This window comes from Streptomyces sp. NPDC029526, assembly GCF_040637405.1.
In the GTDB taxonomy this organism is placed as follows: domain Bacteria; phylum Actinomycetota; class Actinomycetes; order Streptomycetales; family Streptomycetaceae; genus Streptomyces.
Genome location: NZ_JBEZWE010000014.1, coordinates 1 through 57,182, shown reverse-complemented (window position 1 = coordinate 57,182; position 57,182 = coordinate 1). Strand labels below are relative to the sequence as shown.

At 72.4% G+C, this 57,182-nt stretch carries 48 protein-coding genes, 1 tRNA gene and 5 pseudogenes (1 of these 54 running past the window's edge); 20 read left to right on the top strand and 34 right to left on the bottom strand.

The window, feature by feature from the left end:
- Positions 1-2,585: the 5' portion of a D-alanyl-D-alanine carboxypeptidase gene (locus tag AB0F01_RS24460; RefSeq protein WP_362099558.1), read on the bottom strand. 337 nt of this gene lie to the left of the window's left edge; 2,585 of the gene's 2,922 nt are visible here — the first part of the coding sequence; the start codon lies at positions 2,583-2,585; the stop codon falls past the left edge of the window.
- A 237-nt stretch (positions 2,586-2,822) separates the two neighbouring features.
- Between AB0F01_RS24460 and AB0F01_RS24455 the strand changes: the two genes are divergently transcribed.
- The 3 genes from AB0F01_RS24455 to AB0F01_RS24445 all read left to right on the top strand — a co-directional run bounded on the left by AB0F01_RS24455 (position 2,823) and on the right by AB0F01_RS24445 (position 5,578).
- Positions 2,823-3,581 (top strand): GPP34 family phosphoprotein, encoded by a 759-nt coding sequence (locus AB0F01_RS24455; protein ID WP_362099555.1) that lies wholly within the window; start codon positions 2,823-2,825, stop codon positions 3,579-3,581.
- 541 nt (positions 3,582-4,122) lie between these two features.
- Positions 4,123-4,980 (top strand): helix-turn-helix transcriptional regulator, encoded by an 858-nt coding sequence (locus AB0F01_RS24450; protein ID WP_362099552.1) that lies wholly within the window; start codon positions 4,123-4,125, stop codon positions 4,978-4,980.
- Between the two features lie 406 nt (positions 4,981-5,386).
- The gene (locus AB0F01_RS24445) at positions 5,387-5,578 is read left to right on the top strand and encodes a DUF397 domain-containing protein (RefSeq protein WP_362099549.1); all 192 of its coding nucleotides are present in this window, start codon (positions 5,387-5,389) and stop codon (positions 5,576-5,578) included.
- A 326-nt stretch (positions 5,579-5,904) separates the two neighbouring features.
- Here the strand turns inward: AB0F01_RS24445 and AB0F01_RS24440 are convergent, their stop codons facing one another.
- From AB0F01_RS24440 to AB0F01_RS24395, 10 genes are all read right to left on the bottom strand, one after another.
- Positions 5,905-6,762 carry a MerR family transcriptional regulator gene (locus AB0F01_RS24440; RefSeq protein WP_362099546.1) on the bottom strand — a complete coding sequence of 286 codons (858 nt, stop codon included), beginning with the start codon at positions 6,760-6,762 and terminating at the stop codon, positions 5,905-5,907.
- Between the two features lie 585 nt (positions 6,763-7,347).
- The gene (locus AB0F01_RS24435; RefSeq protein WP_362099543.1) at positions 7,348-7,857 is read right to left on the bottom strand and encodes a glutathione peroxidase; all 510 of its coding nucleotides are present in this window, start codon (positions 7,855-7,857) and stop codon (positions 7,348-7,350) included.
- 80 nt (positions 7,858-7,937) lie between these two features.
- Positions 7,938-8,174 carry a hypothetical protein gene (locus AB0F01_RS24430; protein ID WP_362099540.1) on the bottom strand — a complete coding sequence of 79 codons (237 nt, stop codon included), beginning with the start codon at positions 8,172-8,174 and terminating at the stop codon, positions 7,938-7,940.
- Between the two features lie 400 nt (positions 8,175-8,574).
- Positions 8,575-9,276, bottom strand: a complete 702-nt coding sequence (locus AB0F01_RS24425; RefSeq protein WP_362099537.1) for a nucleotidyl transferase AbiEii/AbiGii toxin family protein — start codon at positions 9,274-9,276, stop codon at positions 8,575-8,577.
- 79 nt (positions 9,277-9,355) lie between these two features.
- A complete protein-coding gene (locus AB0F01_RS24420) occupies positions 9,356-10,180 on the bottom strand; it encodes an SAM-dependent methyltransferase (RefSeq protein WP_362099534.1) in 825 nt (274 codons plus the stop codon).
- Between the two features lie 1,192 nt (positions 10,181-11,372).
- Positions 11,373-11,594 (bottom strand): hypothetical protein, encoded by a 222-nt coding sequence (locus AB0F01_RS24415; protein ID WP_362099531.1) that lies wholly within the window; start codon positions 11,592-11,594, stop codon positions 11,373-11,375.
- Between the two features lie 165 nt (positions 11,595-11,759).
- Positions 11,760-12,932, bottom strand: coding sequence for a DUF6596 domain-containing protein (locus AB0F01_RS24410; RefSeq protein ID WP_362099528.1), 1,173 nt, complete (start codon positions 12,930-12,932; stop codon positions 11,760-11,762).
- 80 nt (positions 12,933-13,012) lie between these two features.
- Positions 13,013-13,420, bottom strand: a complete 408-nt coding sequence (locus AB0F01_RS24405; RefSeq protein WP_362099525.1) for a YciI family protein — start codon at positions 13,418-13,420, stop codon at positions 13,013-13,015.
- A 586-nt stretch (positions 13,421-14,006) separates the two neighbouring features.
- The gene (locus AB0F01_RS24400) at positions 14,007-14,471 is read right to left on the bottom strand and encodes an RNHCP domain-containing protein (protein ID WP_362099522.1); all 465 of its coding nucleotides are present in this window, start codon (positions 14,469-14,471) and stop codon (positions 14,007-14,009) included.
- Positions 14,472-14,496: 25 nt separating this feature from the next.
- Positions 14,497-14,835 (bottom strand): RNHCP domain-containing protein, encoded by a 339-nt coding sequence (locus AB0F01_RS24395; RefSeq protein ID WP_362099779.1) that lies wholly within the window; start codon positions 14,833-14,835, stop codon positions 14,497-14,499.
- Positions 14,836-15,522: 687 nt separating this feature from the next.
- On the opposite strand from AB0F01_RS24395, the gene AB0F01_RS24390 reads away from it, so the two are divergent.
- Both AB0F01_RS24390 and AB0F01_RS24385 read left to right on the top strand, forming a co-directional pair.
- Positions 15,523-15,735 (top strand): DUF4287 domain-containing protein, encoded by a 213-nt coding sequence (locus AB0F01_RS24390; protein ID WP_362099519.1) that lies wholly within the window; start codon positions 15,523-15,525, stop codon positions 15,733-15,735.
- Between the two features lie 267 nt (positions 15,736-16,002).
- Complete coding sequence (locus AB0F01_RS24385) at positions 16,003-16,869, top strand: AraC family transcriptional regulator (protein WP_362099776.1); 867 nt, start codon at positions 16,003-16,005, stop codon at positions 16,867-16,869.
- A gap of 114 nt (positions 16,870-16,983) precedes the next feature.
- Here the strand turns inward: AB0F01_RS24385 and AB0F01_RS24380 are convergent, their stop codons facing one another.
- From AB0F01_RS24380 to AB0F01_RS24370, 3 genes are all read right to left on the bottom strand, one after another.
- Positions 16,984-18,093 carry a hypothetical protein gene (locus tag AB0F01_RS24380; RefSeq protein ID WP_362099516.1) on the bottom strand — a complete coding sequence of 370 codons (1,110 nt, stop codon included), beginning with the start codon at positions 18,091-18,093 and terminating at the stop codon, positions 16,984-16,986.
- A gap of 486 nt (positions 18,094-18,579) precedes the next feature.
- Entirely contained in the window at positions 18,580-20,196 is a 1,617-nt protein-coding gene (locus AB0F01_RS24375) for a DEAD/DEAH box helicase (RefSeq protein WP_362099513.1), read from the bottom strand.
- 242 nt (positions 20,197-20,438) lie between these two features.
- A complete protein-coding gene (locus AB0F01_RS24370) occupies positions 20,439-20,642 on the bottom strand; it encodes a cold-shock protein (RefSeq protein ID WP_006143946.1) in 204 nt (67 codons plus the stop codon).
- A gap of 612 nt (positions 20,643-21,254) precedes the next feature.
- Here AB0F01_RS24370 and AB0F01_RS24365 point away from each other — a divergent pair.
- Positions 21,255-21,653 (top strand): DUF393 domain-containing protein, encoded by a 399-nt coding sequence (locus tag AB0F01_RS24365; protein ID WP_362099510.1) that lies wholly within the window; start codon positions 21,255-21,257, stop codon positions 21,651-21,653.
- A 208-nt stretch (positions 21,654-21,861) separates the two neighbouring features.
- Here the strand turns inward: AB0F01_RS24365 and AB0F01_RS24360 are convergent, their stop codons facing one another.
- The 12 genes and pseudogenes from AB0F01_RS24360 to AB0F01_RS24305 all read right to left on the bottom strand — a co-directional run.
- The gene (locus AB0F01_RS24360; RefSeq protein ID WP_362099507.1) at positions 21,862-22,863 is read right to left on the bottom strand and encodes a DUF1648 domain-containing protein; all 1,002 of its coding nucleotides are present in this window, start codon (positions 22,861-22,863) and stop codon (positions 21,862-21,864) included.
- Complete coding sequence (locus AB0F01_RS24355) at positions 22,860-23,207, bottom strand: GntR family transcriptional regulator (protein WP_362099504.1); 348 nt, start codon at positions 23,205-23,207, stop codon at positions 22,860-22,862. The genes AB0F01_RS24360 and AB0F01_RS24355 overlap by 4 nt, the downstream gene beginning before the upstream one ends.
- A 126-nt stretch (positions 23,208-23,333) precedes the next feature.
- Positions 23,334-23,489: pseudogene (locus AB0F01_RS24350) on the bottom strand (LysR family transcriptional regulator); the annotation flags it as partial.
- Positions 23,490-23,911: 422 nt separating this feature from the next.
- On the bottom strand, positions 23,912-24,358 hold the full coding sequence (locus tag AB0F01_RS24345; protein WP_362099501.1) for a hypothetical protein: 447 nt from the start codon (positions 24,356-24,358) through the stop codon (positions 23,912-23,914).
- Between the two features lie 30 nt (positions 24,359-24,388).
- Positions 24,389-24,862 carry a PLDc N-terminal domain-containing protein gene (locus AB0F01_RS24340; protein ID WP_362099498.1) on the bottom strand — a complete coding sequence of 158 codons (474 nt, stop codon included), beginning with the start codon at positions 24,860-24,862 and terminating at the stop codon, positions 24,389-24,391.
- A gap of 50 nt (positions 24,863-24,912) precedes the next feature.
- Positions 24,913-26,277, bottom strand: a complete 1,365-nt coding sequence (locus AB0F01_RS24335; RefSeq protein WP_362099495.1) for a hypothetical protein — start codon at positions 26,275-26,277, stop codon at positions 24,913-24,915.
- A 25-nt stretch (positions 26,278-26,302) separates the two neighbouring features.
- Positions 26,303-26,890, bottom strand: a complete 588-nt coding sequence (locus tag AB0F01_RS24330) for a DUF308 domain-containing protein (RefSeq protein ID WP_362099492.1) — start codon at positions 26,888-26,890, stop codon at positions 26,303-26,305.
- Positions 26,891-27,631: 741 nt separating this feature from the next.
- The gene (locus AB0F01_RS24325) at positions 27,632-27,829 is read right to left on the bottom strand and encodes a hypothetical protein (RefSeq protein WP_362099489.1); all 198 of its coding nucleotides are present in this window, start codon (positions 27,827-27,829) and stop codon (positions 27,632-27,634) included.
- A 140-nt stretch (positions 27,830-27,969) separates the two neighbouring features.
- Positions 27,970-28,397 (bottom strand): annotated as a pseudogene (locus AB0F01_RS24320) (hypothetical protein).
- A 145-nt stretch (positions 28,398-28,542) separates the two neighbouring features.
- On the bottom strand, positions 28,543-30,192 hold the full coding sequence (locus tag AB0F01_RS24315) for an MFS transporter (RefSeq protein ID WP_362099486.1): 1,650 nt from the start codon (positions 30,190-30,192) through the stop codon (positions 28,543-28,545).
- A gap of 97 nt (positions 30,193-30,289) precedes the next feature.
- Complete coding sequence (locus AB0F01_RS24310; RefSeq protein ID WP_362099483.1) at positions 30,290-32,968, bottom strand: LuxR C-terminal-related transcriptional regulator; 2,679 nt, start codon at positions 32,966-32,968, stop codon at positions 30,290-30,292.
- Positions 32,969-33,143: 175 nt separating this feature from the next.
- Positions 33,144-33,272: pseudogene (locus tag AB0F01_RS24305) on the bottom strand (class II glutamine amidotransferase); the annotation flags it as partial.
- A 754-nt stretch (positions 33,273-34,026) separates the two neighbouring features.
- Here AB0F01_RS24305 and AB0F01_RS24300 point away from each other — a divergent pair.
- From AB0F01_RS24300 to AB0F01_RS24285, 4 genes and pseudogenes are all read left to right on the top strand, one after another.
- Positions 34,027-34,296 (top strand): prevent-host-death protein, encoded by a 270-nt coding sequence (locus tag AB0F01_RS24300; protein WP_362099480.1) that lies wholly within the window; start codon positions 34,027-34,029, stop codon positions 34,294-34,296.
- A complete protein-coding gene (locus AB0F01_RS24295) occupies positions 34,286-34,753 on the top strand; it encodes a type II toxin-antitoxin system VapC family toxin (protein WP_362099477.1) in 468 nt (155 codons plus the stop codon). The genes AB0F01_RS24300 and AB0F01_RS24295 overlap by 11 nt, the downstream gene beginning before the upstream one ends.
- 114 nt (positions 34,754-34,867) lie before the next feature.
- Positions 34,868-35,572: pseudogene (locus tag AB0F01_RS24290) on the top strand (site-specific integrase); the annotation flags it as partial.
- Positions 35,573-35,667: 95 nt separating this feature from the next.
- Positions 35,668-35,862 (top strand): hypothetical protein, encoded by a 195-nt coding sequence (locus AB0F01_RS24285; protein WP_362099474.1) that lies wholly within the window; start codon positions 35,668-35,670, stop codon positions 35,860-35,862.
- A gap of 157 nt (positions 35,863-36,019) precedes the next feature.
- On the opposite strand, the gene AB0F01_RS24280 is transcribed toward AB0F01_RS24285, so the two are convergent.
- A tRNA-Arg gene (locus AB0F01_RS24280) sits at positions 36,020-36,092 on the bottom strand.
- 100 nt (positions 36,093-36,192) lie between these two features.
- A complete protein-coding gene (locus tag AB0F01_RS24275; RefSeq protein WP_362099471.1) occupies positions 36,193-37,509 on the bottom strand; it encodes a M6 family metalloprotease domain-containing protein in 1,317 nt (438 codons plus the stop codon).
- A 325-nt stretch (positions 37,510-37,834) separates the two neighbouring features.
- On the opposite strand from AB0F01_RS24275, the gene AB0F01_RS24270 reads away from it, so the two are divergent.
- On the top strand, positions 37,835-38,479 hold the full coding sequence (locus tag AB0F01_RS24270) for a TetR/AcrR family transcriptional regulator (protein ID WP_362099468.1): 645 nt from the start codon (positions 37,835-37,837) through the stop codon (positions 38,477-38,479).
- 471 nt (positions 38,480-38,950) lie between these two features.
- Complete coding sequence (locus AB0F01_RS24265) at positions 38,951-40,648, top strand: MFS transporter (RefSeq protein ID WP_362099466.1); 1,698 nt, start codon at positions 38,951-38,953, stop codon at positions 40,646-40,648.
- A 231-nt stretch (positions 40,649-40,879) separates the two neighbouring features.
- On the opposite strand, the gene AB0F01_RS24260 is transcribed toward AB0F01_RS24265, so the two are convergent.
- On the bottom strand, positions 40,880-41,395 hold the full coding sequence (locus AB0F01_RS24260; RefSeq protein ID WP_362099463.1) for a MarR family transcriptional regulator: 516 nt from the start codon (positions 41,393-41,395) through the stop codon (positions 40,880-40,882).
- A gap of 183 nt (positions 41,396-41,578) precedes the next feature.
- Here AB0F01_RS24260 and AB0F01_RS24255 point away from each other — a divergent pair, with 183 nt between their 5' ends.
- Positions 41,579-42,340, top strand: coding sequence for a class III extradiol ring-cleavage dioxygenase (locus tag AB0F01_RS24255; protein ID WP_362099773.1), 762 nt, complete (start codon positions 41,579-41,581; stop codon positions 42,338-42,340).
- Positions 42,341-42,530: 190 nt separating this feature from the next.
- Here AB0F01_RS24255 and AB0F01_RS24250 read toward each other — a convergent pair.
- Positions 42,531-42,737: pseudogene (locus tag AB0F01_RS24250) on the bottom strand (GNAT family N-acetyltransferase); the annotation flags it as partial.
- A gap of 202 nt (positions 42,738-42,939) precedes the next feature.
- Between AB0F01_RS24250 and AB0F01_RS24245 the strand changes: the two are divergent.
- Together AB0F01_RS24245 and AB0F01_RS24240 are read left to right on the top strand one after the other, a co-directional pair.
- Positions 42,940-43,938: a sigma-70 family RNA polymerase sigma factor gene (locus AB0F01_RS24245; protein ID WP_362099460.1), complete on the top strand. Its 999-nt coding sequence runs from the start codon at positions 42,940-42,942 to the stop codon at positions 43,936-43,938.
- Between the two features lie 824 nt (positions 43,939-44,762).
- Entirely contained in the window at positions 44,763-45,578 is an 816-nt protein-coding gene (locus AB0F01_RS24240; protein WP_362099457.1) for a TetR family transcriptional regulator, read from the top strand.
- A 301-nt stretch (positions 45,579-45,879) separates the two neighbouring features.
- On the opposite strand, the gene AB0F01_RS24235 is transcribed toward AB0F01_RS24240, so the two are convergent.
- Positions 45,880-46,893 (bottom strand): YafY family protein, encoded by a 1,014-nt coding sequence (locus AB0F01_RS24235; protein WP_362099454.1) that lies wholly within the window; start codon positions 46,891-46,893, stop codon positions 45,880-45,882.
- Between the two features lie 386 nt (positions 46,894-47,279).
- Between AB0F01_RS24235 and AB0F01_RS24230 the strand changes: the two genes are divergently transcribed.
- The 3 genes from AB0F01_RS24230 to pfkB all read left to right on the top strand — a co-directional run bounded on the left by AB0F01_RS24230 (position 47,280) and on the right by pfkB (position 51,472).
- Entirely contained in the window at positions 47,280-48,800 is a 1,521-nt protein-coding gene (locus AB0F01_RS24230; RefSeq protein WP_362099770.1) for an MFS transporter, read from the top strand.
- Positions 48,801-49,766: 966 nt separating this feature from the next.
- Positions 49,767-50,528 (top strand): DeoR/GlpR family DNA-binding transcription regulator, encoded by a 762-nt coding sequence (locus tag AB0F01_RS24225; RefSeq protein WP_362099451.1) that lies wholly within the window; start codon positions 49,767-49,769, stop codon positions 50,526-50,528.
- A complete protein-coding gene (pfkB, locus tag AB0F01_RS24220; protein ID WP_362099448.1) occupies positions 50,525-51,472 on the top strand; it encodes a 1-phosphofructokinase in 948 nt (315 codons plus the stop codon). Before AB0F01_RS24225 ends, pfkB begins: the two co-directional genes overlap by 4 nt.
- On the opposite strand, the gene AB0F01_RS24215 is transcribed toward pfkB, so the two are convergent.
- The gene (locus AB0F01_RS24215; RefSeq protein ID WP_362099445.1) at positions 51,465-51,608 is read right to left on the bottom strand and encodes a hypothetical protein; all 144 of its coding nucleotides are present in this window, start codon (positions 51,606-51,608) and stop codon (positions 51,465-51,467) included. The two genes, pfkB and AB0F01_RS24215, sit on opposite strands and share 8 nt — an antisense overlap.
- A 102-nt stretch (positions 51,609-51,710) precedes the next feature.
- Between AB0F01_RS24215 and AB0F01_RS24210 the strand changes: the two genes are divergently transcribed.
- Entirely contained in the window at positions 51,711-53,990 is a 2,280-nt protein-coding gene (locus AB0F01_RS24210; RefSeq protein WP_362099442.1) for a fructose-specific PTS transporter subunit EIIC, read from the top strand.
- A 123-nt stretch (positions 53,991-54,113) separates the two neighbouring features.
- Positions 54,114-54,602 carry a hypothetical protein gene (locus tag AB0F01_RS24205; protein ID WP_362099439.1) on the top strand — a complete coding sequence of 163 codons (489 nt, stop codon included), beginning with the start codon at positions 54,114-54,116 and terminating at the stop codon, positions 54,600-54,602.
- A 142-nt stretch (positions 54,603-54,744) separates the two neighbouring features.
- Here the strand turns inward: AB0F01_RS24205 and AB0F01_RS24200 are convergent, their stop codons facing one another.
- Both AB0F01_RS24200 and AB0F01_RS24195 read right to left on the bottom strand, forming a co-directional pair.
- Positions 54,745-55,491: a DUF6227 family protein gene (locus AB0F01_RS24200; RefSeq protein WP_362099437.1), complete on the bottom strand. Its 747-nt coding sequence runs from the start codon at positions 55,489-55,491 to the stop codon at positions 54,745-54,747.
- A gap of 200 nt (positions 55,492-55,691) precedes the next feature.
- Complete coding sequence (locus tag AB0F01_RS24195; protein WP_362099434.1) at positions 55,692-56,924, bottom strand: Ig-like domain-containing protein; 1,233 nt, start codon at positions 56,922-56,924, stop codon at positions 55,692-55,694.
- Positions 56,925-57,182 lie beyond the last annotated feature (258 nt).

The window sequence follows — 57,182 nt, the reverse complement described above, 5'->3', positions numbered from 1 at the left end:
GCCGCGCTCAGGATGGTGTTGTCCTTCCCCCCGGCGGGCTGCCGGACCACCGCGCCCACGATGGTGCGCATCTCGCCGTCGACGTCCTTCTTCGCCGCGAACAGCAGGTTGCCGAGGGCGGAGGTGGTGGTGCCGGTCTTGATGCCGACGACGTTGTTGTGGCCCACCAGCTGGTTCCAGTTGGAGTGGTTGACCCCCTTGTAGTCGTCGTACGACATCATCGCCGCCACCTCGCGGAAGGCGGGCTGCTTCATCGCGGCCTTGCCCAGCTTCACCTGGTCCACGGCAGTGGAGACGGTCGTGTTGTTCAGGCCCGAGGGGTCGGTGTACGTCGTGTTGGTCATGCCGAGGTCCTCGGCGGCGGCGTTCATCTTGTCCACGAACGCCTTCTCCGAGCCCGCGTCCCACCGTGCGAGCAGACGCGCCACGTTGTTCGCGGACGCGATCAGGATGCTCTCCAACGCCTCCCGCTGGGAGATCTCGTCCCCGGCGGTGACGTCGACGGTGGACTCCTGTCCGGCGTCGGACTGCTTCTCCGCCGCGTCGTCGATCTTGATCATCGGGCCCTGCGCGCCGCTCTTGAGCGGGTGGTCGCGCAGGATCACGTACGCCGTCATGACCTTGGCGACACTGGCGATCGGCACCGGCTTCTGCTCACCGGAGGACCCGAACGAGCCGATGCCCTGCACGTCCAGCGCCGCCTGTCCGTCGGCCGGCCAGGGGATGTCGACCTTGCCGCCCTCGAAGGTGAAGTCGTCCTTCGCGGTCAGTGCGAGCGTCGGCTCGGGCAGCGGACGCATGTTCTGTACGACTGCGAACGCGATCACCAGCAGCAGGACCAGCGGCGTCCAGATCTTCACCCGCCGCACGGCGGTCCGCAGCGGCGTCTCCGGCGGTGGCGGGGTGTTGGTCAGCTCGGCCAGCAGGTCCAGCGGCGGCTTCGGCGGCAGCGGCTGCTGCGTGGTCCGCTCCGGGCCCACCTGCGGGAGCGTGGACGTGGGCTCGGAGGGCGCCGCGGCCGGCGTCACGGTCCGCAGGGCGGTCGTGGCGTCCGTGACGGGCGGCTTGCGGGTGCTGGGGTCGTCGAGCGGCTTGAGCGCGACGAACTTGCTGGTGCGCTCCGCCGGGGATTCGGCGGAAGGGTCGGCGGGGGACGCGTCGGACGCGTTCTCCTGGCCGGCGGCGCGGTCCCCGTCCCGGCCGCCCTTCTCGTCCTTCTCACCCTCCGGGACCTGCCCGGCTCCGGCGGTCTTACCGGCCTTGTCGGCCTTACCGGCCTCGCCGGGCTTGCCGTCTCCGTCGTCCTCGGCGGGCGCGGTGGCCGCGTCGCCCAGCTTGAGCATGGTGGTGGGCTGGTCGACGCGGGGCGTGGAGCGCCGAGGCGTACGGAACACGGCCGTGGGCTGATCGACGGGACGTGAGGTCTCACGACCGGTGTCCTCGGACGCGGTGCGCTCTTCGCCGGCGGGCACATCGTCGCCCTTGCCGCCGTCGCCCTGGGTGCCGTCGGTCTTGCCGCCGTCGCCCTTGCTGCCGTCGGCCTTGCCGCTGTCGGCAGCTCCGCCGCCGGGCATCGTCGGCGCGACATCGCTGTCACCGGTCGCCGCTTCGCGGGTGTCGGCGTCCGCCTCGGCGTCGGTCTCGGCGTCGGTCTCGCCCTCGGCCTCGGCGGTCTTCTCGGGCGTGGAGGCCGTGGAAGCGGTTGTGGCAGCCTCCGGGGCGTCCTCGGGGGACGAGACCTCGTCGGCGTGGGTCTCGTCGGCGGCAGCGCCGTCCAGGGGCTTCTGGGGCTCGGGGGACTCCGTCGCCGGGGAGCGCTCCGAGGTCGTCGAGGGCTTTTCCTGTGCCGAGGCGCCGGTGCCGGTGCCCGCGGCGTGCGCGGTGTCCGCGATGGCTGCCTCACCCGTGGTGCCCGCAGTGTCCGTGTCGTCCGCTTCGGTGTCGGTGTCCGCAGGGGATGCGGCCTCGCCGTCGGCCGAGACCTCCGAAGCTCCGGCGGTTCCGGCGGTCCGGCCGTCGGCCTCGTCGTCGCCCTCGGAAGAGGCGCCGCTCCCGGAGGTCTCCTGGTCCTGGTTCTGGTCCTGGTCCGCCGTGCGCACCCACGCGGCCACGGCCTCGCGCAGCCGGTCGTCACCGGCCGCGGCGGAGTCGTCCCGTTCGTCGGCGCCGCTGTCGCTGCCGTCGCTGCCGTCGCGGTCACGCGTGTCGCCGGCGTCGTCCGCGTCCTCGGGGGAGTCCCGGTGGGCGGTGGAGTCCTCGACATCCGCCGCCGGCTCCTCGTCCTCCTCGTCCCGCGCCTCGCCCACCGACAGCACGCGGGTGGCCGTGTCGACCCCGCCCCGTGCCGACGAGCCCGACGAGCCAGACGCGTTCGACGCGTTCGACGAACCCGATGCGCCCGACCCCTCGGCGGAGGTGCCGGACGCGGACGACGAGGGCTCCCGCGTCATTGCCAGCCGGGGGTCGCGCTTCTCGGCGGAACCGTCCGCCTCACTCCTGGCCTCGGGAACCGGACCCGCGCTCCCCGGCGTCGGTTCTTCCGACGACGCACGCTGCTTCGACCTGTCGGGGGACTCGCCCGCCACCGATGCCTCCTCCATGTGCCGCACGCCGTGCGTGCGCCAACCGAACCGTGAACCGCCGCCCGCGACAGCGCTCCACCGTGCTGTCCGAACCATGTACCAGTGTCCTGTGTGCGGGCCTGCCCCACGTGGTAGACGAGGACGACATACCTACCGGTTCCCTTACGAACCGGTCACGTGCCCTCGACAGACCAATGTGAGAGGGGTCACCCTGTCAGACATCCACGCGGGGAGGCATGGATGGGCAGGAGCCGCAGAACACTTCCGGAGGAGCTTCTGTTGCTCGCACTGGACCCGACCACGGGTACCACTGCGCAGCCGCAGTCGCTCGACCTCGGTCTGGCCGGAGCACAGCTAGTGGAGCTGGCGCTGGCCGGACGGATAGCCCCAGACGGGGATCGTATCGCCGTGGTGGTACCACGGCCGACTGGAGATCCGACACTGGACAGCGCGTTGGAGTTGCTGCGCAGGCGCGGCGCTCCGGTACGGGCCGTCCACTGGATAGGCGGGCCCCGACTCGGGCTCCGCCAGACGTACCTCTCGCATCTGGAGCGGTGCGGCATGGTGCATGCCGTGGCGGGACAGATGTGCGGGGTGCTGCCGACGACTCGCTACCAGGCGACGGACACCGAGATCAGCCGGGAGATCAGGGCCCGGCTGGACTCCGCGATCCGGACCGGCGTGCCGCCGGACCCGCGGACCGCTGCACTCGCCGCACTGGCGCACGCGGTGGGCCTGGGCAAGCACCTGTACCCGGGGAACGAGGGACGGTCCTCGCGTTCCCGGTTGCGGGACCTGATCCGGCACGACCCCATGGGCGGCCTCGTGGCGCACGCCGTGATGGACGTCCAGAACGGCGTGGCCGCGCAGCCGCGCCGGAGCCCGGCATCGGCGGCCGCACGGCAGCCCGGTGCGGGCGGCAGGGGCACGGCGGAGCCCGCCCGAGGCGTGCCGACCCAACCGCGCCGCGGTTCGATGACCCGCGTGGTGGCCCACTGACGACGCGCGGTGGCCCCTGACGAACGGACGAACGGCGTCCCCGGACGCAGGGGCCACTCCGGCCACTCGGCCACGTCTCACGCGTACGTACGAGCCGTCCACGGCACCCAGGGTTCTCCGGGCACGAACGGCAGGCACAGGCACCGGGCGTCGGCTGCTCCGGGGCGCGGCCGACGGCCGCCACCGCGCCGCGCGCCGCCCGTGTGTCTGTCGGCGTCCGTCAGCGTCCGTCAGCGTCCGTCGTGTCCGTCCGCGGCCGTCGCAGACCCGGTCACGGGAGCCGCTGTCCGGGTGGGCGGAGAGGGCGAGGGCCCCTTCCGCCCGTCCGGCGTGCCGGAAACCGGCCCGCGGGCCGTGTCGAACACGCCGTCACCCGACGCCCGGTGCGGCACCCCTATGGAGGAGTGAGGGTGTGGAGCCGTCGCACATCCGCCCGTTTCCCAGCGGCGGGAAGCACCTTGGTGGCAATCTGCTGAACAGCAGATACGCATAGTGGCAAGTACGAGCAAGTACGAGGCACACAGCCGGAGGTGCACGTCCCGTGGCGTCCAATGTCAATCCCACCGTCAGGCGACGCCGGCTGGGCCAGGAGTTGCGCAGGCTCCGCGAGCTCAAGGGCATGACGGCGGAGGAGGTGGCCGAGCGGCTGCTGGTGTCGCAGTCGAAGATCAGCCGCCTGGAGAACGGCCGACGCAGCATCAGCCAGCGCGACGTCCGCGATCTGTGCGGGGTCTACGAGGTGGAGGACCAGCGCATCGTCGAGTCGCTGATGCAGATGGCCAAGGACTCCCGCCAGCAGGGCTGGTGGCACGCCTTCGGTGACATCCCGTACAGCGTCTACATCGGCCTGGAGACGGACGCCGAGTCGCTGCGCGTCTACGAACCGCAGATCATCACCGGTCTGTTGCAGACCCGCGCCTACGCGGAGGCGATCGTCCAGGGCGGTTCGCCCGAGTCCACCGAGCAGGAGAACGACAAGCGGGTGGAGGTGCGCCTGCGCCGGCAGAGCCGCATCACCGCCGACGTGGAGCCGCTGCGGCTGTGGGTGGTGCTCGACGAGGCGTCGCTGCACCGGGTCGTCGGCAGCCGCCAGATCATGCGGGAACAGCTGGAGCACGTCATGGAGTTGAGTCAGCTGCCGCACGTCACCGTGCAGGTGCTCCCCTTCGAGGTCGGCGCGCACGCGGGCATCAACGGCCAGTACTCCATCCTGGAGTTCGCCGACGCGGCCGACTCGAGCGTGGTCTACATCGAGGGCGTGACGAGCGACCTCTACCTGGAGAAGCCGCACGACGTGCAGAAGTACACCGTGATGTACGAGCACCTGCGGGCCCAGTCGCTGAACGTCGAGCAGTCCCGTCAGCTGGTGGAACGCGTCGCCAAGGAGTACGCCCGCTGAGCGCCTGGTGAGTGTCCGCCGGGCGCCCGGACGGGGGCGGAGCGGGCCACCAGGCGGGCGCGAGCCCGGTGTTGGGCAGCAGCCGAGCTGTGGTCGGGCCGGTGCCGAGCCGACGCTGAGCCGGTGTCGGGGCCGAGGCCGGGCCGGTGCCGGGCCGGTGCCGAGCAGATGGTGAGCCGGTGCCGGGAAGCGGCGGGGCGGAATCATACATGCCTGACCTCCCTGCCTGTCCTGCTCCTCCGGAATATGCCATCCGGTCGAGTGAACGGCTGCTCCGAAAGAGGATGGTGGCGAGTAGCGTCGATCACGCCAATCAGCACCACGGGTTGGCGCAATCCGTTCTGCGGGTCCATGCCGGAACGCGCAGGCCGGTGACAGCAACTCAGCAACTGGCTACGGAGCGATCATGGCTATTCGTCTGGGCGCCACGGAAGCGTGGAAGACGTCCTCCTACACCAACAACAACGGTGCCTGCGTGATGGTGCGGTCCACCACCGAGGCGGCGCTGGAACTCGGGGACACCAAGATCCCCGAGGGCCCGAAGCTGGCCTTCCCGGCGGACGCGTGGAGCGCCTTCGTCGCCTCGGTGAAGCCCTGACCGGTCACCGGAGTCACCGTCACAGGAGCCGCCGGCCTCTGCGGAGGCACCGGAAGCCCCGGTGACAGCACCGGAGTGCGGCGCCCGCGGTACCAGGCCCGCACGCACCCTCACCACGGGTACGCACCCGACCGTCGTACCCGGCGCCGGCGGTGCACCCGGCACCACCACGACCGGCACCGCCCGTCTCCACCGGTACCGATCGCGTCCGGGCGGCGTCACCGGTGCACGGAGCCCTCTCGTCGAGTCCGCCGTCCTTGCCGAGAGGGCCCGGCCCGTCACCGGACGCCGTTGGCCGACGTCCGTGACCGGGCCGGGCCCGCCGCTCAGCGGCCCGTCACCGGAAAGGCGACGTCACACACCGGATCCTGCGGACCGGCCGCGTCCCAGTCCGCGAAGTACACCTCCCTGCACGGCCCCGAGGCCGACAGCCCCTCGGCCGCCATCCACTCCTCCACCGCCTCGAACGCGGCCAGGATCTGCGGGTGCGCCACCTGCGCCTTGGTGACCCGGGTCCGGGCGAGCCGGTGGGCGGGCTCCACCCGCACCCGTGCCCCGCGGGCCGCACCGGCGCCCTGCGCCCACCGGCGGGCCGCTGCCTCGTCGGAGACCGGCACGCACGCCTCGGCGGGGCCGTCGCTCTCCGCCGACACCTCGGCGTGATACGCGACGAACGGGGCGCCGGTCACGCCCCCGCAGTCGCCGGCCGCCTCCACCAGCCGGTCCAGCGAGGCACCGATCCACGCCGGCAGCTCGTCCGCCAGCGTGTGCCGCGTCTCGGTGATCAGTACCTGCTCGGGCACGTCCACCGTGTCGACCACGAACTTCCCGTACATCTCGGAGCTCCTTCCGGACAAACGTCCACGGAGGTACTCGGCGAGAGTCCGCTGACCGGCGACCCGCGTCTCGACATCCGCCCAGTAGGCGGCGAGCCGGTCGGCCGCCCGTGCACCGTCGCCCGCGTCGACGACCTCGGCGATCCGCGCCAGCGGCATGTCGAGCTGACGCAGCAGCGCCACCAGCCGGGCCCGCTCCACCTGCCCGGCCCGGTAGTACCGGTAACCGGTCAGGTCGTCGACCCGCGCCGGGGGCAGCAGCCCCAGCCGGTCGTACAGGCGCAGCGCCTTGGCCGACAGCCGTGCCCGGGCCGCGAACGCCCCGATGCTCAGCAGGTCCTCGTCCACCGGTTCCCTCCGTCACCGGACGGTCCGTCCGCCCGGCACCACACACGCTGTGGCCTGCCCCAGGGGCAAGGTCAACGCGGCCCGGAAGGACACCCGCGGGGCGCCGGCCGCCCGCCCGGGCCCAGGGGTTACCGGTGGCCAGGCGCCCGGGTGTCACCAGCGCTTGGGCGCCTGACCACCTGGGCGCCTCTCACGTCGGCACGGACGGCCCGGTCGGGCCGCCCCTGGCTCGGGCGGCCTGGCTCGGTCGGCCTGGCTCGGTTCGGCACGCCCGGCCCGGCCGAGGCATGGACCGGCCTGGCTCGGCGTGGACCGGTCCGGCTCGGCTCGGTACGGCATGAACCGTCCCGGCTCGGCCATGCACCGGCGGTCACCTCGTCGTCGGCGAACCACTGTCGGTGAACCACCGTCGTCGGCGAACCACTGTCGGTGAACCACCGTCGTCGAGGAACAACGTCGTAGGGGGACACCACCGTCGGGCGGAGCACCTGCCGCTGTGCGGTGGCGATGGCGGTGGCGCTGGCCCGTGGGTCATCGGGCGGTTGTCGGCGGGAGCCGTTCCCGTCGTCGGTCACCTCCTCGCGGTCACGCGAGGGCGCCCTCCACCGCCGCCACGACCTCCGCCGACTCCGGCTCGGTCTGCGGCGAGAACCGGGCGACGACCTTGCCGTCCCGGCCGATCAGGAACTTCTCGAAGTTCCAGCGGATGTCGCCACTGTGGCCCTCGGCGTCGGCGAAGCCGACCAGCCGCTCGTACAGGGGGTGCCGTCCCTCCCCGTTGACCTCGACCTTCTCCGTCATCGGGAAGGTCACCCCGTAGGTGGCCGAGCAGAACTCCGCGATCTCCTCGGCAGTGCCGGGCTCCTGCCCGAGGAACTGGTTGCAGGGCACCCCGAGCACGGTGAAGCCCTGCCCGGCGAACCGCTCCTGCAGCCGCTCCAGCCCGGCGTACTGCGGGGTCAGCCCGCACTTGGAAGCCACGTTCACCACCAGCACGGCCTGCCCGCTGTACTGCGTCAGCGCGGCGGAGCCGCCGTTCAGCGCGTCGATCTCCACGTCGAGGGGGGAGCTGCCGTTCGTCGATTCAGTCGTCATGCCCGGATGCTAGCCCCGGCCGCCGACACCCGACGCCCCGGCACCGACCGCCCGGGACGCTCCCGGACGCGCCCTGTCTCTCACGGCCCCTTCACGGACCTGTCGGTCCGGGCGAGCCAGGCCCACCGGGTCAGTGCCCCGAGGATCAGTGACACGAGGACGGCGCCCCCGTCGATGACGTGCGGCAGTCCGGGGAAGAACCCGAAGAACACGAGCCCGGCCACCAGCCCGACAAGGAACGGGATGACCCCGCTCCGCCGTCGGCGCACACCTCGTGCGGACCGGGTCCCGGTCTCCCGCTCCTGCTGTTCGTTCATGCCGGCTCACTTCATGACGGGGGTGACGTGCACCGACACCTCACACCGCAATGCGTTCCACGTGCACCGCGAGACGGGCACACACAACGGCTCAACGAGCTGGCACCACCGGGGCAACGTCCGACAGGCCACCGACCGCGGCGGAACGCGGAGCGCGGGGCGGGTGGCGCACGGCGGGTGGCGCGAGGGCGAGCGGCCCCGGGCCTGGCGCCCGCCCCTACCTGTCAGAGCGGCGTCCCGGTGCACGATCGGTGGGCTCGGACCGGACGGAGTGTCCGCGGCGGAGGGAGCGTCAGTACGGAAAGATGCGGCCGTCCCCCACCGGTGTGCCCGTACCGGACAGATACGACCGTGCCCGACCGGCGGGCCCGTACCGGACCGCGGCGCTCACCTGCGGAAGTCAGTCCGTTTCCACCAGGTCCTCCGGCGGGTCCCCGCCCTCCAGCAGGCGTTCGGCGATGTCGTCGGCCCATTCCTGGGCCCAGCGCCGGATCTCGTCCGCCGTCGGCTGGTCGATGCCGTGGGCGCGGAACTCGGCGTCGTCGAGCCAGTCCGTGCCGGTGAGGCGCGACTGGAGGTCGACGAGGTCGAACGTGTCGGGGGCGTGGCGGCGCCCCAGCTCCTCCAGGTCCGGTCGGCTCCACCGCCGGGCGGCGGCGTGCACGTCGATGAGGTCGCGCGGCAGGCCCCGGCCCGCCAGCGCACGCACCGTCGTGCCGACGAGGTCCTCCAGGGACAGTGTGGGCCCCGCCGCCGTCTCCACGGGTGGCCGCCACAGCGCTTCCTTGCGGAGGTCGGCCCGGCACTCCGTGCCGGTGGCGGGGTCCCCGGCGAGCAGGCGGGCGCCGAGGGGGTCGGCCTCCACCACGGTGACCGTCCAGCCGCGCTCCTCCAGCCCGGCCCGCACCCCGGCCACGATCTCCGGCATCCCGGCCGGGTGCTCGGTCGCCACGTCGACGCCCTCGGTGAGGCGGTCCACCAGCCCGTGCGCCCGCACCGCGTCCCCGCCGGCCAGGACCAGCGCGTACGGTGCCCCGACCGCCAGGACATCGGCGCGCAGCCGCTCGTGCACGGGGTTCGTCCTGACTACCGGAGAGGCCATGGCCCGATTATCGTCCGCCCCCGCCGACCGGATCGGGCGGCGGGGGCGGACGGGTGAGCAACGGTGCGGGTGCCCCGGACTACGGCTTGCGCGCCACTCCGCAGAAGGCGTCGACGGCCTTGTTGTCCTCCTCGGCGCCGTCGGCCTCGGGCCGCCACTCCGGGACCCGCACGACGCCCGGCTCCACCAGTTCCAGCCCGTCGAACAGTCCGGTGATCTCCTCGACGCTGCGCACGTGGTACGGCACCGCACCGCTGGCGTTGTAGGCGTTGGAGGCCGCGATCATGCCCTCGCTGGTCGCGGTGCTGTCGGAGATCACCAGGTGGCTGCCCGAGGCAAGCCCTGCCACGAGGCGCTGGACGAGACCCCGTGCCTGCTCGTAGTCCGGGACGTGGCCCAGCGTGTTGAGGATCATCAGGCCGACCGGCTGGGACAGGTCCAGCGTCTCGCCGGCGGCCCGCAGCACCGACTCGGGGTCGTAGAGGTCGGCGTCCAGGTACGCGGTACGGCCCTCGGGGGTACTGGTCAGCAGGGCGTTGGCGTGGGCGAGGACGATCGGGTCGTTGTCGACGTAGACGATCCGCGCGTCGGGCGCGGCCCGCTGCGCCACCTCGTGGGTGTTGTTGGCCGTCGGCAGCCCTGTACCGATGTCCAGGAACTGCCGCACACCCTGCTCGGCGACCAGATGACGGACGGCGCGCCCGAGGAACAGCCGGCTGGAGTGCGCGACGTCGACCAGTCCCGGGAAGATCTCCTTGATCTGTTCCCCGATCTGCCGGTCGACCTTGTAGTTGTCCTTGCCGCCGACGAAGTAGTTCCAGAAGCGGGCCGAGTGCGGCCTGCTGGTATCGATCCGGGCACGCGTCCCGAAACCGTCACTGTCCTGGGCGATGTCCTTCGACACGGCTGAGCCTCCTGCACGGTGAGCTAACAGTGCGACCAACCTACGTCAAAGTGGCTGGTTCGAGGCGCAGTTGAGTGCACCCCACGGCTCCTCGCACGGAGCGGTGCGCCCGGGCGGGGCCGGCAGTGCCGCGGGACGACGCCAGCGGGACGGAGGAGGGGCCGGAGGGGCAGGAGCAGGAGGGACGCGGGGGACTGAGCGGGCGACGGGTGCGGCACAGTCGTGGTCGCTGCCCTCGAGCGCGGGGCCGCACCGGGAACCACGCACCGAGGTGCACACGCCGAGGCGCACACACTGCTGGCGCTCGCCGAGGGTCCCGCATGGGCGGGCCCGCATCGGCAGGCAGGCGTCGGCAGCCACCAGGCACGCCTCAGGAGGCGCGAGGCAGGTCCGGGCACGACACGCCTCAGGAGGCGCGAGGCAGGCGTCAGGGGACGCTTGACGAGGCTCTGCGCTGGAGCGCTTGCCGCAGGCGGGTGGCCGTCGATGGTCGTCTCGTCGTCGTCCGCCTTGGCGAGGTCCGCCTCGTCGACGTCCGTCATGTGGACGTTCGCTTCTGTCCACGTACGCCCGGCGTCGATGCCCGGGCCGGACGCGCTACGACCCGGCCGAGGCCACGGGCGGGGCGCCACGGACCTGAGGCGGGCGTGGTGCGGGGGCGTCGGGCGTTCCGGCCTGGTCGCGGTCGCGTCGCCCGGCTCGTCCGGTTGCCTCAGGAGCCGTTACGGCCCTGGCGGCCCTGCCGTCCCTGCCCGCCGTGTCGATCGCTGCGGTTGCCCCGGTTACCCCGGCTGCCCCGGCCGCTCCTGTCGCCGCGGTCGCCGCGGTCGCTCCGACCGCTTCGGCCGTCCTTGGGCCGCCCGCGGGACTGGCCGGCGGACTGCGGGCGGGTCGAGACGGGGGGCGTCACGTCCTCGTCCTCCGGGAAGTCCACCAGGTCTTCCCCTTCCGGGAAGTCCGGCAGATCCGGTGCCTGGAAGGGGTCCGTCGCCGGAGCCGGCAGGGTCGTGGCGGCGTTGCGGGGCGTCCCCTCCGGGTTGGAGAAGAGCAGGGTCGAGTCGATGAAGGGTCTCCCATTCGGTGCGGGCCCGCTACGCGGACCCGGTGTGCCGTGACCGGGCACAGCGGTGACGCCGCCCGGCGGTGTGGATCCGGACGCGGCGGGGCGGTTCGGCCGCCCTGGTCGGACGCGCTACAGCTTGGTCATCTTGTGGTACGGGCTCAGGATCCGCTCCTGTCGCGAGCCGAAATCCACGAGCGCCGCGATGCCGTCCTCGATCCCGAGGACGCGGCCGAGACCGTACATGTCGTGCGTGACCTGGTCGCCCACCGTGAACTCCTTGGGCGGCGGCGCGACCGGCGCCTTGAAGGGGCTGGTGGGCAGATATCGCTTCGATGCACCTGGCTTAGTCATTGACACCAGTATGCGCCCGGGAACGGCACCATGGTGAGGCCGTTCCGGTTGCTTGTTGGTCACATACCCCGTGACCGCAGCCCCATGCACACCGTCCGTTCTCTTCTTGCCGCCGGACGGCCACGGACGACGGGCCCCGCGCCAAGGTCCGGCCGACGGCCGTTCTCAGCGGCGCAGACGGGTGTTGAGCTGGGCGGCCCGGCGGGTCAGGTGGTCGCGTTCGGCCAGGTCGGTGGCCTTGCGGGCGGCTTCCGCGTAGAGCAGCGCGGCCCTCGGGAGGTCACCGTCCCGCTCGTGGAGGTAGGCCGCCACAGCGGTGTACCGGGGCAGCGCGGCGTCCAGTTCGGCCAGCGCCGCCAGCCCGGCGCGCGGTCCGTCGGCCTCACCGACGGCGACCACGCGATTGAGCCGGGCGACGGGGCTGCCGGTCAGCCGTACGAGTTCGTCGTACCACTCGACGATCTGCACCCAGTCGGTCTCCTCGACGCGGGGCGCGTCCGCGTGGAGCGCGGCGACGGCGGCCTGCGCCTGGTACTCGCCCAGACGGTCGCGGGCCAGGGCCGCCCGGAGGATGCCGATCCCCTCGGCGATCATGCGGGTGTCCCAGCGGCCCCGGTCCTGTTCGGCGAGGGGCACCAGGCTGCCGTCGGGCGCGGTCCGGGCGGCCCGCCGGGCCTGGTGGAGCAGCATGAGGGCGAGGAGCCCCGCCACCTCCGGGTGGTCCACCTGGGCCGCGAGCTGCCGGGTGAGGCGGATCGCCTCGGCCGCGAGGTCGACGTCACCGGAGTAGCCCTCGTTGAACACCAGGTACAGCACCCGCAGCACCGTGGCGACGTCGCCGGGCCGGTCGAACCGCACACCGGACACCGTGCGCTTGGCCCGGCTGATGCGCTGCGCCATCGTCGCCTCGGGCACCAGGTAGGCGCGGGCGATCTGGCGGGTGCTGAGCCCGCCGACGGCCCGCAGCGTGAGCGCCACCGCCGACGACGGGGTCAGTGACGGATGGGCGCACAGGAAGTACAGGTGGAGCGTGTCGTCGGTGGCGGGCACGGGGCCGGGCGCCGGTTCCTCCTCGACGCGGTCCTCGCGCCGGCGGCGGGCGGCATCCGCGCGGGTGGCGTCGAGGAACTTCCGCCAGGCCACCGTCACCAGCCAGCCCTTCGGGTCGCGCGGAGGGCCGGACGGCCACCCGCGCACCGCCTCCGCCAGAGCCTCCTGCACGGCGTCCTCGGCCGCCGCGAAGTCGGCTCCGCGGCGGACGAGGACGGTGAGCACGCCCGGCGTGAGGGTGCGCAGCAGGGCCTCGTCCCACCCGTCCCTCACGTCCCACTCGTCCATGGACGGCGTCACTCCTCGGTGTCTCACTCCGTGTCGCGTACCGCGCGCTCCGTGTCGCGTACCGTGCGCTCCTTGTCGCGTCACTCCGTGATGGTGGGCGGCGCGGTGAGGAACGGGCGCAGCTCCAGCCACTCGTGGAGGGGCTTGCCGCCCGCGCCGGGGGCCGCAGACAGTTCCCCGGCCAGTTCGACGGCGCGCTCGTAGGTGTCGACGTCGATCACCATCCAGCCGGCGATCAGGTCCTTCGTCTCGGGGAACGGTCCGTCGGTGACCGGGGGACGTCCCTCGCCGTCGTACCGGACCCAGGTGCCCTCGGGGGCCAGCGCCTGGCCGTCGACGAACTCCCCGGTCCCTTCCAGCCGGGCCGCGAAGTCGTTCATGTACTGGACGTGCGCCGAGATCTCCTCCGGCGTCCATTGCTCCATGGGCACGTCGTTGGCCGCGGCCGGGGCTCCCCGGTAGTGCTTCAGCAGCAGGTACTTGGCCATGGTCTCTCCTCGTTCCGGTGCGCCCATTGTGGGTCGCGTGGGGCGCGTTCACCCCTGGGACGGAGCGGGCCACGCGTTCTCGACATCCCCGCGGAACTTTTTCCGGTGGCTTCGTCCGGACGCCGCTGTCGGCGGTCGGTCCTCGCCGCGCGGTCGGGCCGAGCGGGGGGACACGGGCGGTCCGGACGGGCCGGGCAGCGAGCGCCGGGCCCGGTGCCAGGCGTCGAACAACCTGGGCGGCCGGTGGAGGAGCGGTACCGCGAGCGTGACGCACGGGCCGAGGAAGCCGAAGACGGCCGATGCGATCAGAGTGACGGAGCTTCCAGTCCACGAGGCGGGTGCCCCTTCCCGCGAGGTCGGACCCATCGGGGCTCCCTTGGCCCGTCCGGCGCCCGTCCGGCGCCCGTCCGGCGCCCGGACGGTGCAGGCGGTGACTCCGGGAGGCCGGGGGGCCGGGAGCGGGGGGCCGGGGCGTCCGAACCGGTCAGGGCCGTGACCGGTGAGGGCCGTGACCGGTGTGGGCGGTGACCGGTGAGGGCTCCCAGGTGCCCGGCACCTGGGAGCCCTCACCGTGTCGGGCGCTCGGTCACAGCGTGAGCAGGGCCCGGTGCGCCATCCCGGCGTCCGTCAGCGGCCGGAGGGCCAGACGGACGAGGGCCAGCGCGTTGTCGTCCCCGGCGATGCGGTTGACGCTCAGTTCGCCGCAGGACCGGCACTGATGGACGAGCATCCACTCACCGTCCGGTCGCGTCGATATGCCCAGGGCCTCCATCCGGCCGCGGCAGTCGGACGCCCGGTCGCCGGGCACCCTGCGGTCGACGTGGAGGCTGACCAGGCAGCTCGGACAGTGGTTGCGATGAGCGGTGCCCGGCGCGTCGCGGGGGACGTCCAGGCGGCAGCCCGCGCAGCGGAAGCCGTCCGATCGGCCCTTGCCCCGGCCCTCCCGCCCGTCCCGGCCGGTCGGCCCCTCCTTGAGGTGCGGGAGGCGCTTGGGCCGTTGCGGGCGGCGTCGGTCGTGTACCGGGGTGCCGGAGTTGGTGCGTCGTGGCATGGTCGTCGTCCCTCTTCCCGCGCCGTCAGAGGGTGCCGAACGCCTCGAGCGGGAACGGCGGCTGGGCGAGCGGCCGTACCGCCATCCGCATCAGGATGAGCTGGTTGTCGTCCGCGCAGACGGCGTTCGAGGTCAGCTCGTCGCAGCGCACGCACCGGTGCACCACGCGCCAGTCGCCGGTGCGCAGCACGGCGATGGCGATCGGTGACATCCGCCCGTGGCACTGGCTCGGCCCGCCCTCGACGTGATCGAGGACGTGGCGGGAGTGCAGGCACGACGGGCAGTGGTTGCGCCGCTGACCGTCGGACGCGGCGACGGACACGGTCAGACCGCACCACGCGCACGCGAAGGTGGAGAGCTTCAGCGTGTTGTGGGCGTCGCCGCGGGTGCCGGCGTCGGTGCGGCCGTCGGTGTTGCCGTAGGGGCGGTCTTCACTGTTGCTGTGAGAGGTGTGAGAGGTGTGGGACACCCGGAGTGCTCCTTGCTGGGAATGGGTCACGACAGCAAGAGCAGGCCGAGCGGCCTCGCCGAGCGGGGACCGCGCACTCAGGACGGCTCGTGGGAGCCGTGGAAACCGTGGGACGGCAGACGTGCGCGGAACCGAGTACGGAGACGCGCCACCGCACGGTCCGACCGGGACGTCGGACGACGACGTCCGGACGACGATGTCGGACGGTTATGCGGTGCGGCGAGGCGCACTCGGCACGAGCCGGGTCATAAAACACCCTTTCCGGGGTCTCCGCGGGACGCGGAACGAAGCGAAGCGAGCAGTCGCAAGCCAACCAAGCCCTCTCGGCGCACGTCAACGCATTTTCGCCCCGCCACCGAGCCACCCGCCGCATCCCGACCGTCCCACTGCCGGGGCCCGGTACCCGTGCCGACCCCCGCCCGGCCTGCTCCGCGTGTCGTGCGCGCGGGCGGCCCCCAGTCGATGTGACCGGAGTCACGTTCGGGGGTCGAGCACTTCTCCTGCCCCGGGGAGTCTTCCCCCCGAGAGCACGCCCGCCGGGCGGCCACCCCCTCTCCTCCGTCCACAGGAAACGAGGCACCCATGACCGACGCCGTGAAGGGCCCCGCCAGCTACTTCCCCGCCATCGAGAAGAAGTACGGCCGCCCTATCGCCGAGTGGAAGGACCTCATCCGTACGTCTCCGCTCACCCGTCACATGGAGCTCGTCACCTGGCTCAAGACGGAACACGGTCTCGGCCACGGCCACGCCAACGCCCTGGTCGCCCACACCCTGGCCGAGGACAGGACCGCGTAACGCCCGCGCGGCCTCCGGTCTCCTCCGGCGTCCTGCCGCCGGCGACCGCCCCTGCCGCACCCGAAGCCGAGGCAGAGCGCGGGGCACGAGGCAGAGCCCGGGGCCGAGGCAGAGCCCGGGGCCGAGGAGGAACCCGGGCGGGGGCCCGCCCGCCCCGGCCCGCCCCGCCCCGCCCCGCCCCGACCCGACCGGATCGGGCACGACATGTCGGGTCCGAGGGCGGCTCCGCTCCCTAGCGTGGTGATCGTCACGAGGAAGGACACCACCGTGCTGGACCGTCTCAACCAGACCCTGGAGCACATCGAGCACCGGCTCGACCGGCCCGTCGACGTGGCCGAACTGGCCCGGCTGGCGGCGACGTCGGAGTACCACCTGCGCCGGATGTTCTCCGCGCTGGCCGGCATGCCGCTGTCGGAGTACGTACGGCGCCGCAGGCTCACGGTCGCGGGGGCGGAGGTGCTCGCGGGCCGGGAGTCGTTGCTGGACATCGCGGTGCGCTACGGCTACGGCTCGGGCGAGGCGTTCGCCCGGGCGTTCCGGTCCATGCACGGCGTCGGCCCGGGCGAGGCCCGGCGCACCGGCGCCACGCTCGTCTCGCAGCCCCGGCTGTCCTTCCGCCTCACCGTCGAAGGGAGCAGCAGCATGCGCTACCGCGTAGTGGACCGGCCGGACTTCACCGTGGTCGGGCTCAAGGCCCGGGTACCCCTGGTGCACGAGGGAGCCAACCAGGCGATCATCGACTTCGTCCGCGGCATCGACCCGCAGGTGTCGGAGCGCCTGGAGAAACTGTCGGACCAGGAGCCGCGGGGCATCGTGGCGGTCTGCGACGACCTGGACCCGAGTCGTGCCGAGGGCACCGAACTGGACTACTACCACGGGGTGATCACGTCGGCGGACGCCCCGGAGGGCACCACCGCCCTGCCGGTCCCGGCCGGTACCTGGGCCGTCTTCACCACCTCCGGCCCGGCGCCCCGGGCGATCCAGGAGCTGTGGCGGGACGTGTACGCCCAGTGGTTCCCCTCCAACCCGTACCGGGCCCGCCCCGGCCCCGAGATCCTGCGCACCCGCCTGTCCCCGGACGGCACGGAGGCCGACGCCGAACTGTGGCTGCCGGTCGAGCGGGAGCAGAGCTGAAGGGAGGGTGAGCGCGTGACCGCCCCCGGGCGAGCCCGGGTCCGGGGACGGTCGCCGCTCAGCCCGTGCTCCCCCGCCCGAGGACCGGTCGTCCTGCGGGCAGCGCCGCCGTGCTCACGAACGCGTGGCGGTCCCGCACCCCGCGTCGCCCCCCTCCCGCATGCGCGCGTCCATCGACGTGCTCCGGTCGTACGGGTCGACCACCGCGCCGTCACCCGGCGGGGAGGCCGCGCGCTCGGCGCCGAACGGCGGGGTGAGATAACCGGTGAAGGTGTCGCACCCACCGTTGGTGCTGTCCACCTTGTACGAGACGAGGGAGAACGTGCCCGGGTCGATGAACACCTTCTCCGGGTCGTCCCAACTCATCACGACCTCGCGGCGCACGATGGTGCGCACGATCTCGTCGCCCCCGCCGGCGGCGGGCGTGACCGGGTACACGTAGGTGACGTCCGTGGTCACCTCGACCGCACCGCGCTCACCCTCGCCGAAGGTGATCCGCCCCCGTGTCTTGACCACGTCCCCGACGAGCCGGACCTTCGCCCCCTCGAACCGGCTGAACAGCAGCAGCGGATCGTTCTCCCGGCTCGGTGCGCGGAACGCGGCCGTCACGAACTCCTGCACGTCCTTCTGCTGCGGATTGAGCATCGCGATCGCCTCGCGCGGACGCTCTCCGCGCAGCACGTCAGGGTCCAGACTGGAAGCAACCAGGAAGTCCCGGGTCTTCTTCAGCGCCTTCGCGACCTCGCCCTTGCTCATCCAGCCGGTCGCGCGGGCCTCGGGGAGGGCGATCCCGGCCGCCCCGTCGGCCCACCGGGCCGCAGGCGACCCCCGGAACGGCTCGTCCAGGGTGGGGCGTCGTGATGCCGGCTCCGTCGGCGGGGGACCGTCCGGGCGCTGCGACTCGGCGGCCAACGGCGTGCGGTCCTCGCTGCCACCGCCGACCCCGAACCACTCGGACATCCGGCCCGGCGCCAGGGCCACGGCCAGCAGGGCGACCGCGAGCAACAGGCCGCCCGCGTACCAGGCCTTGTGCGTGCTCCTCCGCGGCGGGGGTGCCTGGTAACTGCGCCAGGGCGCAGGCGGGGTGGGCTGCTCCCGCAGCCGCCGCGCCACCATCCGGGCGCGCGCCGACGGCTCCTCGGGCGCACTCCCGGCCCTCGTCTCCGCCTCCCGGAGGAAGCGTTCCCACTCCTCGTCCGGTATGGACTCCCCGCCCTTGCCCACGCTGGGCCCCCGCTCTTCTTCTGTAGCCGACCCCACCCCGGCCGGTCACCCCGTGCGCGGCGCACCACCGGTCCAACCGCTACCGGTCGACCACCACGGGTCCACATCACCGGCCCACCACCGGCCCGGCCCGGCCCCGCCCCGGCCCCGTCCCGGCATCGGCCCAGGACCCGGTCCACCGGGTAGCGCCCCATGATCACCGTCGGCGGGGACGGGACTCAAGGCCCTTGTGTCATAGGTGCGTTACAGAAGTACGGGCGGCAGAGAGGTGCGGTGCGGAGTCGAGGAGAGAGGTGGGGGAGCGGCGGCGGCCGGGAGCCCGATCCGTCCGCCCTGGTCGAGCGGTCTCGTCCGTCCCGGTCGGACTGTTCCGTCCGTCCCGGTCGGACCGCCCTGCCCGTCCCGGTCGGACCGCCCTGCCCGTCCCGGTCGGACCGCCCTGCCCGTCCCGGTCGGGCTGTTCCGTCCGCCCCCGTCGTGCCGTGGCTACGCGGCCGAGCCCAGGCCGTCACGCGGCGACGATCCGCGCCGTGCGGCCTGGCCGGCGGAGCGGCCCTGACCGGCACTGCCGCGACGACCGCGACGGCGACGGGACGGCGACGCGGCGCGGGGGCGCTCCGCGGGCGGCGCGGCGATGACGACCGGTACGCCCGAAGGCTCCCGGGCGCCCGTGATACGGCTCAACTCCGCCTCTCCGGACCGCACCTGGGCGACCTGGGGGGTGATGCCGGCCGCGTTCATCAGGCGGTTCATGTCCCGGCGCTGGTCGGGGGTCACCAGGGTGACGACGCTGCCCGACTCACCGGCGCGGGCCGTGCGACCGCCGCGGTGCAGGTAGTCCTTGTGGTCGGTGGGCGGGTCCACGTTGACGACCAGGTCGAGTTGGTCGACGTGGATGCCACGGGCCGCGACGTTGGTCGCCACCAGGACGTTGACCAGTCCGGTCTTGAACTGGGTCAGCGTCCGGGTGCGTTGGGGCTGGGACTTGCCGCCGTGCAGGGCCGCGGCGCGCACACCGTTGTTCAACAGGTGTTTGGTCAGCCGGTCCACCGCGTGCTTGGTGTCCAGGAACATGATCACCCGGCCGTCCCGGGCCGCGATCTCGGTCGTCGTCCGGCGCTTGTCCTCGTCGTGCACGTGGAGCACGTGGTGCTCCATGGTGGTCACCGCGCCCGCCGACGGATCGACGGAGTGGACCACGGGGTCCGTGAGGTAGCGGCGGACCAGCAGGTCGACGTTGCGGTCCAGGGTGGCCGAGAACAGCATGCGCTGCCCGTCGGAACGCACCTGGTCGAGCAGAGCGGTGACCTGCGGCATGAAGCCCATGTCGGCCATCTGGTCGGCCTCGTCGAGGACGGTGATGGCGACCTCGTCGAGCCGGCAGTCACCCCGGTCGATGAGGTCCCGCAGCCGCCCGGGCGTGGCGACGACGACTTCGGCGCCGGCCCGCAGCGTGCCGGCCTGCCGGCCGAGGGACATCCCGCCGACGACGGTGGCCATCCGCAGGCTCACGGCACGGGCGTACGGGGTGAGCGCGTCGGTGACCTGCTGGGCGAGTTCACGAGTGGGGACGAGGACCAGGGCGAGCGGCTGCCGGGATTCGGCGCGCCGGCCCGCGGTGCGGGCGAGGAGCGCGAGGCCGAAGGCCAGGGTCTTGCCCGAACCGGTGCGCCCACGGCCGAGCACGTCCCGGCCGGCCAGGGAATTCGGCAGGGTCGCCGCCTGGATCGGGAAGGGCACGGTCACGCCCTCGCGGCCGAGCGTGGCGGCCAGCGGCGCGGGCATGTCGAGGTCGGCGAACGATGCGACGGCGGGCAGACCCGGAGTGACGGTCTTCGGCAGTGCGAACTCTCCGCCGGTGCGCCCCGCCTGCGGCCTGCCGCCGCCCTTCTGACGACGCGGGCCCCCGGAGCGGTTGGCACCCGAGCGGTTGGCCCCGGAGCCGCCGCCGGAACGGCCGGCACCGGAACGTTGGCCGCTGCCGCGCTGGGCGCCGCCCCGCTGGGAAGCGGAGCGCTCGGTGGGGGAGCCGCCGTCGGAGCGGGCGGCGCCGGAAGCCCCTCCGGAACGGGCGTTCGCGCGGGACGTACGGGTACGGTGCATGGACGTGAAACCTTCCTTGATGCGGCGCGCACCAAGGAATTCCCGCAGCAGACGAGCAGCGCAGAGAATCTCGAGACGAGCCGAATTCGATGAGGGGGGCGGACGGCCGGCCGGAAACGTGTCGACGTGTGCCGGACGGTGGTGTGACGGACTCCTGCCGTCACACGCCCCGGAAAACCAGCGAGCCGGGGCCCGCACCCGGAGGTGCGGGTCCCGGTCGCGAAAACGCGTGAGCGCGGGTGTCAGGCCGGAACGATGTTCTCGGCCGTCGGGCCCTTCTGGCCCTGGGCGATGTCGAAGGACACCTTCTGGCCCTCCAGCAGTTCGCGGAAGCCCTGGGCGGCGATGTTCGAGTAGTGGGCGAAGACGTCGGGGCCGCCGCCGTCCTGCTCGATGAAGCCGAAGCCCTTTTCCGAGTTGAACCACTTCACGGTGCCAGTAGCCATATTCTGTTTCTCCTTCGGAGACGGTGTCAGGAATTCACCGTGTGTGAATTCCTGGTCGCCGTGATGATTACCCCGTCGGAAAAACCTTCCGGCCAACCCCACCTGCAACTTCCACCGACCGTAGCACGGTGCGATCTGCCCCGGGCGGGCGTTGACCCCGTCCTGTGGACGGCCGGGAAATACCCGTCCTGGCCCGCACCCTCTTTCTGTCGCCGCCGACACAGATATCGCTCGCCGTGCGTCCGGCCGTTGCTCCGGCGCGAGCCCGCCGGCGACTCCCTGACCGGCGCGGGAGCGCCCGGAATCATGCGCGGGGCACCGCCGCCGGCCGTCCGGCCGCCGCCCGCGTGCGGTCCTCGCCCCGGGCGACGAAGGTCACACACGCGGGAAGGAGCCGTCGCACGCCCCGTTGACGGACGGCGCGTGCGCGCAGGGCTCACAGCACAGCAGGGGCGGAACACAGCGGGGCGGACCGAGGCCGGGGCGGACCCAGGCCGGGGGGCGCCGGGGCGGGGGACTTGCCCCGCCCCGGCGCGCATGGGCAGGCATGGGCTTGGCTTCGTAGGCACTCATGGGGCCCGCTCCGGTCCCGGGTGAGGCAGGCTGGGGGGCATGCCGACCCGACCCGTACTGGTCTACGACGGCGACTGCGGCTTCTGCACCTCGTCGGTCACCGTCCTCCAGCGCTTGCTGCACCCCGACTGCACGGTCACCCCGTGGCAGTTCGCCGACCTGGCCGCCCTCGGGACGAGCCGACGGCGGGCCGAGTCCGAGGTCCTGTGGATCACCCCGGCCGGGACCGTGTACGGCGGTGCCCAGGCCGTCGCCCGGCTCCTGCTGCGGGCGGGCAAGGGGTGGGCCGTGCTCGGCGCGCTGCTCACCCTCCCGCCCGTCAGCTGGGTCGCTCACGGCGTCTACCGGATCGTCGCGAACAACCGCACCCGCCTGCCGGGCGGCACCCCGGCCTGCGCCCTCCCCGCCCGCCGCGACGAGGGCCCGGCAGGCCCGTAGGGGCGCCGGCCGAGGCGCCCCTACGGGCGGCGACGGCCCTCCGAACGGGCCGCCCACGGGCCCGGGACCCCGCCGAGGCGGTACGGCCCACCGGCCGGACCAAGTAACTGGCCCCGGCCGATGCGAATCAGGGGCGGACCGGAGGCCGACCCAGGGCGGACCAGGCTGACCAGGGGCGGTCGGGACCGGGCCGTCCCGCCCACTGCCCTCACCCCGACGAGCCCTGGCGGGTCAGGGAGTCGTGGATCAGGGAGTTCAGGAGGGCGGCCCCCCGCTCGGCGTCGTCCACGCTCACGGCGAAGTCCTTGCCCTTCCGGGTGCGGATCACCAGGCACTCGCCGGCCCGCAGCATGACCGTCGTCCCCAGCCCGCTCAGCCGGTACCCCCAGCCGCCGACCTGGGCCGCCGTCCGCGTCTCGACGCGAGCGGACTCGAGGCTCTCCGCCGCCCACCGCCGGGCCGGCCAGCGCCACGGACCGAGGCCGACTTCGAGGCCCTTCTCGCTGACGCGTGCCTGGACCGAGGAGCAGCCGAGGACCAGCAGAGACGCGAGGGCGAACGGCACGGCGAGCGAAGCGCCCCCCGAGTCCACCAGACCGCCCGCCGCCGCCACCACCGCGGCCACCGCGACGACACCGGTGACGGCCGCCGTGGCCCGGAGCCACGGGTTGGAGGCGCGCGACAGCCACACGAACCGCTGCCCTGCCGGTATCTCCATCGTCGGCCCGGTCGCCGCCGGGACCACGGCGGGCGCCCGTCCGCCGACCAGGAGGGCGGCCCCGCCCACGGCCACCGCTCCCAGCAGGGTCGCGATCACCCAGCCCGTCACCGAGTCCGCCTCGCGCCAGTGGGCGTGGTCCAGGTTCGCCTGCACGATCGCCGCCTGCGTACCGAGGAGCATCACACCGCTGAACCCCAGCGTCGCACCCGCCCACCCGCTCGCCCCGCCGGCACTGCCCCGGGTCCTCCACAGGGCCAGCACGACGACGGCCGTCAACAGCGCCCAGATCAGCGCCGGGAGCAACGTCGCGGCCCACAGGGGCATGGACGAGTCCGGCTCACCGGATCCGGCGTTCCAGTGCGTCGCCAGCCGGTCCGGAAGCCGGTCGCCGGCCGCGAGCGGCAGTGCCACCAGCAGCGCCAGGACTCCCGCGATCCACCCTCCGGCAGCCCACACCGCCGCACTCCTGCGCCCCGCTGTGTCGGTCACGGAATCCCCCTGATCATCTCGATGACGTCGTTCCTGCTGTAGCCGAGGCGTGCGGCATCGGCCACCACGTCCCGGACGCGGTCGAGGAGCGCCGAGCGTGCCTCGGCACCCTGAGCCACGGTCACTCCCCGACCCCGCCGGAATTCCAGTAGTCCTTCGTCGCGCAACGCCCTGAGCCCGCGCAGCACGGTGTTCACGTTCACTCCCAGCGCCTGGGAGAGATCGCGCGCCGGGGGCAGCCGGTCGCCCGGCGCGCACTCCCCTTCGGCGATGGCGCGCCGGATCGCTCCGGCCACCTGTTCGTGCAGCGGGCGGGTGTCCGCGGTGTTCAACTTCAGCAGCATGGTGCTAATGAAGATAGCACCATGGGTCTGTCCTGGCCATGGGGCACCCAGCCGCGGTCCCCGGGCCCCCCACCCCTGTGCTGCATCGTTCCGGCGAGGACCTGCCAGTCCTTCGGCAGCCGGCGGTCAAAACCCTGCCGCTGGTGCTCCCACCCCGAGGACGCCGAGCATCGCCCGGGTCGCGGGGCTGGGATTGAAGCGGCTCCACACCAGGCACTCGATCCGACGCGGTCCGTCGACCACCGGGACCAGCGCCAGTGCGGGGTCGTCGGCAGCCCGCGGTCCCCGACTCCCGGCGACGGCCACGGTCCCCCGACGGCAGGTCAGGCAGCCGGACAGTCCGGCAAGCCGCCACCTCGCCCACCTGGGAACGGCCGGCACGTACAGGAGCCTGCTTCCCGGAGCGGATCTGCCGGCCGCCGATCCACCGTGCTGTTCCGATGACGCGGGCGACACCGGTAGGGCCAGGGCCCACCCCACGCCGAAGGCCGCGAGCGCGACCCCTGCGATGCCGGTCGAAGCCGACAGCACGCTGCGGAGCCCGGCGGCGACAAGCGGCACCAGGGCGCGGGCCGCCAGAGCCAGCAGGGCGACGCGGGCGAGAGCGGTGCCGCCCTCGCCCCCGGCGGTACGCCCCTCACGTGCTGCCTGCTCGTGCCCGCGCCTCGTGCACCCACGTGCTGTTCTTCCGCTCCGTCACACGTCTAGTGAGAGCTGCGTTCCCCGGACAGGTCGTAGAGGTTGCCGCCGGGCTTGACCACGCTGAGGGCCCAGATGATGAAGCCCGACATGGTGATCACCACGACGGACCACAGCGGGTAGTACGGCATGGAGAGGAAGTTGGCGAGGATCACGAGCGCGGCGACGGCCACGCCGGACACGCGCGCCCACGTCGCGGTCTTGAGCAGCCCGGCGCTGATGATAACGGCGAGTACGCCCAGGACGAGGTGGATCCAGCCCCAGCTGGTGAGGTCGAACCGGAAGATGTAGTCGGGTGTGGTGACGAAGACGTCGTCCTCGGCGATGGCCATGATGCCCCGGAGGATGTCGAAGAGGCCGACGAGCAGGAGCATGACGGCGGCGAAGACGGTCAGGCCGGTCGCCCACGCCTGCCTCGACGAGTGCGTCGGCCGGGTGTGTGTGGCGGTCATCGTGCGCCTCGATTTCGTGGCGTGCGGAGGTCAGTGGGCGGAAGTGCTGGTCGTGGCGGGTGCCCGGCCCGCGTGATCCGCCGGGCCGTGGCCGCTCAGGACCAGCTCCTTCGCCCTGCGGAACTCCTCGTCCGTGATGGCACCCTGCTCGCGGATCTCGGAGAGCCGGGCCAGTTCGTCGACGCTGGAGCGCTGTCCCTCGCTCGCGGTCCTCCTGATGTAGGCGTTGAACTCCTCCTGGCGGGCGAGGGCGTGTTCCGTCTCCCGGCGGCCCATGTTCTTCCCGCGTGCGACGACGTAGACGAACACGCCGAGGAAGGGCAGGAGGAGGCAGAACGCCAGCCAGCCGGTCTTGGCCCAGCCACTCAGCCCGTCGTCGCGGAAGATGTCACCGATGACCCGGAAGAGCAGGACGAACCACATGATCCACAGGAAGATCAGAAGCATCGTCCAGAACATGTTGAGCAAGGGGTAGTCGTAGGCCAGGTAGGTCTGCGCGTTCATGTCCGTCCTCCGTCCCGGGCGGGCCGTCGTTGCGTACCGACTCAGGGTGGTCATGGGGTCCGGCGCCCGGCATCACCCGGCACGGGTGAGCCGGCCGCAGGGTCCGCGGCTGCCGCCAGAACCGCCACGACGATCAGGGCGGCTGAGGTGATCCCGAGGACGAGCGCCACGGTGGTGACCGTGGGGTCGTTCCAGAACAACAACGTCACCGCTCCCGCTGCCACGACGGCGCCGGCGGCCCACGTCCGGTGCTTCGCCGTCAGACGTCCTACGGGCCCGGCGTCCACACCACTTCGGTGCAGGGCCCGGCCGGCAGCGGCCGTGGCCCGTACGGCCGTCCCTCGGACGGCACGGGCGGCGCGGCCGGGCCCGTACAGGTACGCGGCCAGCGCGGTGACCACCGCGACGACCAGCAGCGTGCGGGTGCTGTCCCGCAGGAACCGGACGAACGTGTCGTAGACGGCCGCCGCCGCGTCGGGCGGCAGCGCCGCGGGCGGTACCGAGTCCAGATAGGCCCCGCGCACCAGAGCCAAGGCCACGAGCAGCAGCGCCATCATCGCCCCGACACCGGTCGCGGTGGCCATGAGCATCACGCGGTGGGCGGGCGCGGTCCACACGGCGAGCGCGGCCAGGACGGTGGTCAGCACGGGCAGCCAGACGCCGACGACGTTCAGCAGCCGCATCAAGTCCTGCGCCCTGCCCAGCTGCTCCGACTCGAACAGCGTGACCGTCCGGTCGCTGTCCGGGATCGCGGCGGCGGCCTTGTCGAAGCCCGCGTCGGCCAGCCGCGCCCGTACCTGATCGACGACCTCCCCCACGTCCAGCAGGACGGCGCCCTCCCCGGTGCTCAGCGCACCCCGCCCTTCACCGGTGAGCATGTTCACCACCGCGGCGTGCGACCGCCGGTTGGCGCCCTCCCAGGCTCGCCGGAAGACATCGCTGGTGACCACGCCGCTGACGGTGTGCTCGACGGTGGATCGCACGGCGTCGCGCAGTGGGGCTTCCAGGGACTCGGCGCCGTCCACGACGCGAGGCGGTGCCCCGGCCTCCCGGAGCGTGGCAGCGAGCGAGTCGGACACCGCCTCCACGTCCACCTGTGCCACCACTCGGTCGGTGAGCCGGTCGGTCAGGGCGTCCTGCACGGCCGGTTCGGACGCCAGTGGCGCCACGGTCGCCACGTACCGGTCGGTGTCGGAGACGGTGTCCCGCACCCAGGCCGCGACCACGGCCGAGGGGGCGAGCAACAGGGTCAGCAGGAGGAGGACCGAGGAGCCGGCGACGCGGGCCCGCCGGTGGCGTACCGACGCCCGCCGGCGCAGAAGCTCGTACTCCGCCCGCTCACCGGCCGAGAGGGCGGGGGAGCGGTCCGCGGACCCGCCGGAGCCGGGCGATCCGGCCGGGGTGGTGGGGGCCATCGACGTTCCTTCCACCGGCCGGGGGTCAGGTCATGGCAGCGGGCGATCCCGCCTTCGGCGGGCGTGCCCCGCGCAGCGCGGACCGCCACCCCGCGGCGACCACCGCCTCGGCGAGCCCCAGCAGGACCAGCCACAGGCCGAGAAGCCGGGTCAGGGCACGGGCCGACTCCGCGGGCAGCGCGAGGACGACGATCCCGGCGACGACCGCCAGTACTGCCATCCCCATGACCAGGCCCCGGTGCGGCAGGTTCTCGGTGACCAGGGCGGCGTAGAGGGTGAGGGTGCCGGACACCAGCCAGACCAGGCCGACGATCAGTGACAGCGCGGCGATGGTCTGCAGCGGGTTGCGCAGACACAGCACCCCGGCCAGCAGGTACAGCACGGCCAGCAGGAGCCCGGGCAGCCGCTCGTGTCCCTCCCGCGCGAAGACGCCTACGAACCGGAACACGCCGGTCAGCAGCAGGTACAGGCCGACGAGGACGGCCAGGACATGCAGGGTCGCCTCCGGCCACACCAGGACCAGGACGCCGGGGACCAGCGTGGCGACGGCCGACCCCATGAGCCAGACCCAGGACCGGCCGAGCCGGGTGAGGACGTGCGCAGGGTCGTCCATGGCGCCGGGAACCGCCCCGCCGGACCCGCCTCCCCGGCCCGGGGGTCCCGCATCTCGGGGCACGGTCATCGCCTCCTCGTGGCCCGGCCGGTCGCCGCCGGGACGTCCGGTGGGGACAGCCCGTGAGCACCGAGGACCGGTAGGTGTCCGTTCCAGGGTCGGGGCCGGCACCGAGGGCCGGGATCACCCGTCAGGGGTGATCCCGGCCTGACGGCGGGGCGGTGAGGTGGGATCCGGGAGCACCTGTCCACCGGGTCCGGACGAGGTCAGGACGAGGTCCGGACGAGACGAAGAAGCGTGGGACGAGCGACATCCTCCTCGGCCGGACGCACGTCACCGGCCTCGACGGGAAGGGCCGGGACGTCGAGGGCCGGGATTTCCACGTGCGCCGGCTGTCCGGCTGTGGGACTGGAAGGGCATCGCGCGACCGGAGACCAGGGACCCGACCTGCTCTCCCGCTTCGCCCGGCTGCGTGGAGCCGGCCCGACCCGGCTCGGCCCGACCCGACCCGGCCCGAGCCCACGCCCGCCCCTGCGCCCCTCTCACGCCCGCGGCGAACCTGGGTGGCAACGGCCGCTTCGACCGCGCTCACCGATTCCGTCCGGTCCTACGCCGGCCGGAACGAACGCGACCACGAAGCCCGACGGCGGCCTGCCGCTCCGGCCGGACCACGGCCGCCCGCGTGTGAGGCCCGCCATGGAAAGACGAGCGGGCCGACGACGCACACCGTCCGCGGGCGCGTCATTCCGGGATCTGTCGCATCTCCATGACGCGCAGCCCCAGTGACTGGCAGCGGGTGAGCAGCCCGTACAGGTGGGCCTCGTCGATCACCGTGCCGAACAGGACGGTCTGGCCGGACATGACGACGTGCTCCAGCTCCGGGAACGCGTTGGCCAGCGTCTCCGACAGGTGTCCCTCGATGCGGATCTCGTAACGCACGAGCGGTCCCTCCACCGGACGGGGCTCGGGACACCGTCCGGGGCTCCGGGGCGGACGGTGTTCTGTGCGACGATCCTGCGCCTTCTCGCCCTCCGGCGCCTTCACCCGGTACAGGTGACCCCGCGCAGCGCCGGTGCCTTTCAGTGCGTCGATGCGATCTTGACGACGACGATCGCCAGACCGAGTAGTACGTCGACCGCGGCCGTGGTGGCCATCAGCCGCAAGGGGGCGCCCGCGCGGTGTCCCGCGGCGACGGACCAGCCCCCTGTCAGGCGACGGCGACGGACAGGGGCGCCACAGGGTGCCCAGGACGTCCAGCCCCAGCACGGGGCTGACGGCGATCACCGCGGCGGGAGGCACGACGGCCTTCACGACGGGCCACTCCGCGGCACACCCGCAGGATCACCCGCCGGCCCGGAGTACGCCGCGCCGGACGCGCACCGGACAGCTCGGCGTGGATGTGGGAGATCCAGACCACCAGGCTGATGAGTAACAGCAGCAGAACCAGTTCGGCGCGGGGGAACGAGCCCAGGGTGCCGGCGCCGACCACGACGGAGGCCGCGAGCAGGGTGCCGTGGACACCGCCGGTGTAGTCCGCGTGGGCCCGGTGTGCGGCCCGCCGCTCCCGCCGCTCCCGCCGCTCCGGCCGGTCCCGCCGGTCCGTGGACCGCCCTGCCCGGGGCTCACCCTCGGTACCTGTGTCCCCTACGAGCTCAGCCTGTCGGCCCGGACGGCCCGGCCGTCCGGCTCCCGGCACCGGGTTCGGATTCGGATTCAGGTTCGGGCGGGCGGCCAGCCCGGGCGGTCGGAAGACGTGCGGTGAACAGGAAGCTCGCGAGCGCGACGCCGCCCGTGGCCAGGATCGCCGCCTTCAGCCCGTCCAACTGGGCGGACGCGTAGGAGTCCGTCACGGCGTCGACCTCGGACGGCGGCAGCCCGGCCTCCTCGGCCGCGGAACGCACCTGCTCGGTCGGGACGAAGGTGATGCCGGCTTCCAGACGGACCCCGACCTCGTCCCGGACCGCCGGGGACAGCCGGGGGTCGTCCGCGACCTGGGTGGTGAAAGCGCCTGCCAGCGCGCCGACCACGATGGAGCCGATGAGCGCGGTGCCCAGCGACGAGCCCAGATTCTGGGCCGTGAACTGCAGCCCTCCGGCCTCGCTGCGCTCGTCCTCACCTACAGCGGACTGCACCACGTTGCCGAGCTGCGAGGCGAGCAGACCGACCCCCACCCCGAGCACGGCCATCGCCCCGGCGAACTGGGCGTCGTCGATGACCGGGTCGATGGTGGCGAGCAGCCACACGACGGCCGCCGCCAGAATCGCCAGGGCCAGCCGCACCACCCGGCGCGGTCCCATCCTGCGCCCCAGCGCGGACCCGCACAGGGAGGTCACCAGCATGGTGGCCGACACCGGCAGCAGGCGCAGCCCGGTCTGGAAGGCGTTGAAGCCCTGCACCACCTGGAGGTAGAGCGGGATGGCGAAGAACAGGCCGAGGAGGATGAGGTTCTGGCCGAGCAGGGTTGTCAGGCCGGCCCGCAGGACGGGCCTGCCCAGCAGGGACAGGTGTACCAGAGGGTCGGTGCCCTGGGCCTCCCGCCGCCCTTCCCAGACCCGGAACAGGGCCAGCACGGCGATTCCGGCACCGATGACGAACAGGGTGGGGGCGAAGCCCAGGACGGTGAAAGGCGGGTTGCGGGGATCGACCCAGCCCCAGGTGCTGCTCTGCAACACCCCGAGTACGCCCAGTCCCAGCCCGACGGCGGAGAGCGCCGCGCCGACCCCGTCCAGCCGGGGGCGCCTCGCGGCCGGGGTGGGCGTCGCGATCACCCGCCGGCACAGCAGCACGGCCACGACGACGAGCACCTCACCGGCGAAGACCAGCCGCCAGGTGAGGTAGGTCGTCATCCAGCCGCCCAGCAGTGGGCCGACCGCGATGCCGGCGCCGGCGAGCCCTCCGACGACCGCGTAGGCGATGGCGCGGTCCCGTCCGCGGTACGACTCCGCGACCAGGGCGGCCATGGCCGGCAGCACCATGGCCGCCCCGAGCCCCTCGGTGACGGACCAGCCCAGCGTGAGCACCCACAGGCTGGGGGCAACGGCGGTCACGGCCGACCCGACCCCGTAGACGGCCAGTCCCGTCAGGAACATGCGCCGCCGTCCCAGGATGTCCCCGAAGCGGCCGCCGATGAGCATGAAAGCAGCCATGACCAGCGCGTACAGGGTGATGACGGCCTGGATGGCGGTGACCTCCGTGTCGAAGTCCTCGACCAACTGGCTGATCGACACGTTCATCACGGACGTGTCCAGAACCATCAGGAACTGGGCCGTACCGAGGACTGCCAGGGCCCGCCAGTGCTTCACGTCGTCTCACCTCGCCGGGTCGACCGGGGCGCTGCGGCACGTTCCCCTCATCGCACCTCTGCGGAGGCGCCGCGTGCCTCACCCCTCGCGGGGGAGGTCACAGGAGGCCGAGGTCGCGCGCCCGGCGTACGGCGTCGCCGCGCCGGTTCACCGCCAGCTTCCGGTAGGCGCTCTTGAGATGGGTCTTCACCGTGTTGACCGACACGTAGAGGTCGGCGGCGATCTCCTCCGCGGACATCATCCGGGCCAGCCGTTGCAGCACGTCACGTTCGCGTCCGCTCAGCTCCACCGGCACCAGGAGCGCGGGGTCCGCCACGGGCTGCACCGGCTCGCCGTGAAGGTGTCGCCGGCCGGGCGGGAGCCAGTCCTCGGCGAGCCCGCGCAGCGGGGCCGCGGCCAACAGCGGCCCGATCCAGTCTCCTGCCTGGAGGAAAGGACGCCGCAGCCGCTCGCGCCGTGCGTCGAGAAGTGCGCGTGCGACGAGCCGGCGGGCGGTGACCGTGTCTCCCGACTCCTGCGCCACCCGGGCCCGCACCAGCGCCGCGCCCACGCTCACCGCGGGGCCGGTGCGTCCCTGGGCGCGAACGGCACCGAGCAGTTCTGCCGCGGCACGGGGACGCCCCGCGGCGACCTGGATCCCCGCCGCTTCGACGGCGCACACCGGCTGGTCGCCACCGACACCCTGGAGAAGGCGCACGGCTTCGTCCGGCCGCCCGTCGGCGAGGCAGGCGGCGGAGCGGACGACCGCTGCCCGACTCTCTGCCCAGGGGGACGCCACGGCCGTGGACACGGCCGGCTCCGCAGCCTCGGCGGCGGCGTCCGTTTCACCGTCGTCGAGCAGAAGGCGTGAGACGGCCATGGCCCGGCCCGCCGTCGGTACCGGGTCGTGCTCCCGCGCCGGAAGCCGTGCCGTCTCGTCGAGCAGGACCCGGGCCCGGCCCAGTTCCTGCCGGTCCACGGCCACCGCGGCCAGGACCAGCCGGCCCAGGCCCGCACCGGGAGGCCGGGGCAACCCCGCCCGCTCCGCCTCGGCCACCGCGGCCAGAGCCCTGTGTTCCGCCCGGCCGAGCCAGCCGTTCAGATAGTCGAGCAGCGCCAGGTGCCCCATCGACTCCACTCGGGGCAGGACGGTGGCGGACCCGCCCGGGGCACCGGCCGCACGGCGCAGCACGGCGCGAGCGTCGTCGAAGCGTCCCTCCCACAGGCGGGTCGAACCCACGTGTGTCATCAGCAGGGCGGTCAGTTCCGGATGCTCGTCCAGCAGGTGGGCAGGCAGGTCCCGGCGCAGTTCCTCGGCTCGCGCGGCGGCCTGCTCGGCCCGCGGAGGGCAGCCGGTGAGCCGGGCGGCGAGTGCCTCGAGCAGTGTGCAGCTCAGCCGGGCCGCCACCGGCCCGGGAGAGTCCTCGGTGCCGGAGAGCTGTTCCCGGGCCCGTCGCAGCCGGTCCAGCCCGTGGCCGAGGTCGCGTCGGGCCAGTGCGCCGGCCGCCCGCACGAGGTCGCTCGCCGGGCTCCTCGCTTCGGGCCCCATGCCGGCGAAGAGCTGGACCAGAGCGTCCGAGCGCAGGCCGGTGAAGAACTGCCCGATCGCGAGGTCGTCGACGAGCGCGCCGGCGGCCAGGTCGAAGTCGCCGCCCGCTGCACCGTGGGCGAGCGTCTCCGGGAGGAAGCCGGAACGGCGCAGCCATCGCGCGGCCCGCAGGTGCAGCTCCGCTTCCGCTCCGGGCATGCGTTCGCGCAGGTGAGCCCGGAGGATCTCTCGGAACAGCGGGTGCAGCCGGTACCAGGAGTGCCCCAGCCGCTCGATGAACGCGTTCTCCCGGTGCAGCCCGGCGAGGAGGCGTTCGGCGTCGGCCCGCAGCGTCAGGGCATCGGCCAGGTCCGGGCAGAACCGGTCCAGGACGCTCACCCGCAACAGCAGGTCCTGCGTCTCCTCCGTCCTGCCCTTGAGGACCTCCGCCAACAGGAAGTCCGCGACCATGCTGTGGTCCGCCTCGAACTCCTTCAGATACCGCTCGGGGTCGGCGCTCTCCCGAGCCGCGAGGGCGGACAGCCGCAGCCCGGCGGCCCAGCCCCGGGTGCGGTCGACCAGGGCGGACGCGGCGGGCTCGGGAAGGTGCAGCCCGTGCAGTCGCAGCAGCGCCCCGGCCTCCTGCGGGGTGAACGACAACTCGGCGCCGCGGATCTCGGTCAGCTCGCCCGCGGCGCGGAAGCGGTGCAGCGAAAGCAGCGGCTCGGTGCGGGTCACGAGCACGAGGCGCAGTCCCTGCCCGGAGTGGCGCAGGACGAACTCCAGCTGCTCCGCGACCTCGGGGACGGTCATCCGGTCGTACTCGTCCAGCACGAGGACCACGGGGCCGTCGCGGGCGTTCAGTTCGGCGGCGAGCGAGGCCAGCAGACCGCGTCCCACGCCGCTCGAGTCCGCCGGCGCCCCGGCAGCGCCGGCCGCCCGCGCCCCGCACACGCGCAGGGACTCGAAGACGTAGGCCCAGAAGACACCCGGCCGATGATCTCCGGCCTCCACGGTCAGCCAGGCGACCGGCAGCCGCAGCCCCGCGGCCCAGTCGGCCGTCAGGAGCGTCTTGCCGGCGCCGGCCGATCCGTTGACCAGCGTCAGCGGGGTGCTCAGGGCCTGATCCAGATGCGAGACGAGCCGCTGCCGCCGCAAGAAGGTGGCAGGGCGAGAGGGAAGCGCGAACCGTGTGCGCAGGTACGGATCACCCGACGGGTCGGTACCCGCGTCGGTCGGTGCCCCAGCGCTGCCGACGGGCGTGCTCACACTCCTCACCCCCACGCCCCTGTCCCGTCGGTGCACTCGGGCCTGAGGCGGTGCAGCACGCCCCCGCCCGGCCCGACGGCGCCGTAACTGCTCTCGGGCACCTCGTCCCACGCCCCCGACTGGTCATCCAGGGGCTCCGACACGACGAGAGGGGTCTCGCCGGACTCACCTCGAGGCCGTCACCATCGGTCGGGCTTACGCCCGTACGGGAGTGCGGACTCCGGTGGATCAGGAAGGGCTCCGGCTGGGACAGAACCTGGCCGAGGAGAACGGGTGTACCCGAGTAGGCGATCCAGCGGCACATCGTGACGCCCCTTCCGGCGGTTGCGAAGGTGCCACCGCCGAGCCCGGCCACGGCAAACCCCGCGGCCCTGGCGCACGGCAAGCGTCATCCCGCAACTGCTCCCAGTATCGCTCCCTGCGGCCATCAGGGCATGTGCACGGGCAGCCCTGCCCAGGACCCTTCAACAGCACGGACGGAGAGGTCGGCTACCGGCGTGCCTTCGCCACACGTCAAGGGGAGACCACGTTCAGGGCTGTCCGTCCCGAGGCGAGTGACATCAGCCGGCGCCGGCATCGCCCCACCGGACGCCCTGATCGCCGCCACGGCCCTGCCAACGGCTGGACTGCGGCCACCCGCAACATCAAGCACCTGGCCCGCACCGGAGCCCTGGTGATCAACCCGTGGGAGCAGTCGGTCCGACCAGGACGTGAGGGACCGTCGGCGCGTGATGTCGGAGGCCGCCCGGGGCAGTGCCCGGGCGGCCTCTGCATCGGTGCCCCCGGCAGGATGCCAACCTGTGACACCCGCTTCAGTAGTTCGGTTCGAGCGTGGTCCGACTGCTGTCGTCGACGGGCACGGCGGCCAGCGGGAGTCGCTGGCGTGTGTCCCCGTCCGACGTCGTTGATGTCAGCTGTGGATGTCGGCGCCTTCTCATCCGTAGCTCCAGCCGGATCGATCAGCGAAGGCCGTACCCGGCCGCTACGGCCGAAGCTCTGTCGGCGCAAGCCTTCGGGTCACGTGGCACCCGGTAGCACCCGGTGCTACCTTGGTTGGTATGAGCGTTCAGCCCGAAATCACCCAACGGGATCTACGCAGCCGGTCCCGGGAGATCATGGATGCCATACAGGGCGGTCAGTCGTTCACCGTCACCCGGGACGGACATCCGATCGGACAGCTCGTCCCGCTACGTCGACGCCGCCGGTTCGTCTCCCGCCAGGAGTTCGCCGCGATGTCCAGGACCGCTCCCGGCATCGACCTCGACAGGTTCCGCGCCGATCAGGACGCCACGGCCGAGACCTACCACGACGATCCCTATGACCGCTGACCGCCCGACGCATCAGCAGGGCCTCCTCGACACCAACATCATGATTCTGCGCCGCTGGGTGGCACCCGAGGAGCTACCGGACGAAATGGCGATCACCGCCATCACCCTGGCCGAGTTGTCCGCCGGTCCGCACGAGGTCCGTCGCAACGACGAACAGAACAGCTACGACGAACACGCCGAACGCGCCCGTAGGCTCGACGTCCTGCAGCGCGCCGAGAACGAGTTCGACCCCATCCCCTTCGATGCCGAAGCGGCCCGCATCTACGGCCGTATCTGTGCCGCAGTGATCAGCGCCGGCCGCAAGTCACGCCGCCGGGTGGCCGACCTGATGATCGCTGCCATCGCAGTGGCGGAGAACCTTCCCCTCTTCACCACCAACCCCGACGACTTCGAAGGGCTGGACGACCTCCTCACCGTCGTGCCGGTCACCCGCCCGAGGGTGCCCCACGAAGGCTGACGTTGGGGCACTGGTGCGGTGGGAGCACACCGGGGCACGGATGTGATCACGCAGCAGGGCCGGTTCGAGGGATCAAGCCCTTCGAACCGGCCCTGTGCCGTGTGCCCCGGCGAGATGCGCGCCCTGATGAACACGGCTGTGGACGACGAGCTGATCCGGCGCAACCCGTGCCGCGTCAAGGGCGCGGACCGCTACGACGTGCCCGAGCGGCCGGTCCTCACGGTGGCGGAGGTCTTCGCCGTCGCCGACTCCATCGCGCCGCGCTACCGGCTGCTCGTGCTCCTGGCGGCCTTCACCACCCTGCGGTTCGGGGAGCTGGCGGCCCTGCGGCGCCGGGACATCGACCTGGAGGGGCTGACCGTCACCGTGCGCCGTGCTCAGGCTGAGCTACAGGACGGCCGGCTCTTCGACAAGACGCCGAAATCCGCGGCCGGGGTGCGCTCCGTCTCCTTCCCGGCCGAACTGCTCGACGCGGTCACGCACCACCTGGAGCACTTCGCCGCTCCCGGCCGCGACGGGCACGTCTTCGTCGGGCCGCAGGGCGGGCAACTGCGGCGCAACAACTTTCGGGACGACTGGGTCAAGGCCCGGAAGGCCGCGGGCGTCACGGCCGAGCTGCACTTCCACGATCTGCGGCACACGGGCAACACGCTGGCTTCGACGGCGGGTGCCAGCACGCGGGAGCTGATGACGCGTATGGGGCACAGCAGCTCCCGGGCCGCGCTGATCTATCAGCACATGACCAGCGATCGGGACCGGGCCATCGCCGACCGGCTCGGGGCCATGATCCGGAGCAGCGGAGGAAACGCCCCCGTTTAGGAAGGGGGACGCGCACACCATGGCCTTCTCTACCGGCCAGGCACCACCCATCTACGGCGAGACGGCGGGCTGTAGAGTCCGCCAGAGGGGGAATCATGGCTGATCGCGGCTGGTACGACGACAGTGACTACCACGAAGCAGTCCAGCGGGCCGAACGAGCGACACGGTCCGGCTGGTCAGCGATCGCCTGGACTACAGGAGCGCTCGGCTGTGTGCTGATCACCATCGCCGTTCTCTGTGTGGTCGCGGTCGTCGCGTGCCTCTTCGTTGTAGTGGCGAGCGATTACTGAGTGGCCACCGAGCACGGGTGCGGTCATTGATCGTCCGGGGCGCTCCTTGGGAGATGTGGCATCCACGTGGCATTAGTGGCACGCGTGTGGCACGACCCCGAACACGACGAAGGGCCAGCCTCGGAGGAAGCCCCTCCTGAGCTGGCCCTTTTCTCTGTGCCCCCGGCAGGATTCGAACCTGCGACACCCGCTTTAGGAGAGCGGTGCTCTATCCCCTGAGCTACGAAGGCAGTCCGGGCCGCGTGCGGCGGCCCCGTGGTCGTGGAGGACCACAGGCGTCAGGGTACCGGATCGGGGTCGGCGGGTGTGGTGGTCGGGGCGGGGCGAGGGCTACTCGCGGGTGATGCGGACGCGGTGGGTGTGGGGGGTGTCGTCGGCGGTGTCGGAGCCGTTCGGTGCGGTGGCCTCCAGGACGGTCACGCGGATTCCTTCCTGGCGGTCGACGAAGGACTCGCCCGGGGTGAAGGTCGCGTCGGAGAGTTCGGCGTGGACGTTGGGGCTGCGGGTGCAGCCTCCGCTGTCCCGGAGGGAGTCGTAGACGGTGATGGGGCCCATGCCGGTGTCCACGTCGGCGTCGACCTTGTAGATGAGGACGCCGGGGCGGCAGACCGCCTCGTCGTTGCCGGCCTGGGTGCGGACCTCGACGGCGTAGCCGGACCGTTCGTCGATGGGGACGAAGGCGAGTTTCGGGCCGCCGGTGTCCGCCAGGGGGGTGAGGACGTAGTCCCGGGTCCCGGGGGCGGCGGCGCAGTGGACCTGGTCGGTGTCGAGCCAGCCGAGTTTCCACTTGTGCCAGGCGAGCAGGTCGTTGTTGGCGCCCCAGTCCTCGCTCATGATGTCCCAGTGGCCGACCGCGCCGCCGCCGTCGGCGGTGTAGAGGTCGGGGAGGCCGAAGACGTGGCCGTTCTCGTGCGGCAGGACGCGGTAGCCGGTCCGGTCGTAGGAGCCGGAGCCGTCGTCCTGGCGGGAGTAGACGAAGGACGCGTTGGCGACGGGAACGCCGTCGGCGGTCGGGGCCTCGGTGTTGCCGGCGAAGGTCACGGACAGGACGGTGTCCAGGGCGGACGGGCCGGCGTTGGGCGTGACGAGGACGTTGACCATGTCGTAGGCCCGGAAGTCCACTCGGGGGTCCGCCGCTTCGACGATGTCCCGTACCAGTCTGCGGTAGCCGGGGTCGAAGGGGGCGCCGCGTTCTATGCCGTAGGCGCGGAAGGACTTGGGCATGCGCAGCCAGTCGGGGATGGGGATGTCGGTGCGGTAGTCGAGGCGGCCGTAGGAGCTGGTGCGGAACCATTCCTGCGTCTGGGGGAAGAACTCCTGGTAGCGGTCCAGGGCGTCGCCCTCGCCGACGGCGTCCGGGAAGTCGATCATCAGGGTGAGGGCGCGGACGGTGCCGGTGGAACGGGCGTACCCCGGGCCCGTGGGGATTCCCTCGGACATCTGGACGTCGCGGGAGCTGCCGATCAGGCACGGCCCGTGGGCGGAGGAGGGGGACGGTGCGCTGGGGCCGGCGCCCGCGGCGGAGGTGCCGGGGGAGAGGCTGCCGTTGCCGGCCGAGGTGCCGACGGCGAGGGTCAGGGCGGTGACGGAGGCCAGGGCGGCCAGGCGGCGCGGCGATATCCGACGGCTGCTCGGCTGCGGCTGCATGCAGGACCTCCGTTCCACATGGCAGCCGCCGGTTTCCGACTGCACCCTCCCGATCACCCTGCGTTGTGGGGTGCGAGGGCGCCTGTCGGCAGGGCCGATTGTGTGTTTTTCGAGGTCAGGGGAGCTGGAAGGGGCGGAAGGAGGGGTGGGAGGCGGGCCGGTTCGGCATGTGGGGGGAGGCCAAAGGGGTGTGACCTGTGTCACATGGAAAAGTTCCTCGGGTGGGAAATAACCGGGGAGCGTCTCCCCGTTTAGACCTGTGTTCGCGTGAAGCGGGGAATCAGTCCCCGGATCGCGGAGCCGACCCGACTGTCAGGAGTGCATCGTGCAGACCGCCGAACCCGCACAGCGCAAGACGCCCCGGCCGCGCGCCGACGCCGTGCGCAACCGGGAGCGGATCGTCGCCGCCGCCCGGGAGATGTTCGTCGAGCACGGCCCCGACGTGCCGCTGGACGACGTCGCCCGCCGGGCCGGTGTCGGCAATGCCACGGTGTACCGCAACTTCCCCGACCGCGACGCGCTGATGCGCGAGGTCGTCTGCTCCGTGATGGACCGTACGGCGCGGGCGGCCGAGCAGGAGCTCGCCGAGACCGGGGATGCCTTCGAGGCACTGGAGCGGTTCGCGCACACGTCCGCCGACGAGCGGATCAGCGCGTTGTGCCCGATGATCTCGAGCACCTTCGACCAGCACCACCCCGACCTGGAGGACGCGCGCCGGCGCGTCGAGGACCTCGTCGCACAGCTCATGGACCGCGCCAAGGCGGCCGGACAGCTCCGTGCGGACGTGGAATTCGGCGATCTGCTGGTCGGCATCGCGCAGTTGAGCCGGCCCCCGGCCGGTACGGCCTGCATGAGCGCCGACCGTTTCGTCCACCGTCACCTGCAGCTGTTCCTGGACGGGATGCGGGCCCCGGCGCCCGGCGTCCTGCCCGGCACGGCCGTGACCGTGGAGGTCCTGCGCGTTTCCTGAGTCGTGGACAGTGACCCCGACCCCCACCCACTCCGTCCGAGTCGTTCCGAGGAGTTTCCGAGCCGTCCCGCCACCACGTCAGGCGTGAGACCACTCCCTCTTTGACCTTTCCAGCACGATCTCTGACCTTTCCAGCACGATCTCCGACCCTTCCAGGACCATCTCCGACTCTTCCCGGCACGATCGGCGGGACCGTCCGTCCTACGCCGTGACCGGCTGCCGTGACCGGCTGCCGGGAAGCGACGCCGGCGTCCGTCGTGCGGTGCGACGTCGGTCACCCGGTGGCCGCCGCCGACCGACGCCATCGTCGGTGATGCGCCGCCGTCGTCCGCGGACGTTCCGGCGCCTCTGGTCTCGGGCGCGCCGGTGGACGTCGTCGGCCGACGAGCCGTCCCCTCTCGCCCATCCGTCCCGCCCATCCTCCTCATCCGTCCCATCGCTTCCTTGCGACGTTCCGAAGTGGGTACTCCCATGTCTGAATCAGCCTCAGCAGCAGCACCAGCATCAGCAGCAGCACCAGCGTCAGCACCAGTGGCATCGGCAGCACAAGCGGCAACGGCCGGGACACCTCGTCTGCGGGCCGATCCGGAGGCGCCCGACAACAACCGGTGGAAGGCGCTCGTCTTCATCGCGCTCGCCCAGCTGATGGTCGTCCTGGACGCGACCATCGTGAACATCGCGCTGCCCTCCGCCCAGCAGGATCTGGGCATCTCCGACGGCAACCGCCAGTGGGTCGTGACCGCCTACGCCCTCGCCTTCGGCGGGCTGCTCCTCTTCGGCGGCCGGATCGCCGACCTGTGGGGCCGCAAGCGGGCCTTCGTGCTCGGACTGGGCGGGTTCGCCGCGGCCTCCGCGCTCGGCGGGGCGGCCACCAACGAGGCGATGATGTTCGGTGCCCGTGCACTGCAGGGCGTGTTCGGCGCACTGCTCGCACCGGCCGCGCTGTCCCTGCTCGCGGTGATGTTCACGGACGGCAAGGAGCGCGCCAAGGCGTTCGGCATCTACGGGGCGATCGCCGGTGGCGGTGGAGCCGTCGGTCTGATCCTCGGCGGCTTCCTCACCGAGTATCTGGACTGGCGCTGGACGTTCTTCGTGAACATCCCGTTCGCCGTGATCGCCGCCGCCGGCGCGTACCTCGTCATCCGTGAACCGGCCGGGGGCCGCAACCGCTCGCCGCTCGACATCCCGGGCGTGGCGCTCTCCACGTTGGGCCTGGTCGCGCTCGTCTACGGCTTCACCCGGGCCGAGTCGAACGGCTGGAGCGACGGTGTGACCGTCGGTATGTTCGTCGCCTCCGCCGTCCTGCTCCTCGCGTTCGTGCTCGTCGAGTCCCGAGTCCGGGCACCCCTGCTGCCGCTGCGCGTGGTGACCGAGCGCAACCGTGGTGGGGTCTACCTCTCGCTCGGCCTGGCGATCATCGCGATGTTCGGCCTGTTCCTCTTCCTGACCTACTACCTGCAGGTCGTGAAGGGCTACTCGCCGGTCAGGACCGGCTTCGCCTTCCTCCCGATGATCGCGGGCATGGTCACCGGTTCCACGCAGATCGGCGCCCGGCTGATGACCCGGGTCGCGCCCCGGCTGCTGATGGGCCCCGGCTTCCTCGTCGCCGCGGTCGGCATGCTGCTGCTGACGCGGCTGGAGATCGATTCGTCGTACGCGGCCCTGCTGCTGCCCGCGATGCTGCTGCTCGGCCTCGGTATGGGTACGGCGTTCATGCCGGCGATGTCCCTGGCCACCCTCGGCGTCGAGCCCCGGGACTCCGGAGTCGCCTCCGCGATGGTCAACACCTCGCAGCAGGTGGGCGGTGCGATCGGTACGGCCCTGCTGAACACGATCGCCGCCTCGGCGACCACGGCCTACGTCGCCGACCGCATCGGCGGGGCGGGCAGCCGGGCCGAGCAGCAACTGATCCAGCTCCAGGGCCAGGTGGAGGGCTACACCAGCGCGATCTGGTTCGCCGTCGGCATCCTCGTGGCGGCCGCGGCCATCGCCACGGTCCTCGTCAACGCCGGCCGTCCCGGCGGTACCGCGGCGACGGCCTCCTCGTCGACGCTCTCCTCGGCGACGGCCTCCTCGTCCGGCCCCGGCCAGGACACGAGGGTCCGGGCCGGGGCGACGAGCAAGGGTGAGGAGGGGGCGGAGGCGTCCGTGCCGGCCGTCACCCACTGACGGGCGTGACGTGTATGACGTGCGTGACGCGCATGACTGCGTGACGTGCGTGACGTGCGTGACGTGAGCTGACGTTCACTGACGTACTTGACGTACAGCAGGCCCCGGCACCGTTCCCGCACGGTGTGGTCGGCGTCCCGCCCGCCGTCGTCGCAGACGGCGGGCGGGCTCCACCGCAGACGGAGGGGTGGGCTTCACCCTCCACCACCACCGCAGACGGAAGGGTGGGCTTCACCGCAGCCAGGGCAGGTCTGCTCCCGTTCCGGTCGGCTGCAGTCCCTCGGCGATGATCCCCATGATCTCGCCGAGGGACTTCTGCTGTTCGGGGGTGAGCCGGTCGAAGACCGCCTGGCGGACGGCCTCCACGTGGCCGGGGGCGTGCCGGGCCAGCACCTCGTGGCCCGCGTCCGTCAGTACGGCGAACTGGCCGCGCCTGTCGGAGGGGCAGTCCTCGCGCCGTACCCAGCCGTTCCTCTCCAGACGGGCTATGGCGTGCGAGAGGCGGGACCGGGTGATCTTCGCGGCCATGGCCAGTTCGGTCATCCGCAGCCGCCGCTCCGGTGCCTCGGCGAGCTTGACCAGCAGCCCGTAGTACACGTGCGGCATGCCCGCGTCGCGCTGGAGCTGACGGTCGAGGTGGTCCTCCAGGAGCGTGGTGGCGTCGATGTAGGAGCGCCAGACGCTCTGCTCGTCGTCGCTCAACCAGCGGGGTTCCTCGGCGTGTGCCGGTTCGGGTGCCGTCGTCATGAGTCCACTGTACGCCTTCTTCCTTGAAGATTAAACGAACTGTGTGTACAGTCATGCTTGAAAGTTGAGATTTAAAGCAAATTCGGCAGGGTGCGCCGATCCCGAGCGACCGCTGCGCGTCGATGCCCCCTACTGCCGCCGAAAGGAGTCGTCGTCATGACCGCCGCCGCCACGCAGGACCGCATGCCCGCCCTCTATCTGAGCCACGGTGCCCCGCCGCTGGCCGACGACCCCGTGTGGCCGGGGGAGCTGGCCGCCTGGTCCGCCGACCTGCCCCGCCCCAAGGCGATCCTGATCGTCTCCGCCCACTGGGAGGAGGCCCCGCTCGCGCTCGGCGCCACCGAGACCGTCCCCCTCGTCTACGACTTCTGGGGCTTCCCGGAGCACTACTACCAGGTCACCTACGGTGCCCCGGGGGCTCCGGCGCTGGCCGAGTCGGTCCGCAAGCTGCTGCGCGCCCCCGGCATGCCCGTGACGGACGTGCCCGACCGCGGCCTCGACCACGGCGCGTACGTCCCGCTGGTCGAGATGTTCCCGGCGGCCGACATCCCGGTCCTCCAGGTTTCCATGCCGACCCTGGACCCCGTGAAGCTGATGGAGATCGGGCGCCGCCTGGCGCCGCTGCGCGACGAGGGCGTGCTGATCATCGGCTCGGGGTTCTTCACCCACAACCTGGCCGCGCTACGACAGGGAGGCATCCCGGGCTGGTCGGCGGAGTTCGACGCCTGGGGCCGGGAGGCCCTCGACGCGCGTGACGTGGACGCGCTGCTCGACTTCACCCGCAAGTCCCCGGCGGGCCTGCTCGCCCACCCGCGCACCGAGCACTTCGCCCCGCTCTTCGTGACCATGGGCGCCGCGGACGCCGCGGGGGAGCTCGGGGAACAGAAGTCCGTGATCGACGGGTTCTGGATGGGGCTGGCGAAGCGGTCGGTGCAGTTCGGCTGAACGGTCCCCTGAGCGGTCGGCCGCCGCGGTCCCCTGAGCGGTCGGCCGCCGCGGTCCTGGGCGGTCGGTCGCGCGGTGCGAGGAGCGCGCGGAGCGTGCGAGGGTCCGGACGGCGCGCGGGTCACGCGGGTCGGGTGGCGGGCGGGTGCGTTGTGGTGTCTGGCCCCCCGGATGCCCCCGGACCTGTGTCCGACTCGACACCCGTGGCAACCATCAACCGGTACGAGCCGTCTTCAGGGTGGGAGAGCAGCCGGGGGCGCAACTCCACCCGAGTGAAGGGTGCCGTGTCGCATGTGATCGCCGTCTCACGGGCGTGGTGGCTGTGCAGGTCGGTGGGAGCCTCCGGATCCTCCTCCGTGCCCGGCCTGACCTGGACGTCTGTCCCTTCCGGCGGCATCGCGCCTCCCGCCGCGCGGCCGACAGGGTACTGCATGATCAGAAAAATCGAAGGGCAGGTTGGGAATTCTGTCCTGATTCCAGTCGTTGTTTCCTACGGATGCAGGGCACCCGAGCAGAGTCCGAAGAGACCCGAGAGACCTACGAGGAAAGTGCCGAGCGTCCGCATCACCCGCTGACCTCACCATCGCAAGGGAGCTCGCATGGCAACCCGTGCCGTCGCCCGTCGTCAGTCCGCCAACGGCGAGACGGTCGCCGCGGCAAGCAGTGTTCGCGCCCAGGGCGGCGAGATCGCCGACCGCGACCTGGTCGGCATGTACCTCGACGAGATCGCGCGCACGCCGCTGCTCGACGCCGCCAAGGAGGTCGAGCTTTCCCAGATCATCGAAGCGGGTGTGTTCGCGCGACAGATCCTGGACGGCCAGGAGGAGAACAAGGTCGGAGCCACCCCCGAGGAGCTCCAGGCCCTGGTCGACGACAGTGAGCGGGCCAAGGACATCTTCATCCGCTCCAACCTCCGCCTGGTGGTCGCCGTCGCGCGCCGCTACCCGCGCAGTGGCCTGCCCCTTCTCGACCTGATCCAGGAGGGCAACGCCGGTCTGGTGCGCGCGGTCGAGAAGTTCGACTACCGCAAGGGCTTCAAGTTCTCGACCTACGCCACGTGGTGGATCCGCCAGGCCATCACGCGCTCGATAGCCGACCAGTCCCGCACCATCCGCCTGCCCGTGCACCTCGTGGAGGAGCTGGGACGGATCCGCCGCGTGCAGCGCGAGTTCAACCGCGAGCACGGCCGCGACCCGGAGCCCACGGAGATCGCCGCGGAACTCGGCTCCACGCCGGAGCGTGTCACCGACGTGCTCGACTGGGCCCGTGACCCGGTCTCGCTGAACATGTCGGTGGACGACGAGGGCGAGACCCAGTTCGGTGACCTCCTGGAGGACACCTCCGCGGTGTCGCCCGAGCAGTCGGTGCTGACGCTGCTGCGCAGCGAGGAGCTGGACGACCTGATCGGCCGCCTCGACCAGCGCACGGCGTCCATCATCAAGATGCGGTACGGCATCGAGGACGGCCGTGAGCGCACGCTGACGGAAGTCGGCAAGGAGCACGGACTGACCCGTGAGCGGATCCGTCAGATCGAGAAGCACGCGCTCCTGGAGCTGAAGAAGCTGGCCCGCGACACCGGCTTCGACGCGGTGGCCTGACCCCTCGGGCGTCCGGTGTCGGGCGTCCGGAGCGCCACCCCTGCGGCGAGACCCTCCCTCGGCGGCCGGCCCGTTCCCCCCGGGCCGGTGCCGCCGGGCGCGCACGGTGGCGGAAGACCGCGCAAACAATGGCGGTTCCGCGCCGCTTCAACCCCCGGAGCGCCGGGAAAAAGACACCCGAGCAGGGCCACCGGGCCACTGGGCCCGACCGTCAGCACGACGACCGAGTACCGACACACGATCCACGTACGACGCACGACACGATCCACGTGCGACGCACCGACACGGGCCTACGTCCGACGTCCACGTTCACGTCCATGTACCGAGGGGCACGAGGCCCCGCCGAGTATGCCGCCGCGACGCCTCACTCACCAGGGATCGCGCCGCGAGCGAGCACCAGACACCAGGCACGGCACGGCCAAGCACCCAGCACGGCCACCAAGCACTACAGCACTACGCCACACGGAAACGAAGCACCGCACCACGACCGCGCACGGCACGACCACCCGCCCGCGCGGCATCGTCCGATGAGCCTCGTCCCGGCGCACACCCCCCCCGGCGCCGGGACGTCCCCAGCCGGGCTCGGCGCCCTCCCCCCGGGCGCCGGGCCCGGCTTTTCCGTCGCCCTGTGATCTGCCGAAGGCCTCAGGACGGCCGTCTCAGCCGTGGCGAGCGTCATGACGGTGCAGGGGACACGGCGGTGTAGGGCGTGTGGGTGTCACGGGGAAGTGGGGGCGTGCATGGAGAGCGGGCCACCCCGAACCTGAACCCCGGGGTGGCCCGCCAGATGGCAGATTGTGCCACATGGGCATAGCCTGCCGGGCGTGAGCAGCACCACCCCGACGCCGCCGTCCTCCCCGAGCCCGGTTCCACCGGCGTCGAACGCGCCCCCGTCCGCTTCGCCGTTCCCGGCGGCCTCCCCGTCCCCGTCGCTCCCCTCGTCCCCGACGCTCTCCTCGTCCTCCTCGCCCTCGCTCACCGAGCGGCGCAAGGCCGAGACCCGCATGACGATCGCCCGCGCGGCGGCCGGCCTCTTCGTCCGGCAAGGGCTGCGGGCCACCCGGGCCGAGGACATCGCCCATGCGGCAGGGGTCGCCCCGCGGACGTTCTACCGGTACTTCGCCACCAAGGAGGAGGCCATCGCGCCGCTCTACGAGACCGGTGCCGGGCGCTGGGTGGAGGCGGTGCGGGCGGCTCCGGCCAAGGCGACCGTGCCGCAGGCGCTGGAGAGCGCCGTACGGCACACGCTGACGCCGGGTGTCGGGGTGTCGGAGGCCTCGTGGGAGTGGATGCGCACGCTGATCCGGCTGGCCGGCTCCGACCCGGTGCTGCGCAGGGTGTGGGCGGAGGTCTGCCAGGCCTCCGACCGGGCGCTGGCCGACGTGCTGGAGGAGCGGGTGGCCGGGCGTCGGAAGGCGCCGGGTGGGCCGGGTTCCGCGGAGAGCGACAACGTTGCCGTCCGGTCGCGGCTGAGGTTCGCCGCCGCCGTCGCCGGTGCGGCCGTACGCACCGCCACGGAGGGCTGGGCGGCCGGTGACGGCCCCGCCGAGGGCAGCCAGGGGCCCGCCGAACTGGCGGTCGCCAACCTGGCCGCGCTGCGCCACTTCCCCTGGGACGACATCGCAGCCGACGTCCACTGACGGCCCGTCGGCCCGTCGGCCCGTCGGCCCGTCAGACCGACGGCGCGTCGGCCAGAGGTCCGGCGGCCCGAGGTCCGGTGGCGCGACAGTGCATCGGCTACGCGACTGTGCGTGCTGTGCGGCTCGACGGGTTCGACAGTGCGTCGGCTGCGGGACTGTACGGTCAGGTCGTCCAAGCGGTCCATGGCGTCCGCGCGGCCCACGCGGTCAGTGGCGTCGACCCCCGTCCATGGCGTCCACGCGGTCCATGGCGACCACGCCGTACGCACGCACCGCCTGCGGCACGACCGCTGAGGTCACCTCAGTCGATGGTGTGACGGGTGCCGTCACCGCGGGCCGGTGAAGCCGGGGTGTCGCCCGCCGCCCTGGTCATACGCGCACCCAGGTTCCGCACGCACTCCACCAGTTCCGGCGGCCCGTGCACGGTGAAGTCGTGGCCGAGGAGCAGCAGGCGGACGGCCATCCACTCCTTCACGTCTCCGACCGTGGCCCGCAGCCGGCAGCTGTGCTCGTCCTGCGGTTCGGGCGTGCCCAGCCAGGGCGGCAGGTGCGGCGCGACGACGTCGGCCGGAGCCGCGAAGGTGACGTCGAGGGCGTAGGACTCCTGCTGGCGGTGCATCGACTGGCGCAGGTACTCCGCCGCGCTGCCGGTGGGCAGCTCGCGCGGAGCGAAGCGAGCTCCCGTCGCGAAGGGCTCGCTCACCCGGTCGACGCGGAACGTGCGCCAGTCGGCGCGGTCGAGGTCGTACGCCACGAGGTACCAACGCCGTCCGGTCGACACCAGCCGGTAGGGCTCCGTCAGGCGCCGGGACTCGGTGCCGTCGGCCGCCCGGTAGGCGAAGCGGAGGCGTTCGTGCCCGGCCACCGTGGATGCGATGACGGTCAGCGTCTCGGGCGCGATGTTCGCACCGTCGCCGCTGGTGAGGGGCGTGGTGGCGGCTTGGAGCGTGCTGACGCGGTGGCGCAGTCGTCCGGGCAGGACCTGCTCCAGTTTCGCCAGCGCCCGTACGGACGCCTCCTCTACGCCTTCCAAGGCGTGTCCGGCGCCCGCACGCAGGCCGACCGCGATGGCCACCGCCTCCTCGTCGTCGAGCACCAGGGGCGGCATCGCCTTGCCGGCGACGAGGCGGTAACCGCCCTCGGAGCCCAGGGTCGCCTGGACGGGATAGCCGAGTTCGCGCAGCCGGTCGATGTCGCGCCGGACCGTACGGCGGGACACCCCGAGGCGCCGGGCGAGCTCGCCACCGGGCCATTCACGGGGTGTCTGGAGGAGGGAGAGGAGGGTCAGCAGCCGGGCCGGGGTGTCCGTCGTCATGCGTTCCACGATGCCTCACGAATAGGACCTGATCTGACCTATATGACTCATAGCTTCGGGACATGACCTACACGGACTCCACCTCCGGCACCGATCCGGGTGCCGGCTCCGGCCCCGCCTCGGCCCCCACCTCCCGCTCCCGCAACGGCGCCCGCAACGGCACCCGAAACGACTCCGGCAACGCGTCGGGCAACGAGTCGGGCAGCCGCCCGGGCGACGCCACGGGATCCCGGCGGCCGGAGGCAGCCCACCACGGCCCAGGCCCGTCGGCTTCAGGACCGTCCCCCGCGCCCGCGCCGGCCGTCGCGTCGCCCACGGACCCGGCGGAGGTCACCCCGAGCCCCGCTCCCGGCGACCGGCGGCGCTGGTTCGCGCTGGCGATCGTGATGACCGCCGCCTTCATGGACCTCGTGGACGTCACCATCGTCAACATCGCCATCCCGACCATCCAGCGGGACGAGGGCGCCACCTTCAGCCAGATCCAGTGGATCACCGCGGGCTACGCGCTCGCCTTCGCCGCCGGCCTGATCACCGGTGGGCGGCTGGGCGACATCCACGGCCGCAAGCGGGTCTTCCTCCTCGGCGTCGGCGGCTTCACCGTCGCCTCGGCCCTGTGCGGGTTCGCCGTCAACCCGGACATGCTGGTCGCCTCCCGCATCCTGCAGGGCGCGACGGCGGCGATGATGGTGCCGCAGGTGCTCTCGATCGTGCACGCCACCTTCCCGACACACGAACGCGGCAAGGTCTTCGGGCTGTTCGGCGCGATCGTCGGTCTCGGCGCGGTGTCCGGGCCCCTGCTCGGCGCACTGCTCACCGAGTGGAACCTGTTCGGTCTCGAGTGGCGGCCGATCTTCCTGATCAACCTGCCCGTCGGCATCGCGGCACTGCTGCTGGGCAGCCGCTACATCACCGAGTCGAAGGCCCCGCGGGCGATGAAGCTGGACCTCGTCGGTGTCGGACTGGTGACGCTGGGCCTGTTGATGCTGCTCTACCCGCTCACCCGCGGTCGCGAACTGGGCTGGCCGCTGTGGGGGTACGTGTCGATGGCGGGTGCGCTGGCGGTGCTGGCCCTGCTGGTGGCGTACGAGCGGGGCAAGGGGGCGCGGGACGGTTCCCCGCTGATCGAGGTGTCCCTGTTCCGGATCAAGAGTTTCGCGGCGGGCATCGCCGTCCAGACGGTGTTCGGCGTCGGCCTCGGCGTCTTCTTCCTGGTGTGGACGCTGTACATGCAGGTCGGCCTGGGCTGGAGCGTCCTGCGGGCGGGTCTGACCGGGGTGCCGTTCTCCATCGCCGTATCAGTGGCGGCGGGGATGTCGGTGCAGCTGCTGGTGCCGCGCTTCGGGCGGAAGGTGCTCCAGGCGGGAGCGCTGGTGATGGCCGCCGGCGTGCTCCTCTACCTCTGGGAGTCCGCGCGCTACGGCCTGGGCATCTCCTCCTGGCAGATGGCGCTGCCGCTGGTCGTCATGGGCGTCGGCATGGGACTGATCGTCGCTCCGCTGACGGACGCGGTGCTCTCGGAGGTGCCGCACGCCCACGCGGGATCGGCGTCGGGTCTGATCAACACGGTGCAGCAGATGGGCAACGCGCTGGGCCTCGGCCTGGTCTCGGTGGTCTTCTTCGGCGTGATCGACGAACCGCTTGCCGCTGCCGAGATCGGCCCCGCCTTCGTCGACGGGTTCGAGTACGCACTGGGCTGGGTGGCCGTCCTGCTGGGCCTGATGTTCCTGCTGATGTTCGCGCTGCCCGGGCGGCCCGCCCAGCACATGGAGGGGGCAGCGGAGAAGGGCGGGGCGCGTGCCGTCGACGCGTCCGACTCCGGTGACGGTGGCCGTGCCGAGGGGGTCGCGGGGAAGCCGGGAGGAGACGACCTGCCGACGGAGGAACGGAAGCCGGAGTACGTGCCCTGACACAGGATCCGGAGCGCGCGTCCTGACAAAGGATCCGGAGTACGCGTTCTGACGCGGGATCCGGAGCGCGCGTCCTGTCCCGAGGGACCGGTGCGCGCCTCCGGCCCCGGGAGTGCGGGGCGGGCCGGAGCGGGGGAGACGGGGGCCGCATCAGACGAGAGCCGGACGTAGGGCCGGGCACCCAGGTGGTGCCCGGCCCTACGGCGTCATCAGGTCGGGGCCTCGGCCGGAGCGGTGCCCGCGTCGGGCTGAGCCGGGGCCGACGACGGACTGAGCCCGGGCCTACGTCGGGCCGAGCCGGGGCCGACGACGGACTGAGCCCGGGCCTGCGTCGGGCTGAGCCGGGGTCGACGTCGGGTTGAGCCGGGGCCTGCGTCGGGCTGAGCCGGCGCCGACGTCGGGGTGAGCCGGGCCTGCGTCGGGATGAGCCCGGGCAGCTGCCCGATCGGCAAGCAGGCCCGAGCGGCGGGCAGGTGGGCCTGAGCCGAGACCGGGCCGGACCGGCAGGCAGGCAGGTGGGCCGAGACGAGCTGCTTCAACCAGGCTGCTGCGTGTACGCGGGAGGGGCAGGGACACACGGGGGCCCCGGGCCGCGTCCCGCGAGGCAGAGGAGCGGTGGGGGAGCGAGGGTGGGGGGCGCGTGGTGGGCGAACGGGTGCTGGGCGGCGAGTTGCGGGGCGAACGGGTGCTGGGGGAGCGCGGCGGAGCGTGCACCGTCCCGCTCCCGACGGCCTCCCGCCTCCCCTCTCCCGGCTCTCGGCTCCCGCCCGCAGCGCCCGTACGCCCGCCTCCCGCCTCCCGCCTCCCGCCTCCCGCCTCCCGTCTTCTCCTACCTTCCGGCGATCCGGGCGCCGACGGAAGTCCGTTCATGCCCGAGTGCGCCCGAAGGTGTTTACTTCCTGCACATCCCGGCTTACGCTTGAAAGCGAAACCACACGTTCGGGCACGGTTCGGAGGTGAGCGGGCATGTACGCACCGGAGCGTCAACAGGCGATCATGCGTCTGGCCCGGGAGAGCGGCCGGGTCGACGTGGTGTCCCTGGCCGAGGAGTTCCAGGTGACCGCGGAGACGATCCGGCGGGACCTGAAGACGCTCGACCGGGCGGGTCTGGTCCGCCGGGTGCACGGCGGAGCCATCCCTGTCGGGCGGCTCGACTTCGAACCGGACCTCGCCGAGCGCGAGACGACCGCAGCCGACGAGAAGGACCGCATCGCCAAGGCCGCCCTGGCCGAGATTCCCGCCGACGGTACGGTCATCGTCGACGCCGGGTCCACGATCGCCCGGCTCGCCGGCTCGATCCCGGTGGAAGTGTCCCTCACCGTCGTCACCCACAGCCTCCCCATCGCGGCCCGCCTCGCCGACCACCCCGGCCTGCAACTCCACCTCGTCGGCGGACGCGTACGACACCGCACCCGCGCGGCCGTGGACGCCTGGGCCCTCCGTGCCTACGGCGAGATCCGCGCCGACGTGCTGTTCGTGGCGGCCAACGGTTTCTCTCCCGAGCACGGACTGACCACGCCGGACCTGGCCGAGGCCGCGGTGAAGCGTGCGGCCATGGCCGCCGCGCGCCGGGTGGTGCTCCTCGCCGACTCCTCCAAGCACGGACAGGAGCACTTCGCCCGCTTCGGCGACCTGGGCGACGTGGACCTGTTGATCACCGACAGCGGGCTGAGCCCGGACGACGCCCTCGCGATCGAACGCGGCGGCACGGAAGTGGTACGCGCATGATCGTCACCGTCACCCCCAACCCCTCCCTGGACCGCACCTACGAGGTGCCCTCGCTCGACCGCGGTGAGGTCGTCCGGGCCACCGGCGAACGGGTGGACCCGGGGGGCAAGGGCGTCAACGTCTCCCGGGCCGTGGCCGCGGCCGGCCGGCGCACGGTCGCCGTGCTCCCCCTGGGAGGCGCGCCCGGCGCCCTGGTCGCCCAACTGCTCGACGCCCAGGGCATCGAGGTCGCGCCGGTCCCCGTCGAAGGCCCCACCAGGTCCAACATCGCCCTGGCCGAGTCGGACGGCGTACTCACCAAGATCAACGCGCCCGGACCGGAACTGAGCGCGGCGGAGCAGGAGTTGCTGCTCCGCACCGTGTACCGGCAGTCCGCGGGCGCGGACTGGATCGCCTGCTGCGGCAGCCTGCCGCGCGGCCTGGATCCCAGCTGGTACGCCGAGGTGGTCACCCGGGCGCACTCGGCCGGCGTACGCATCGCCCTGGACACCTCCGGACCGGCCCTGACCGCGGCGTTGAGCGGACGGCCGGACGTGGTGAAGCCCAACGCGGAGGAACTCGCCGAGGCCGTCGGCCGCCCCCTCGCCACCGTGGGCGACGCGGCCAAGGCCGCCGGCGAGCTGCGGGAGATGGGCGCCAAGGCGGTGCTCGCCAGCCTCGGCGCCGACGGGCAGTTGCTGGTCGACGCGGACGGCACCTGGTTCGGCACCGCCCGCGTGGAGACCGTCCGCAGCAACGTCGGCGCGGGCGACTCCTCGCTCGCCGGGTTCCTCATCGCCGGCGGACGCGGGCCGGAGGCCCTCGCCTCGGCCGTCGCCCACGGGGCCGCGGCCGTCCAGACCCCGGGCAGTGCGATGCCGGCCCCGAGCGACCTCGATCCGTCGGCCGTGACGGTCACCGCGGACATCCCGGTCGACCGTGCGCTGAAGGAGCCGGTCACATGACGAACCTCGATCTGCCGGCCCGGCCCGTCCGGTCGCCCGTCCAGCCGCCCGTCCAGCCGCCCGTCCGGTCCGTCCGGCCCATGCGGTCCCTGCCGCCGGTGCCGCTGGTGCAGCCGGTGCCGCTGGTGCCGTGCACGAGCGATCCACTGTCCCCCGTTCTTGCCTCCCCCCACCGCATCCCCGTCCCCTCCCCCGCCCACAGCACCTCCCGGGCGATATGCGTGCGAAGGAGCCCGCGATGAGCGACATGATCACCGCGGACCTGGTCGACCTCGACCTGTCCGCCGACACCAAGGAAGCGGCGGCCCGTGCCCTCGCGGAGCGCATGGTGGCCCAGGGCCGGGTGACCGACCTGGACGGCTTCCTCGCCGACGTGGCCGCCCGCGAGGCCCAGATGCCCACCGGCCTCGACGGAGGCATCGGCATCCCGCACTGCCGCAGCGAACACGTCACCGAGCCGACGCTGGCCTTCGGGCGCAGCGCCGGCGGTGTCGACTTCGGAGCGGCGGACGGCCCCGCCGACCTGATCTTCCTCATCGCCGCCCCCGCGGGTGCGGACGACGACCACCTGACCATCCTGTCGTCGCTGGCCCGGCAGCTGATGAACGCCGAGTTCACCACCGCCCTGCGCGAGGTCACCGACCCGGCGGGCGCGGCGGCACTCATCCGCGGTGACGCGTCCCCGGCGGCCACGGACCCGGCAGCCGACGCGGGCTTTACGAAGCCGGAGAGCACCGCACGGCCCGGTGGAACCCCGGGAGCCACCGACTCCGTGGCGGCACCGGCGGCGGCCTCCGCCGGTGCCGCCACGGGCAGCGACCAGGACCCGAAGGGCACCACCGGCCCGGCCGAAGGAACCAGCGCCACCACGGCGACCACCGGCCCCACCGGTACGGCACCCGCCGGTGCCGGTGCCGGTGCCGGTGCCGGTGGGGCCGGTGCCGGTGCCGATGCCGATGCGGAGGCCCCTGCGGGGACCGCCGGCGACGATGACGCCGGTGCGTCCGGGCGGCGCCCCTTCCGGATCGTCGCCGTCACGTCCTGCCCCACCGGTATCGCCCACACCTACATGGCCGCCGAGTCCCTGGAGAACGCGGGCCGCGAGGCGGGTGTGGAGGTCGCCGTCGAGACCCAGGGGTCGGCGGGCTTCACCCGGCTCGACCCGGCGGTCATCGAGGCGGCCGACGGCGTGATCTTCGCCCACGACGTCCCCGTCCGCGAGAAGGAACGCTTCGCCGGCAAGCCCACCGTCGACACCGGGGTCAAGGCGGGCATCAACCGCCCCGCCGAACTGATCGCCGAGGTCCGGGAGAAGGCCGAGCGCGGAGAGGCCACCGCACCCGCGGCGGGCGGCGGCACACCCGTCGAACGCGGCGCCGCATCGAGTGACGGCTACGGCACGAAGCTGCGCAAGTGGCTGATGTCCGGCGTCAGTTACATGGTGCCCTTCGTCGCCGCGGGCGGCCTCCTCATCGCCCTCGGGTTCGCCATCGGCGGCTACGAGATCAACGAGGCGCCGTCGGTGATGGAGCACTTCCTGTGGACCGAGGCGGCGAGCTGGGGCGCGTTGCTCTTCCAGATCGGTGGCGTCGCCTTCGGCTTCCTCGTCCCCGTCCTGGCCGGTTACATCGCCTACGGCATGGCCGACCGGCCCGGCCTGGTGCCCGGCTTCGTCGGCGGCGCGATCTCGCTCACCATCAACGCCGGCTTCCTCGGCGGTCTCGCGGCCGGTCTCATCGCCGGTGCGGTGGTGATCGGGATCCAGCGGGTGCGGATCCCGACGGCCCTGCGCGGCATCATGCCGGTGGTGGTGATCCCGTTGATCTCCTCGGCGGTGGTCGGCTTCCTGATGTTCGTGGTGATCGGCAAGCCCATCGCCGAGGCGCAGAAGGCCATGACCGACTGGCTCAACGGCCTCACCGGCACCAACGCCATCCTGCTCGGCACCCTCCTCGGCCTGATGATGTGCTTCGACCTCGGCGGTCCCGTCAACAAGGTCGCCTACACCTTCGCCACCGCCGGGATCGCGGTCGCCAGTCCCAGCGACTCCGCCATGAAGATCATGGCCGCGGTCATGGCGGCCGGCATGGTCCCGCCGCTGGCGATGGCGCTGGCCACGACGGTGCGCGGCAAGCTGTTCAACCGGACCGAGCGGGAGAACGGCAAGGCGGCCTGGGTTCTGGGCGCCTCGTTCATCTCCGAGGGTGCCATCCCGTTCGCCGCGGCCGACCCGCTGCGCGTCATCCCCGCCTCCATGGTGGGCGGTGCCGTGACCGGCGCCCTGTCCATGGCGTTCGGCGCGACCCTGCGGGCGCCGCACGGCGGCATCTTCGTGGTGCCTCTCATCGGCAACCCGCTGCTCTACCTGGTCGCCATCGCCGCGGGCGTGGTCGTCACGGCGGCCCTGGTGATCCTCCTCAAGGGGCTGCGCAAGCCGGTTGCGGCAGGCGCCGACGGTGCGGGCGGCAAGGGTGAGGCCGCCTCGTCGGCTCCCGCCGGGCAGCCCGTGGCCGCCTGACCACGCGACGTACCGTCATGCGGCCATCCGGGTGGTCTGCGGCATTCATGCCGAGTGCGAGATAGATCACCTTCATCACGGTCCGGGGCCCTCAGCCCCGGACCGTGGTGTGTACTGGGCCGCATGCCTGAGCACGACGCGATCTCGAAGGCGGCGGACCCGACTGCCCTGACGGGCGCTGCTGCCCTGACGAGCCCGACTGCCCTGACCAGCCCGGCTGTTCTGAAGAGCACGACTGCCCTGTCCCTGGCAGCCCTGGCCACCGTGAGCTGCGCGGCCGGCCTGGCCACCGTCCTGCGCCGTCGCGCCCGTCGGGGCCGTCGCGGCCGTCGGGGCAGTAGTGCCGGGAGCGCCCGGCGCGGCTTCTCCGCCGGAGCGGGACAGCAGCGCACGTGGATCCCGGCAGGGCTGGGCCGCCGGGTGAAGGGCGCCGGCCCGCAGCCGCCCCACCTGCCCTCCGCTGGTACCGGACGCCGTGGCAAGAGGCAGTCGCTGCCGACGATTCCCCGGCAGCGTCAGACCGGTCCGCGGGCGGAGGTCGTCACCCTCAGCCCGGCGGAACGCGCCGCCTTCGCGGGCCTGGTACGCCGCCTCGCCGACGACGACCGCTGAGCACGCCCGGCTTGCCGTCAGCCTGCGGTCGGCCTGCCGCCGGCGGTCGCCGAGTGCCCAGGAGCGGCCAAGGGCTCCGCGAGGCAACCGCCCGGCCCCACGGCATCGGCGATACACGTGCCCCGAACGGCGCTCGCCGCTTCTAGGAGACCTGCGCGGCCCGGCGCTCCATCGCGTCGCGCGCGGCATCCTCGGTCACGTACACCTCGCACATGTGCCGCCCGTCGGGCGTGGCCGTGTGCTCGACCTCCCAGAGGGAGATCTCCGCGCCGTCACGCAACAGGAACGCGTGCTCGTACAGCGCGAAACACAGGCCCGACCGGCCCGAGTACGACGGACGGCCGAACGCCTGCGTGATCTGGTGCGCGAAGGCCGTCCTCAACAGGGCCGCCGTCCGCGCGTCCGGCCGGTCCGCGTTCTCCGCCCGGCGCAGTAAGCGGCGCGCGTGGTCCGCGGAGTCGTCCGGCACATAGGCCGGCCTGGGCAGGGGCATCGCGGGAAGCTGCACCACCACCGGAAGCTCGAACTCCGGGGCGTCCGGAGGCAGCGGCAGACGAGCGGTTGCGGTCCGCAACTCCTCCTCGTCCACATACACCTCATGCTGGGGTTCCCCGTCGCGAGCCGTGTTGTGCACCAGCTCCCACAGCGTGAGCGCGGAACCGTCGGCGAGCAGCCAGGTGTGGCGGTACGTCTCCCGGTGCAGGCCCGCGCTGTGGTGCGCGGAGTGCAGCGAGCCGTCATGGGCCAGCGCGCAGTCGAGCCGTGCCAACGTCTCGTCCGGCAACTCGAACGAGTTCAGGGCACGACCGAGGAGCCGCGCGAGGTGCTCCTCCGGAGACTCGGGCGAGTCGGACGGTTCGTACGCTGCCGCCTCGTACGGAACGCTCAAGGTTTCTCCCGGCGTTGCTGCATGTCACCTTGTGGGTGCATACCGTAGCCCCTCGGTCGGACATCATGTCCGGGAACCGAGAAAACGTACGCCGGGAAAACGGGCGGGCCGCGCGAGAAATTCCTACCCGGCCTGACAGGACGTCAAAACTTGCCGCCGAGCCGTGGGTTGCGGCGACGGATCGACGGTGCGGCGCGCCGTCAGACCGCGCTGCCCGCGATCCACCTGCTCCACTCCATGTTCCAGCCGTTGAGGCCGTTGTCCGGTGAGACCGCCCTGTCGGGCGAGTTCTTCACGACCACCACGTCACCGAGGAGGGAATGGTCGAAGAACCACTTGCCGGGCGTGTCGCCCTGCGCGCCCCGCACGTCCGCCAGCCCGACGCACCCGTGACTGGTGCCCTGCCGGCCGAAGGGAGGGTTGCCCTTGTCGTACCAGTAGTTGCCGTGGATGAAGGTTCCGCTGGTGGTCAGCCGCATCGCGTGCGGCACGTCCGGGATGTCGTACTCGGAACCCATGCCGACCGTCCGGCTGTTCATACGAGTCCGGGTGAACTTCTCGGAGATCACCATCTGCCCGTTGTAGGTGGGATGCTGGGCATCACCCGTCGAGATCGGGATCGACTTGACCGTCTTGCCGTCCCGCTCGACCGTCAGGGTCTGGGTGTTCACGTCCACAGTGGAGACCTGTGACCGGCCGACGGTGAAGGTGACCGTCTTCTTCTGCACGCCGTGCACGCCGTCGGCGCCCTCGACACCGTCCAGGTCGATCTTCATCGTGACCTTCGAACCGGCCTTCCAGTACTCCTGGGGCCGGAAGTCCAGGCGCTGCGCGCCGAACCAGTGCCCCACCACCTTCTGCCCGCTGCTGGAGGTGACGGTGATGTGCGACTGCACGGCCTTCCTGTCCGTGATCGCCTTGTCGAAGGTGAAGGACACGGGCATGCCCACGCCGACCGTGGTGCCGTCGTCCGGGGTGTAGGTGCCGATGAAGCTGTCGTCGGGTGTGACGGTGGTGAAACGGGAGTCGGCCGACGACGTGCGGCCCTTGTCGTCCTTCGCCGTCGCCGCTATCCGGTACGTCGTCCCGCGCTCCAACTGCTTGCCGGGCTTCCAGGCGGTTCCGTCGGACGAGAGCGCACCGGCCACGGCCTCGCCCGAGTCGGCCACGATCATCTTCACGTCCGTCAGACGGCCCCCGCTCACCTTGACGCCCGTCGAGTTGATCGACGCACCGGTCGAGCCGTTCTCGGCGGAGATGGCTATCTTCGCGACCGACACGTTGCCTGCCCCGTCACCACCCCGGCCGCCCTTGCCGTCACGGGAACCGTCGGCCTGGGCGCTGCCGCCACAGGCGGTGAGGGTGAGGGCGCCGACCAGGAGGGCGGCACCGGCCACCAGTGCGCGCCGGGCTGCGTTGTCCGAGGTTGTCACGGGCTGCTCCAGATGCGAACGATGCGGGTGATCCACTCTGTACGCGCTCTACGCGCCCTACGCGGGGTAAGTGGAGTAAGCGGCGTACGCGAACGAAGAGGGGTCGGCTGTCCACCCGGGTTCCCTCCGACCCGTATGAGGACGGTGCCGTGACAGAACCGCGACAACGGGCTGGCGTTGCCCGCCGACGGAGCTTTCCCGACGGGCCCGGGAGGGGGGCCTCCCCCCTCCCCCTCCCTGGAGGACGACGATGTCGAC

Coding starts and splice junctions, on each gene's coding strand:
- AB0F01_RS24255 (WP_362099773.1), top strand. CDS start 41,579: ATGCCCGCCCTCTATCTGAGCCACGGTGCCCCGCCGCTGGCCGACGAC.
- AB0F01_RS24410 (WP_362099528.1), bottom strand. CDS start 12,932: ATGGACGAGTGGGACGTGAGGGACGGGTGGGACGAGGCCCTGCTGCGC.
- AB0F01_RS24435 (WP_362099543.1), bottom strand. CDS start 7,857: ATGACGACTGAATCGACGAACGGCAGCTCCCCCCTCGACGTGGAGATC.
- AB0F01_RS24375 (WP_362099513.1), bottom strand. CDS start 20,196: ATGCACCGTACCCGTACGTCCCGCGCGAACGCCCGTTCCGGAGGGGCT.
- AB0F01_RS24205 (WP_362099439.1), top strand. CDS start 54,114: ATGCCTGAGCACGACGCGATCTCGAAGGCGGCGGACCCGACTGCCCTG.
- AB0F01_RS24260 (WP_362099463.1), bottom strand. CDS start 41,395: ATGACGACGGCACCCGAACCGGCACACGCCGAGGAACCCCGCTGGTTG.
- AB0F01_RS24275 (WP_362099471.1), bottom strand. CDS start 37,509: ATGCAGCCGCAGCCGAGCAGCCGTCGGATATCGCCGCGCCGCCTGGCC.
- AB0F01_RS24295 (WP_362099477.1), top strand. CDS start 34,286: ATGACCGCTGACCGCCCGACGCATCAGCAGGGCCTCCTCGACACCAAC.
- AB0F01_RS24245 (WP_362099460.1), top strand. CDS start 42,940: ATGGCAACCCGTGCCGTCGCCCGTCGTCAGTCCGCCAACGGCGAGACG.
- AB0F01_RS24285 (WP_362099474.1), top strand. CDS start 35,668: ATGGCTGATCGCGGCTGGTACGACGACAGTGACTACCACGAAGCAGTC.
- AB0F01_RS24335 (WP_362099495.1), bottom strand. CDS start 26,277: ATGGCCCCCACCACCCCGGCCGGATCGCCCGGCTCCGGCGGGTCCGCG.
- AB0F01_RS24370 (WP_006143946.1), bottom strand. CDS start 20,642: ATGGCTACTGGCACCGTGAAGTGGTTCAACTCGGAAAAGGGCTTCGGC.
- AB0F01_RS24230 (WP_362099770.1), top strand. CDS start 47,280: ATGACCGCCGCCTTCATGGACCTCGTGGACGTCACCATCGTCAACATC.
- AB0F01_RS24330 (WP_362099492.1), bottom strand. CDS start 26,890: ATGGACGACCCTGCGCACGTCCTCACCCGGCTCGGCCGGTCCTGGGTC.
- AB0F01_RS24455 (WP_362099555.1), top strand. CDS start 2,823: ATGGGCAGGAGCCGCAGAACACTTCCGGAGGAGCTTCTGTTGCTCGCA.
- AB0F01_RS24340 (WP_362099498.1), bottom strand. CDS start 24,862: ATGAACGCGCAGACCTACCTGGCCTACGACTACCCCTTGCTCAACATG.
- AB0F01_RS24415 (WP_362099531.1), bottom strand. CDS start 11,594: ATGACTAAGCCAGGTGCATCGAAGCGATATCTGCCCACCAGCCCCTTC.
- AB0F01_RS24345 (WP_362099501.1), bottom strand. CDS start 24,358: ATGACCGCCACACACACCCGGCCGACGCACTCGTCGAGGCAGGCGTGG.
- AB0F01_RS24355 (WP_362099504.1), bottom strand. CDS start 23,207: ATGCTGCTGAAGTTGAACACCGCGGACACCCGCCCGCTGCACGAACAG.
- AB0F01_RS24430 (WP_362099540.1), bottom strand. CDS start 8,174: ATGAACGAACAGCAGGAGCGGGAGACCGGGACCCGGTCCGCACGAGGT.
- AB0F01_RS24365 (WP_362099510.1), top strand. CDS start 21,255: ATGCCGACCCGACCCGTACTGGTCTACGACGGCGACTGCGGCTTCTGC.
- AB0F01_RS24300 (WP_362099480.1), top strand. CDS start 34,027: ATGAGCGTTCAGCCCGAAATCACCCAACGGGATCTACGCAGCCGGTCC.
- AB0F01_RS24235 (WP_362099454.1), bottom strand. CDS start 46,893: ATGACGACGGACACCCCGGCCCGGCTGCTGACCCTCCTCTCCCTCCTC.
- AB0F01_RS24425 (WP_362099537.1), bottom strand. CDS start 9,276: ATGGCCTCTCCGGTAGTCAGGACGAACCCCGTGCACGAGCGGCTGCGC.
- AB0F01_RS24265 (WP_362099466.1), top strand. CDS start 38,951: ATGTCTGAATCAGCCTCAGCAGCAGCACCAGCATCAGCAGCAGCACCA.
- AB0F01_RS24400 (WP_362099522.1), bottom strand. CDS start 14,471: ATGCCACGACGCACCAACTCCGGCACCCCGGTACACGACCGACGCCGC.
- pfkB (WP_362099448.1), top strand. CDS start 50,525: ATGATCGTCACCGTCACCCCCAACCCCTCCCTGGACCGCACCTACGAG.
- AB0F01_RS24445 (WP_362099549.1), top strand. CDS start 5,387: ATGGCTATTCGTCTGGGCGCCACGGAAGCGTGGAAGACGTCCTCCTAC.
- AB0F01_RS24225 (WP_362099451.1), top strand. CDS start 49,767: ATGTACGCACCGGAGCGTCAACAGGCGATCATGCGTCTGGCCCGGGAG.
- AB0F01_RS24405 (WP_362099525.1), bottom strand. CDS start 13,420: ATGGCCAAGTACCTGCTGCTGAAGCACTACCGGGGAGCCCCGGCCGCG.
- AB0F01_RS24210 (WP_362099442.1), top strand. CDS start 51,711: ATGAGCGACATGATCACCGCGGACCTGGTCGACCTCGACCTGTCCGCC.
- AB0F01_RS24390 (WP_362099519.1), top strand. CDS start 15,523: ATGACCGACGCCGTGAAGGGCCCCGCCAGCTACTTCCCCGCCATCGAG.